Origin of the sequence: Roseibacillus persicicus, assembly GCF_014651675.1 — a bacterium.
Taxonomy (GTDB): Bacteria; Verrucomicrobiota; Verrucomicrobiia; order Verrucomicrobiales; family Akkermansiaceae; genus Roseibacillus; species Roseibacillus persicicus.
Window position 1 is genome coordinate 114,730 of the sequence record NZ_BMXI01000015.1, and the last position, 53,012, is coordinate 167,741.

Here is a 53,012-nt window from a genome sequence, read left to right on the forward strand (position 1 = left end):
CTAAATCTCTACTTTTTTCCCTTATCTTTGAAATGAAGAATCAAACTTTCCTTTTGGCCTCACTCATCGCCTCTCAAGCGGCTTTCGCAGAGGATGGATATACGAATGTGATCCAAATGATCGAAATGGGCTCCGGCTCGGATGCTCCCTTGCTCTGGAATATGCCGGGCAATATCGGAGCTTCGGGTGACGATGTCCTCGTCGGTGAACCTGTGCCGGAGAACGGTGCCATTTTCATCCTCCGGACAGTGCAGAGTAGCCCCTTCCAGGACTGGTATTTGGACCAGGCTGCGGTTGGTGCCTACTTGCCGAGTGCGGAGATCGAGATCATTACCCACGATGACGAAGCCACCTTTCCCCGCACTCGAGCGGATCAGCCGTTTCAAGTGAACGTGAGTGTGGAGGGCTTGTATGACGGCGCGCTCGGTCTGCCGCTGGATGTGATCCAGAATGCGGCGACGGAAGTGCGTTTGCAGATGTTCGCGCAGGAGTATGCCGACGGGCAGAGCAGTTTGCCGGGCGGGGAAGTGACTGCTCCATCTCATGGAGAATTGGCCTTGGTTGGTAATGGTGACTTTCCCAAAAGTGCGGGTGATCTCACTTTCTACACGAGCTTGAATCCCAGTTCGCCTGATCGGGCGCAGGGCGAGGAGCACTTCGTAGTGCGTTCGCTGGATGATGGTGCCACGCAGGGAGGAACTCTCGCGCAGGAGCACGTGCAGGTTTGGCCCGTTTGGTCTGGTGAGATGAGCGGATTGAATAATCCGACCCTCCTTCCCTATAGTTATAGTGGGGAGATTCCCGACGTGATTGCGCTCTCTGATGGCGAGCTCGCTCCCGACCCGAACTTTAAAAAAGCGCAGGGTGAGATTGCTTACGAGGCTGAGCCGCCCGAGTTGACCTTCACTTGGCACGACCTCTATCCAACCTCGACGGTGGGGGTGATTGTCAATGACGCCTCCATTCCCTATCCTTGGGGTGGACGCTGGGTGGGAGGAACACAGCGCGTTTTCAACGAGGACGCTTCCGTCAATTGGCAGGATACGGTGGAAAGGTGGGATGGAATCTTTGGAGGAAAAGGTCGCTATGCGATCTGGATGGTGACCTTCACCCCCGGTATTGGCTGGGAGGTGGGAGGAAACTATGCTGCCGACGGTTCCTTTGTGCCCGGTGGTTGGATCGTTCCCATTCAGCGCGAGGGTATCAAGGTGCGCGGTTCCATCCACAGTTTGTCTGAGTAGACGGTTGTCGAACTCGGGTGAAAGCTTCATAAGCAAGGCGTGTTTCAGCGCCTTGCTTTTTCTGATCTAGCGACCATCCGACAGCCGCTCTCGTTGGCTCTCGGGGTTTTCGATGGCGTCCACCTGGGGCACCAGGCGGTGATGGCGCGAGCTGTCGAGCGGGCCCGGGAGGCGGGGGGCTTGGCGGGAGTTCTCACTTTCGAGCCTCACCCGATTCAGGTTCTAGCGCCTGAGCGTGCTCCCCGAAGGCTTCTCGCGAGCTTGGAGCACAAGGAGCGTCTCTTGGAGGATCTCGGATTGGATCTGCTGGTGGTGGTGGAGTTCACCCGTGAATTTGCATCGTGGAGTGCCGGGGATTTTCTTGCGGAATTGAGGCGGGCGGAACGGCTTCACTCACTGGCAATGGGTCGCGATTGGTGCTTTGGAAAAAATCGGGGCGGCAATGTTGAGTTGTTAGAGAAATTTGGCCAAGAGCACGGCGTGGCTATCGATGCGGTATCCGCGGTGATGGTCGCGGGAGAGCGGATCAGCAGCACGCGGATTCGTCAGGCTCTGCGCGACGGGAACCTCGCGGCGGCAGAAGAGATGTTGGGCCGGTTGTATTCCGTGATGGGAACGGTGAGTGAAGGGAAGAAGCTGGGGCGTGAATTGGGCTTTCCCACCGCGAACCTCGTGCCCCAATCCGAGCAGTTGCCTCCGGACGGGGTTTGGGCGGTGGAGGCGCGATGGGATGGGGCCTGGCATCCGGCGGTAGCCAATTTGGGACGTCGTCCGACCGTGGGAGGGGACGAGGACAGGATGCTCGAAGTTCACCTCCTGTCCTGGCAGGGAGATCTCTATGGAAAGGAGTTGGAGGTGAGGTTTCGTCAGTTCTTGCGGGGCGAGAAGAAGTTCGATGGCCTGGAGGCTCTGAAGGAACAAATCGGGAGGGACGTGGAGTCGGCGCGCAAGCTGTTAGTGGGATGAGGTGGTTGTGGAGGCAGTCCGGGCGTTGGGTCTTGATCAGTGCTCTCCTGCGGGAAAGGGCGGTCACTTGGATTCTGTTAGGATTTGCCTTCCTCTATCTTCTCTTCGCCTTTTTCAATATCCCCATCTGGCGCTGCGTGTGGCGAATGTTCACCGGATGGCGCTGCCCGGGATGCGGTCTCACGACCGGTTGCAAGGCCTTTCTCCGCGGTGATTTTGTCGAGGGATTGGCGTGGAACTGGCTCACCCCGTTTGTGCTAATCGCATTGATCCTTTTTCCGGTGGTGATGGCTATTCCCAAGCGGGTTCGGGAACCCTTTTTGGATCGGCTGGAGCGAGTGGAGCGAAAGTTTCGCCTCACCCTCGTCCTCTTGGTTCTGGTGGTCGTGCAGACCATCGCCCGACTGCAGGGATGGGCTTGAAGTCTCTCGGAGCTTGAAGAGTAGAACGCTTCTAACGCTCGGATTTCTGGCAGGAGTGGTTTAGAGAAATCCCATGGGTCCGTTTTTTGCCTTGGTAGTCATTGTTCTTTTGGCGCTGTTGGTGGTGCGAATCGGAGCCAATGCGCTCGTGCTTACGGGGATGTCGTTGCCGGTGTCGCGATTCCAAGCCGCTTCAGCTTTTTTCGGGGTCGGCTTTACTACCGAGGAGTCGGAGATGGTGGTGAACCATCCGGTGCGCCGGCGAATCATTCTGCACCTCATCGTGGCAGGGAATGTTGGCCTCACCTCGGCGGCGGCGACTCTGGTGCTCAGTTTCGTGCAGAACTCAGACGAAGGGGTGGGGCATGTCTTTGGGTGGATTCTCATTCTTTCCCTTGGGGTTGCTACGGTGGGTTGGGTTTTTCATCTGCCCATCATCAGTGAACACGTCGACCGCTTGATGAAGGCCTCATTGGAAAAGGCAGGGCTGAAGCGTGCAATCGACTTTGATGTCCTTCTCAAGCTAAGGGATGGCTATGCGGTCTATGACTTTGTTCTCGAGGAGGGTCATCCCTGGGCGAACAAGCGGCTGCACCAAAGTCGCCCTGCCGATAGTGGATTGGTGGTTCTCAATTTCATGAGAGGAGACAAAACCTTTGTGGGGGCTCCTGACAAAGATGCTCTTCTGCAGGCGGGCGATACCGTTACGGTCTATGGTGCCGAGTCGGCGGTGAAGTCGGTTTCGGAAGGCGCAAACCGGCTATGCTGACTTTGAGCTTTGCATTCAGGTGTATCCCGCTTGAGTGGGTGAATGAAAGGGAAAGAGCATTGGTTTATTCTCGGGGCCCTGTTGGCGGCGGTCCTCCTTGCGCTGATTTTGCGGGCGGTACCACCGGGTGCTTTCCCCGCCACTATCGTGGAGGGGTGCCGGTTCGTGGGGGATATTTTCAAGCTCGCTCTCAAGATGCTAATCGTGCCCCTCATCGTGACCTCGGTGATTGCTGGCATTGCTGGGCTTGGGGGGATGGAAGGCTTCGGGCGTTTGGGGGGAAAGACCATTGGGTTCTACGCGCTGTCGAGCTTGCTCGCCATTTTGGTGGGCTTGGTCCTGGTGAATCTGATTCGCCCTGGTTTAGAGGATGGGAAGCCGAGCAAGGTTCTGCAGACTGCCTTTCGGGAGACGCAGGAAACTGCAGGCGAAGCTGAAAAAAACAGGGTGAGCCAAGCGATGGGGAACTCGGACCGAAAGGCGAGTGATCTACGCGACCTCTTCAAGAAGATGTTTCCGGAGAACATCTTTGCGGCAGCGACTGACAACGGACAGTTGCTGGGGGTCATTACCTTCTCTCTCTTGTTCGGTATCGCGATCACCAAGCTACCTGGCGCGCAAAGCCAATCTCTCGTTGATTTCTTCCAAGCCTCCAATGAGGTAATGGTCATCATCACGCGATGGGTGATGGCGACTGCACCGGTGGGAATTTTTGCCCTCATTGTCCCGGTCATCTTCGATACCGGGTTGGAGCTCTTTGCGAAGATGGCGACCTACTTCATGACCGTCCTGGCATCGCTGGGCTTTCACTTTTTCATTACGCTTCCGGCCCTTCTTTTCGTTCTGGGGCGGGTCAATCCGTTCAAGCATTTCGGCGCGATGAAGACGGCGTTGCTAATGGCCTTTTCCACCTCCAGTTCCTCCGCCACCTTGCCGGTGACGCTGCGGAGTGTGCAGGATAATTCGGGGGTCTCCAAGCGCACTGCGAGCTTCACACTTCCGCTTGGGGCGACGGTCAATATGGATGGCACCGCGCTGTATGAGTGCGTGGCGGTCATCTTCGTGGCCCAGGTGATGGGGATCTCGCTGGGCTTTGGCGAGCAGTTCGTAGTGGTGGTCTCCGCTCTATTGACAAGTGTCGGCGTGGCTGGAATTCCATCCGCCAGTCTCGTCGCGATTCTCTTGATTCTGAAAAGCTCTAACATCCCGAATGCCGAGGCGGCGGCGTTCGCGATCCTGGCGGTCGATCGTCCGCTCGACATGTGCCGAACGGCGGTCAACGTTTTCGGTGACTCCTGTGCCGCAGTGGTGGTGGCGCGGTCGGAAGGGGAAGAATTGCCGCAGTTGGCGTTGAAAAAGAATGCGGCCTAGGCTCTAGAGCAGGCCGGTGGTTTCACCCCAGACCTTGGCCATCAGCATGTGGCCGGCCATTGAAGGGTGGACGCCATCGGCCGCCCAGTAGTCGGGCTTGGTTCCTTTTTCGACTTCGGCAGTGAAGGCTTCCTGGAAGGGAACCCAGGTGCAGCCAGTGGCTTCGGCGACGCGCTTGGCCGCCGCGATGCGTTCTGTCATTTCGGGAAACCAATTGTCCTTCACCGCTCCGCATTTCAGCACGAAGGGTTCACAAATCACGATGTGGGTCTCGGGCAAGGCCTTCCGGGTCCGTTCGATGAGCGCGGTGAAACCAGTTTCGTAAGTTTCCACCGTGCCATCGTATTGTCCATTGAGCTTGTGCCAGATGTCATTGACTCCCACGAGGATGCTGAGCACGTCGGGCTTGAGGTCGATACAGTCGGCCTGCCAGCGGGAGTCGAGGTGGGGAACGCGATTGCCGCTCACCCCGCGGTTGTAGAAGGTCAGGTCAAGGTCCGGATGGCGCATCAATAGATTTGAAGCGATGTGGAACGGGTAGCCGCGTCCAAAAGCCTTGGCGTCATTGGCCTTTTTGTTTTTGCGGTCGCGGTTGGCGTCGGTGATGGAGTCACCCTGAAAGACGATCACTGCGCCTTTTTTGAGGGAAAGGGGTTTGGGCGCCTTTGCGGCGGAAGCAGTGCCGGTCAATCCGGAGGCCAAGAGACCTGCTCCGGCGAGGCCGGTCTTGAGTGCGTTGCGGCGGTTGATTGCAGCGGGGTGGCTTGGTGAATTCATTGCGCGGACTTTCTTCGGGCGACAGGGAGATGGCGAGAGTGAAGTTTTTGATTTTTCATTCCGTCGAGTGGAAGGGGCTGCTCATTTTTCTCCGCTGGCGGTTGCGTAGGTTGGAAAAAGCCGCTAAGTCACGGCGGTGCGTTTGTTTGATTCCATGACCCGCGAAGTGCGGGAGTTGCGGCCGGTTGAGGGAGATACTTTTCGTTTCTATTGCTGTGGTCCCACCGTCTATGGGCCGGCTCACATTGGGAATTTCCGCACCTTTGTGATGAATGATGTCCTCCGGCGGGTGTTGGAGGTGGGGGGCACCAAGACCTACCACGTGCGAAACATCACTGATGTGGACGACAAGACCATTCGGGATTCCGAGGCGGCGGGGGAGACCCTGAAGGCTTTTACCGGTCGATGGTTGGCGCAGTTTCATGACGATTGTGAAAAGTTGAATTGTCTGCCGCCCCATCTGGAGCCCAGTGCGGTGGAACACATCCCCCAGCAGATCCAGATGATCGAAGAGCTGGTGGCAAAGGGGCATGCCTACGCGCCCGGCGATGGCTCGGTCTATTTCAAGATTTCTTCCTTTCCCGAGTATGGCAAGCTTTCGCGGCTCGATACCCGCGAGCTGGACCTTGGCAAAACCCAATCCGAGCGAGCGGGAGAGTTGGCGGACGAGTATGAGAAAGACAGCATCTCCGACTTCGTGTTGTGGAAGGGAAAGCGCGATGGCGATGGTGACAACTTTTGGGACAGTTCCTGGGGTCCCGGCCGGCCGGGGTGGCACCTGGAGTGTTCCGCGATGATTCGTGAATACCTGGGCGATACCTTTGATCTCCATAGTGGCGGGGAAGATCTCGCCTTTCCCCATCACGAGAATGAAATCGCGCAGAGTCAGTGCTGCTGTGGAGGGCAGTTTGCCCTTCATTGGTTCCATGGCGCCCACCTTCTGGTCAATGGTAAGAAAATGTCCAAGAGCGCCGGCACGGTCTTCACAATAGCGGATCTGGAGGCCAAAGGTTTCACTGCGGGAGAGGTTCGTTACGAGCTATTGAGCGCCTACTATCGCAAGCAGGCCAATTTCACCCTCGAGTCCCTCCACGCCAAGCGCGAGGCTCTCGGCAAGTTGGCGAAGGTGGAAGCCGAGCTGCGGGCGAAAGTGGGAGAGAGCGAAGTGCCTGCTTATCAAGATTTGCTGGGGCTTGCCTCTTTCGGGGTCTTCGCCGAGGCCTGGTCGAAGTTGGAGAACGATCTGAACACGGCCGCCGCTATTGGCGCGCTCTTTACGGGAATCAAAACGGCGGCCACCAAGGAGGATTGGTTGGGCTTGCATGGCATTCTTGCTGCTTTGGGCCTGGTGCTCCCGGTGCTCGAAGAAGATGGCGAACTCGATATTCCTGAAAACGTGCGTGCGCTGGCGGAAGCGCGTTGGGCAGCCCGATCCGCGAAGGATTGGGCGAAATCCGACGAGCTGCGCGACGCGCTCAAGGATTTGGGCTGGGTGGCCAAAGACGGGCGGGAAGGTTATGAGCTGGAGCGTCTCTAGTCCCGGGCTTGGACAGGTCTCTTTTAGTTCAAAACGAAAGTATTTTGACTCGTTCGCGTCAAAAACAGTAACTCTTTGACAGAAGGGCGTGATGGCTGCTTGATCCCTGAGCGCAGCCCGATAGATCAACAGCACCTCCATCATGAAAGATTACTTCATTCGCCGCTTACTCTTGGTCCCTGTGACCATGCTTGGAGTGACCTTTCTGGTCTTTCTCATTACTCGGGCTGCTCCTGGTGGTCCCTTGGAAAAGGCGATGATGGAAGCGCAGATGGCGTCTGATGGCGGCGGCAGCGGAGGCGGTCGCCAGCAAGCCGGGGGATTGGACGAGGAGACTATCGAGGCCAATGAGGAGGAGTTTGGTTACGACAAGCCGGTCGGCATCGCATACCTGCAATGGCTCGGTCTGTGGCAACGCGAGCGGGCGATCTCCAAGAGCGAATTCTATGAACGAGGCGAAGACAGTCTCGGCTCCGACCTGATCAAGGATCCTGAGAATGAGACCCTGGTTGTTCTCAAGGGAGGAGTGGGGAGGGAAGTCTTTGTTAGAAAAGACGGGAATACTGCGACCAAGGCCTTTTACGTTGATGCACCCAAGGAATCTCTCTCGGGAAACGGATGGAAGGTGCGCATCGAAAGTCCTCGCGATCGCAAGCTCCGCTGGGTTCGTCGGGAAGGAAAGAAGATTGATAAAGCGCCTGACTACAAGCCACGGGCAGTGATCTATCAGGCCAAGCTTTCGGGTGTTCTGCAAGGGGACTTTGGGCAGTCCAAGCAATTCGGAGATCCTGTTCTCAGTCTGATTGGCGACCGCATCCCGATCGCTCTTTATTTTGGAATTCTTACAACCATCATCACCTACTCGGTGTGCCTTCCGCTTGGAATTCTCAAGGCGATCAAGCACCGGACCTTTCTAGATAATGCGACTTCAATTCTCATTTTCGTCGGCTACTCCGTGCCGGGTTTTGCCTTGGGCGCACTTATGGTAGTCTACCTGGCTGCGCGGGCGGGATGGTTTCCGATGTTCGGTCTGGACTCGCCGGAGCTGGCTGACATGGACTGGTGGTCTTGGGAGCGGATTGTGGATCGCGCCCATCACACCGTGCTGCCCCTGATCTGCTATGTGGTTGGGAGCTTCGCTTTTTTAACCATGATGATGAAGAACAGTCTGATGGACAACCTGGCGTCCGACTATGTGCGGACCGCTGTGGCCAAGGGCGTCAATTACCGCCGGGCGGTCTTCAAGCACGCCTTCCGCAACTCGATCATTCCGGTGGCCTCAACCTTGGGCCAACTCATTACCGTCCTGGTGGGGGGCAGCATCCTGATTGAGAGCGTCTTCGATATTCAGGGCTTTGGCCTGTTGCAGTATCAGGCGCTGTTAGGTCGGGATACTCCGGTCATTATGGGCACCCTGACCATCGCGGCCTTTCTGCTGGTGGTCGGCAATATCTTATCGGACTTCATCGTGGCGATGATTGATCCCCGCGTGAAATTCAACTGAGGCAAAGACGATGGCAAAACTGATAGGTTGGATTTTAATGATAGGTGCGATCCTCGCTGGGATTGCCGACTGGAACCAGTTCCGGCTACCCGGGGTGGGGCTGGCCTTCGAGATGACTCGAGACATGGAGTTGTTCATGGACGCTCCTTGGTATTCCGGAGGGCAACTTCCCTGGTTGGGATGGGCGGTGAATATTCTGGTGTGGATCATTGGTGCTTGGCTGGTGGCCAGCTTTTCGGGGGTGACGAAGTTCCGTCCGCTCACTCTCCGACGGATGCAACGCTTTCGCGAAATCAAGCGTGGTTACTGGTCCTTGATCACCCTGCTGGTTTTGGGCTTCCTGGCGGCGCTGGACTTTATCGTGGTGGGCTCGGAAGCACTCGCTGTGCGGCATGAGGGGAAGTGGTCTTTTCCCGCCTTTTCATATGATATTGAAAAGGGTGAGTTCTATGGGATGGAAGGCGAAGGAGCGGCCGGACCGCCCGATTACCGTCAGTTGAGCAAGTCTTGGAAAGAAGCCGAGTTGGACTCGTTGGTGATCTTTCCGCTTTGGCGATACGCCCCAACCGGTGACGCTATTACCGCTCTGGCGACTCCTTTGAAGGTGGATGGAGATGTGCTCTATGAAGGACGCAAGCCCTTTAATGGCTATGCATCCAAGGTCTATGATTTGGAGCGCCCCGAGTTGCGCCACATCAGCTATCGCTTCCGCGACGGTCTGCGCGATGGCCGGGCGGAAGGATGGAATGAGGAGCAAGAACGCGTCTATGGCGCCACGTATCGCAAGGGCAAGCTGGTCATTGGCTCGGAAAGTTATTCTGGCAAAGGGTCGGTGGAAGAATTTTTGGGAAAGGACACCAGCGAGATTGTCCACGTTCACTTTCAACCCGCTCCTCCTTCGCGTGATCACTGGCTGGGAACTACCTCCCAAGGGTATGATGTGATCTCGTATCTCTATGGTGGCCTCCAGGCCAACTTCCAGGCCGCCTTGGTCTACATCCCTTTGGTGTATGGTATCGGAGTCACCATTGGCCTGTTGATGGGGTATTTCGGCGGAACCTTCGATTTGATCGTGCAGCGTTTCATCGAGATTCTGTCAAACGTTCCCAGCCTCTTCGTAATTATGATCGTGAGCCTCTCGGTGCCCGCGGCAGTGAAGGAGGACTATGGTCTGTGGATTATTGTGGGCATCTCGGTGGTCTTTGGATGGATGGGGATGACCTATCTGATGCGGACCTCGGCCTTGAAAGAGAAGTCACGGGACTACATCGCGGCAGCGCGGGTGATGGGGGCGACCACTCCGCGAATCCTGAGCAAGCATTTGTTACCAAACTCCGTGTCGATTGTGGTGACCTTGATTCCGTTCTCGATCTCCGGGTTGGTCATGTCGTTGGCCGCTCTCGATTACCTTGGTTTTGGTGTTCCGGTTCGTTATGCGACCTGGGGCAAGTTGCTTCGCGAAGGTCTTGAGAATCTGTCTTCTCCCTGGTTGGCAGCGACCGCCTTTTTTGCGCTCGTGAGCCTTCTCGTCCTGGTCACCTTTGTCGGAGAGGCTGTTCGGGAGGCCTTTGATCCGAAAAAATTCAGCTTCTACAAATGAGTCTTCTTCGCACCGTTTCATTTTCGTTTCTTGGCCTTGTCCTCTTGCTGCAACTTTGCGGCTGCAAGGACAATGATGAGGTGGGCAAGATGGGGCTCAATTCCGAGGCCTTCTATGCTCGATACAATCGCTACATCGCCGACTGGTTGGAAGGGGAGAAGCAGCGGGCCAGCGAGGAAATTGCCAAGATTGAGAAGTCGTTGGCGGAAGCTGCTGATGAGGAGGAACAGAAGCGCCTCCAGAGCTCCCTTGCTGAGTTTCAGCGGCAAGTGGACCGGGCAGAGTTCCGGCAAGGCCTGGGTGACTTTTTCGCCTTCAAAGACCCCGTCGAACTTCCTGAAAATCTCGTCTGGGAAGATGGAATGGACGCGCCGGATATCGGAGACCCAGCGGCCAAGAAGGGTGGTGTTTTCAACTACTTCTGGACGACTTTTCCTCCTACTGTTCGCCAAATTGGTTCCAATTCGAACAACGGGGCCAGAGGCGACTTGTATGATTTGATCGAGGTCTACCTCGTGCACTTTCATCCGGTGACGCAGCAGATCATTCCCGGGATAGCCAAGGAGTGGGCTCTCTCAGAGGATGGCCGCACGGTTTACTTCCGCCTTCATCCCGAGGCGAAATTTAATGACGGGCATCCTATCGAGGCGGAGGATTTTCTCACTTGGGCCCGACTCCGACTCGCCGATCAAGTGGATTCCATTTACTTCAAGCAGGCTATCCGCGAGCAATTCGCACAGTTCTCGGTCTATGGTCCGCATCTGCTGGGGATTACCTTACCAGAGGCCAAGTCCAAGGACTTCATGCCCTATGAGTGTGGCTCGATTGGGCCGGGCGCGACTCATTTTTTCAAAGACTTCGGCCCTGACTTTGAGGAGCGTTATCAGTGGGTGGTGCCGCCGACGTCCGCACCCTATCGCATGGACCCTGAGGATTTAGTGAAGGGTGAGTCCCTCACTCTCACCCGGGTGGATGACTGGTGGTTGCGCGATCGCAAGTTCTACCGCAACCGCTTCAATGCCGACAAGATTGTCTATCGGGTGATCAACAACCCGACCAAGGCTTGGGAACTTTTTCGCGCCGGGGAGTTGGATTATTTCGGCATCACCTTGCCCGAATACTATTATGACCGCTCGGAGATGCCTGCGGTCTTCGATGGGTATGTGGAGCGCTCGACTTGGTATAACCAATACCCGCGCTTGCCTTGGGGACTCTATTTCAACACGGCAGAACCCCCCTTGGACAACAAGATGATTCGGCGCGGGTTGGCCTACGCCACGAACTGGGACAAAGTCATTGATGTGGTCTTCCGGGGAGACTTTTCTCGCTTGGATGGCTTCACTTCCGGGTATGGAAAGATCACTAATCCCGACGTTAAGGCTCGGCCGTTTTCCATCAACAAGGCTCGCGAAGCCTTCGCTGCCGCCGGCTACACTCGAGAGGATAAGGATGGCATCCTGATGAATGAGCAGGGCAAGAGACTGGAGGTCTCCTTGACCTTCACCTCCAGTCCCGAACGGGCCAAGATCATGGTGGTGCTCAAAGAAGAGGCCCGCAAGGCTGGGGTGAATTACATCCTGGATGGTCTGGAGGCCACTTCAGCTTACAAGAAGGTGGTCTCAAAAGAGCACCAGGGTTACTTTTCCGCCTGGCAATTCACGCCGCCGGCACCGGCCTATTACGAGTATTTCCATTCGCGGAATGCTTATGATGAGAAGGGGAACCGGAAGGCACAAACCAACAACGTCTTCTCCTATGCCGACGACCGCATGGATGTCCTGACGGACAACTACCGCAATGCCCGCACAATGGAGGAGCTCATTGAGAATGCGCACGAGATTCAAGCCATCGTCGCAGAGGAGGATCTCTTCATCCCCGGATACACCAACGAGTTCTCTCGGGTTGCAACTTGGCGTTGGGTTCGATGGCCTGATACCGAGGAGACTCGTTTCGCACCGCCTCTATCCTATATTCCGATGGAAAGTTATGTCTATTGGATTGATGAGGACATCAAAGAGGAAACCTTGGAAGCCAAGCGGAAGGGAACGACGTTCCCTGAGGTAGAAAGAGTCGTGGAAGCTTATCGAACACAACCGAAACTCGAAGAACCCGCCCCGAGCGAGCCGAGACAGGAAATCAATTTGGAGGAGGGCATCGAGGAATGAGCAAAGGACTGTTAGAGATTCATGATTTGGTCACCAGTTTCAAGACCGACTCCGGTTGGGTCCGGGCGGTTGACAAGGTGAGCTTCAGCGTTGACGCGGGGAAGTCGGTTGGCCTGGTGGGCGAATCCGGATGCGGCAAGACGGTGACTGCAATGTCCATCGTTGACCTTTTACCCAAACCGTCCGGCCACGTTCTGGAAGGAGAGATTTTACTGAAAGGCGAGGACCTCCGCACGGTGTCGGACTCCCGATTGCGTAAGGTGCGGGGAGGGGAAGTCGGTGTGATCTTCCAAGAACCCATGACAGCTCTCAATCCGGTGCATCGCATTGGCAAGCAGCTGGTGGAGGTCATTCGTTTGCACAAGAGAATTGGTGCGCGCAAGGCCTTGCAGGTGGCAATTGAGTGGCTGGAAAAGGTTGGAATTCCTGACCCCGCCAGCCGGGTAATGGCCTATCCCCATCAGCTCTCGGGAGGGATGCGTCAACGGGTGATGATTGCGATGGCCTTGTGCTGTGAGCCTGAGCTGGTTATCGCCGATGAGCCCACGACTGCCTTGGACGTGACAGTTCAGGCCCAGATTTTGGAGCTCTTGGAGCAGATGCGGCGAGACCTCGGAATGTCGGTTTTGCTCATTACCCACGACTTGGGAGTCATCGCCGAGCAGTGCGAGGAAGTGGTGGTGATGTATGCCGGCCGGGTGGTGGAAAAAGGAGCCGTAGAGGATGTTTTCAAGAATCCGGCTCACGCCTACACCAAGGGCTTGTTGAACTCCATTCCGCGGCTGGAGAACGAGCGCAAGAGCGAGTTGAATACTATCCCGGGACAGGTCGCTTCGATTGCCGATTTTGTTTCGGGCTGCCGATTCTGCCAGCGTATGGGGCGCCGCAGTACGATGATTCACCGCCGCCCTCCTTATGTTGAAATCGCAGACGGTCATTGGGTGGAAGCCTGTAGAGAGTGCTACGAAGGATGAGTAACCAAATTTCGAAGAAGAACCGGCCTCTCCTCGAGGTTAACAACCTCAAGCAATACTTTCCGGTCAAAGGAGGAGTTTTTGGCCGCAAGGTCGGCGATGTGAAGGCTGTCGATGGCGTATCGCTCAAGATCGGAAAAGGGGAAACCCTGGGGCTCGTGGGAGAGAGTGGTTGTGGAAAGTCGACTCTGGGAAAATCGATCGTGCGATTGCTCAAACCCACCGCTGGCTCGATTCACTTTCAGGGAAATGACATCACGCACATGGCGCAGCCTGCGCTGAGGCCGTTGCGACAGGATTTTCAGATGGTTTTCCAAGATCCGGCCGAGTCGTTGGACTCGCGGATGAACGTGAATGAACTGGTTGCCGAACCTCTGATCATTCAGCACATGGGAAATGCGCGGCAGCGCAGGGAAAGAGTCGCGGAGTTGCTGGACAAGGTCGGCCTGCCCAAGTCGGCGGCGCAAAAGTTTCCGTTCGAGTTCAGCGGTGGTCAGCGTCAACGGATTGGTATTGCTCGTGCCCTCGCCGTGAATCCGGATCTTTTGATTCTGGATGAGCCAGTCAGTGCTCTTGATGTGAGTGTGCAAGCGCAAGTCATCAATCTGCTGTTAGAGCTGCAACGTGAGCTTGGACTGAGCTATCTCTTCATTGCCCATGATTTGGCAGTGGTGAAGCATGTGAGTGATCGGGTCGCGGTGATGTATCTGGGCAAACTGGTGGAAGAGGCGCCGGCGGATGAACTTTACGAGGATCCCAAACACGCCTACACCAAGGCACTTTTTACCGCGATTCCGGTTCCGGATCCCGGGAACCAGCGCAAGCGGACGATTCTGGAGGGTGAAGTTCCTTCGCCCATCAATCCTCCGGCCGGAAGTGCCTTCGGAAGTCGAATCAATCATCCTGATTATGAGAAAACCATTGGGGTGGACTTGACTCCGGTTGAGGTGTCGCCCGGCCATCTGGTGGCACCGGATGTCTGTTGTCTCGAGCCTGAAGTTTACGCCGGGCTGACCAAGGAGGAGCCTTCGGAGTAAGGGCTTCCGCAACTGAGGTCCGATAAACATCTCGAACGGGCTGTTCCTTTTTTGCAAGAAGAGGGGGCAGGAAGCTATTTCCGCAATAGCATGAAACTTCTGCCTCTTTTCTTGGCTTCTCTAACAGTCTCACTCCTAGCCGAACGCCCCAACATCGTATTCATCATGGCGGATGACGTGGGGCTGGGGGACCTCAGTTACCATGTTCGGGAGCAGCTGGGAAAAAAGCCGGTGGTCGAGACTCCCAATCTGGATGCGCTGGCGAAAGAAAGCTTATGGTTTACCGACGGACACTCTGCCACCTCGCTGTGCTCTCCGACTCGATATTGCGTGATGAGTGGCAACAACAATTATCGGTCCAACGCGCCCTGGGGAGTTTGGGGGACCTTTCGCGAGACGGCTTTTCGCGAGGGGGAAGCGACTCTGGGAACGGTCGTTCGTGATGCGGGGTATTCCACCGGCTTTGTTGGAAAGTGGCATCTGGGAAGCGATTTCCGCGACAAAAAGACAGGCAGAATCTATCGTGGAACTGATAACGGCGACCTCTCAGGCAAGGTAGACCTTACCAGAATGACTGGCAATGGCCCCCGCACCTGGGGCTTTGACTACGACTTCACATTGCCTTGTGGGGTGCAAGGACCCATTTATCTGGCCTATGAGAACCGGGAATGGTTTCCCCTCCAGAAGAATTCGGAGATCGTCTTTCTCGATAAGAACAATGCGAAGAATTCAAAAGACCTGAGCTCGAAGGGGCCCGGGATGGGGGACTCGCAGTGGGATGCGCGGGAAATTGCGGAACTGGTTTCTCGCAAGGCCGCCGACTTCATTGCCGCGCAGGAGAAAGACAAGCCCTTCTTTCTCTACTACTGCACCCCCTCGGTGCATCTCCCTCACTGTCCGCCCGAGCAATTCGAGGAGCGCGAAGTCAAAGGCACCACTCCTTCGGCTCATCTCGATATGGTGGTGGCGCTCGATCTGGAAATCAAACGCATCATTGAAGCCCTCAAGGGAAATGGATATTTTGAGAATACGCTGATTGTGTTCACTTCCGACAATGGCGGGCTTTTGTCTGATAAAAATACGATAAAGAGCGGGCACCGCTCGAGTGGAGGATGGGCCAAGGGTAAGAATGCGCCGGAAGAGGGAGGACACCGGGTTCCCTTTTTTGCTTTCTTGAAAGATAAGATTGAACCTGGTTTCTCCGCCGAGCCGGTAGTCAATCAGGATATGCTTGCTACCTGCGCGGCCTTGGTTGGGACGGGTTATCCGGATAACCAGGCGATGGACTCAAATAATTTGCTTCCACTACTAACTGGGGAGGGAGAGTATCAGCCGCGGGAGTTTCTCATGCAGCAGGCCGGGGCGCTCAAAGAGGTTCACTTTCGCAAAGGAGATTGGAAAATTATCATTCAGAGTGACAACCAGCTGAAGACTTTCGAGCCGATTGCATTGTACAATCTCAAAAATAATCCCAGCGAACTACCGGAGAAAAATCAGCTCGGAAATCCTGCTCACAAAGAGACCGCTTCCTCTTTGTTGGAGCAATATCTCACGACTCTTCGCTCTGGCGTTCGGACGGTTCCGTTGCCCTTAAAAGGAAGCTCCGATGGAAAAGTGGAACGCCCCTGAGGGATCGTCTGATGAAGGATTGAGGGCGTGGCCATACTCGAATCGGATGGGACCAATTGGCAGGTCAAGGCGAAGCCCTACCCCGGCAGCGAGCTTGGGATCGAACGATGGCCATGAAAGGGCCGACTCGTCCAATGAGCCCGCGTCAAAGAAAACGACCGCCTGAAGCGGACCAGCCAAGGTGCGAATGTACTCGGCATTCGCATACCAGAAGGCCTGCCCGCCCCGAGCACTGCCATCGACTTGGGGACCCAAGTCGCGTTCGGGGAAAGAACGCACGGAATCCGAACCTCCGAGGAAATAGCGGAGGTCGACGGGGAGTTCGTCACCGTCGGTTGGAGAGAGAATTCCGGTGCGCAAATTGAAGGCCAAACCGTTTTTGTCATCCAAGGGCAAGTGATAGGCCACCTGTCCATTGATGCGGAGAAACGCATTGGGAGTATCGGCGGTGACAGCTCCGAGTTCTGCTCTCACTTTGGCGAAAAGACCTTTGGTCGGAGATACCTTCGAGTTGCGACTGTCGTAGAGCCAGGTGGCACCAACGGTTGCGAGGAAATAATCGGTCTGGCCAAGGGCCTCGACCGGAAGGCCCTCGGGCTGCACGGTGGCGAAAGACAGTTGGGCACCAGCTTCCCAAGTTTGCCGAGGGGAGAGTTCCCCGGAAAACAGAATCCCTACCCCCAGTTCGAACTTGAAGTATTCATCGTAGGTGCGGGTGAGGGCAAAGGCACGAGGGGTGGCGCGGAGGTCATAGCCGAGCACGAAGGGGTCGGTAACTGATACTTCACCCAGGAAACCAATTGCGGAGTATTCCGCCGCAATATTGAGATTGTAGAGCTTCCGCATAAAGTTGCGGTCGTAGTAGGAAGCTCCAAGGATGTAGCCCTCCAAAGAACCTGCCCCCAGATAGTAGGAGATGCCTTTCGGTTTGCCTTCTTTCAGGTGAAGCGTGACGTCGATGGCCCGCGCTTCTGCGTCGACGACCCGGTCGCTTGAGATGGAATCAAACGCACCCGTAGAGAGGAGGTCATTGCGCAAATCGGTGATTTTGGTTTCATCATATGGTTCGCCAACCGAGCGATTGAATAGCTTTTGCACCCGGGTGATATCCATCTTGTCCGGACCGGTGATGAGTGCTCGGCGCAATTGATATTGCTGGCCAGGGTCCAAAGTAAGAGTAATGCGGGTGCTTCCGTTTTCGTGGGTCGCAACCAACTCTGCATCGGCGAACTGATAGCCTTTGTCTCGCATCTCCCCCGTGGCACCCCCTTTAATCTCGCGCAAGATTTCAGCGGTTGAAGTTTTGCCGACAAAGCGTTGCAGGCGGGTGGGAAGCTTGGGCAACTCGGGGGGGATTGTGCCTAGCAGTTCGAGTGAAACGATTTTGTGCAGCGGTCCCGGATCGGCATTGATGGTGAGGTTGACCTTGCGCGAAGTGGGGTTAATTTCGGGTGGCCCCAGTTTGCCTTCCGCTTCCCAATATCCCTGCGCCTTGAGATAAGTGATTGCGCTCTTCGCCGCAGTATCGACCTCGTCCGGAAGATAGGGGACATCCGTGTCTCCTCCCACCAGACTGGTTCCCGTGAAGTACTTTTTCATCGTGTCGGCGTCTTCGCCATCGACGCCAACCACTTCGACTTTCCCAATGGTCAGGCGAGGGCCGCTGGTGACAGTGAGTACGATGGACTTGCGGTCCGCAGGAATCCGCCACGAGATGGTGACGTCGGAGTACCCTTCCTTTTCAAGCAAACGACTGACAAGAAAGTCCGCGTCGTCGGCTCGGGAACGCGAGGGAGGGCGCGAGGTGATAAAGTCCAGCCTCCCTCCCAAGCGGGTTAGGACCTCCTCCTCCGAGAGTCCGGTCAGGCCAACGATCCGCACTTGGGTGACGGTATCGGACTGTAAAGCGAATGCCGAACAAGCCAGAAGGTTTAAAAAAAGCATGGTGAGCCAGCGAACCCACTTGAGACCGTTGAACCGTTGCGCTGGAAGAGAGAAAGTCATTTAGTCGAATCGCAGAATATACATTACGAGCCCTCTGGTATTGCTTTCAGAGTCCACTGCTGCCGTCACAAACCAGCGGTCACTTTCAGGGACGGGAATGGTTACCGAGTTGCGACGCTTGCCAGTGAAAGGGTCGGCTCCGGCCACTTGAATTTCGACATCCTTGAGAGGTTCCGCGAATTTAGCCAAGGGATGGAGGGGAGAGCCTGGTGGGGCTCGGCGGATCTGTTCGATCAACAGCTGGAAGGCTTTCCCCCTCGCGGCATCTGGATCTTCCAAGCCCGAAGTCGTCGTTCCGGTGGCCAGCAAGGTGATGACTTCGCTTTCGGGGAGTGGCGGGTTGGAGGAAAAGTTGATTGTGGGCTTGGTCGCCACCCCCGAAACGAATAGGTCGACATTATAAGGGGGTATCCGGGATTGGGCCCGAATATCGAGGGCGGGGATAAAGCCGTTTTTCGGCGAGAAGGTGGCACGGCCTCCCTTGATGGTGAGGGTAGAAAACGGAAGGGCCGCGCTGAGTTCTTCCACCACCAGTTCACCATTCAACTGCGGATTGGCCAACACGCCTGTGGCAGTGAGCTCACCGACCACCCGACCGTCCGTCAGGTTGCCCCGGACGAGGAAGGGGTCAATAGTCCGAGCCCGCAAGTCGATGGTCCAGCTGCCAAACGGATCCGGGATTGGAAGAGCATTCTTGTTGCCGGTAGCTTTGGGCTTCTTGGAAACGGATGGCAGTTTAGGAGCCTTGGGCATGGAGACGGGAACGTTGAGGGGGAGGAGCTCGATGTCTTTATAGAATAGGGACTCAACCACCCCGAGCTCGCCGCTGAGTCGGGCCTTGGACAAGGGGCCGCTTAGTTTTAGGGCGGCATCCAAGCGGGCGTTGATGTTGTCGTCCCGCCAAGCGAGAGCTTTGTCCGCAGAAAGTCTCAGATCGAAGATTGGGTCGCTGGTGTCCTTGAGGTCGACAGTGCCTGTTAGATCAAAGAGGCCGCCATCCACGGAGGTGCTGAATGGGTCGATCCGCACCACGTTTTCCGCGAAACGAAGCTTGAGTTTGGTTTGTCTCACCCGACGCAGCCGGTCGATGTCGAACCGGGCTTTTGGCAGGTCCAAGTCAAGGTTTCCGGTGATATTCGGAGTGCGGAACGTCCCGGCGGCATTGGCTTCGATAGCCAAGGTTCCTTCCAAGGAGGTGATAGCGGGTGAAAGGTCGGCGAAGGGAGCGAGCTGCACATTCGGGGCGCTTGCCCGGAAGTTGAAAGACTCATCGAGAAAAGCTTTTGGGTTTTCGGCCCATTTCTTGGGGTAGAAGCCCGTGCTGCCGTTTACTGCTATCGCATTGCGGCCTTCAGGTTCAATGGTGCCATCCAAGGTCAGGCTTTGACCGGCACTGGCCCAAGCGAGGCGAGCGTCGGTCGCAGGAAGCTGGGAGACTTTTTCCAAGGTGAAGCGTTCGAGCAGAATTTTGCCAGCCATTGAGGGCTGGGCTGGTGAGCCTGCCACGCTGACGTCCAGGGTCAGAATGCCCTGAAGACCATCTGGAATCGGGAGAGCCAGTAGCTCGCCGGTGGCAGGGATATTGAGTCGATCAGCATTGAGTTCGACCGACCATTTCTCTTCCAAGGTGAAGTAGTTTGCGAAATCAAGGTCGAGCGAGAAGGGAACGGAAACTTTTCCGGTGACCAGTTGTTGCTCACCCTTGATGACCGAGAGTTTAGGTATTTCGACTCGTTTGCCATCCCAGTGAGCTTCTGTAAAGAGCCGCTGGTCCTGCTGTTGGACCTCGAGTCGGGAGAGATGGACTGAGCTGATGCCTTCGTAGTTCGCATTGAGTCCGACCAGAATCGGAGTCTGTTGGTCGATGGCAATTCTGGTTTGCTCTAAGTTCAAGCGGCCCCGGTGACTTTCGATATCAGGTAAAGAGCCGTTGCCCTGCCAGTCGAGAGAGATGGTGCCTGCGAGGGGAAAGTCACCTACGGAAAGCCGGATGAAAGGTTGCAGGGTGTCGGCCTTGAAGTCCTTTGCGGTAAAAGTGGCCTCGTAGGACTGGCTCTTGGGATTGAAGCTGGCGCGTGAGGAGAGAATCGAGTCTTCGCTTTGCTCGATGAGCAGGTCGGCCTTGATGTCGGAATCGGCATCGATGTAGTTCACCACCAGCTCGCCCTTGCGAAACTGGGCCTCGGCCCAATCCAGACGATTGAATGAGAGGGAGAGCTTGGAGGCGGCGGGTTCGCCGTCTTTGAGGGAGACAGTACCTAACAGAAGCGCCTCGCCTTCGGGCCAACCGTCGGGTGGGGTGGGGAGATTGAGGGGCGGCGCGATTCCTTCCAGAAAGGAGGCCAGGGACGCGAGTTCGGTGGTGATGTCGGAGCTGGAGTTCTTCCAAGCTTCCGCGGGACTCTCGGCGGTTTCGGGTGCCAAGGTGGTGGTGACCTGGAGCAGTTGGGGTTGCTTGGGGAGTTCGAAACGGACGGCGGTATCGATGGTCAGTCCGGACTTTTCGATGGTCAGCTTCGTGGGGGGCACCGCGCGCTCCTGGTAGCGGTTGCCGTCCAAGGTCAGCGTCAGGTCCAGGGCCCATTGGTCGAAGGTTTGGTCAAGGGCCGAGGCGGTGACCTTGAGGTCTGTTAGTCTACCTTCGATGCCCTCGGCCGCAGGAGCCATCTCCAGGAAAGGGGCCAGGTCGAGAGCTTGGTCAGCCAAGGTGGCGGTCACTTGCGAGCGCAAATCGGTCTGGAGGTCGATGGCACTGTTGAAGGCTGCCAGCCGGCCATCGACGAAAAGGGGATCGACCTCGAGCACCAGGTTGGGCACCGCGACTTCGGCAGCAAGGGGAATGTCCGAGAGGGAAAAGTTGTCCTCGTTCCAGACGATTTCGGCTGTGCCCGGTTGGAAGGTTTTGTCCTCAAAGTCAGTCACGGTGCCGGGTTCCAGAACAAAGCGGGAGTCTCCTGACGCGTGGGCGAGACTGGCCTTCTCCAGACGATAGAAATTTTGCTCGGCCTTGTGCACATGGAGATTCAACTCGCCGATGCGAATCTCGGGGTGCGTGGCCGCGGGACGGTATTTGGCCAAGAGGTCGCCGAGACTGGAATTCGAGGGCTCCTTTTCCTTCTTGGGTTCGGAGGAGGACTGGCTGAGATCAAGGTCAATGGTGAGGCTGTCGGCGACGAGACTTTCGATTTTGAGGTCTTTGAGCTCGAGCGGATTGTAGCGAAGCTTGAGGTTGGTCGCAGAAAGCGTTTTGAGCGGAGAAGTTTCGCTGCTCAAGTTGATGGAGTCGATGTTAGGGCCTTTCCAGAGGCTGCCGGAGATCTCAAAGTCGCCTTCAAAGCCACTTTTCGCCAAAAGGTCAGGTCCGTATTTTTGCGCCAGCCAGCGAAAGCCGGGTCCGTTGAGCCAGACCAAGGTTCCCCCGAGAACGAGCAGACCAACCAAGCCGAGCACCCCAAGACGAGCCAGGCAGCCGGAGCAGCCCTTCTTCTTGTCCGGCGGACTTTCATTCTTTTCTAGTTCTTCCTCAGGCAACGCTTCAACTATCAGCTGAAATCACGCCAAGGCAAAGGGGGATGGCGGTCAGTGGGTCGAAAAAAATGCTGGCCCGAAAGAGGATGGACGCGAGGGGGCTCTTTGAACGAGGTTGGGGCATGGCCGCATACACCGCCGCATTTTCAGTGAGCACCACGGGCAAGGGAACCTACGAGATCACTCGTGAGGTGGAGAAGATCGTTGCAGAATCAGGGATCGCTAGCGGAACCGCGACTATCTTTGTCCGGCATACCAGCGCCAGTCTGGTGATTATGGAGAACGCGGACCCCTCGGCGCGGACGGACTTGGAGGCCTTTTTCGACCGATTGGTGCCTGAAGATAGTGACTACTTTATCCACACCTGCGAGGGGCCCGACGATATGCCCAGTCACATTCGGATGGCCCTGACCCGCACCAGCGAGGTGGTCCCAATCGTGCAAAAACGCATGGTCCTTGGCACTTGGCAAGGTCTCTTCCTCTTCGAGCATCGCCGCGCCCGCCATCATCGGCAGATTGTGGTGGCGGTCGTGGGCGAGTGACCTGCTGGTTGCTTTCCTCCTTTTCGAACCGAGCTAGAGTGCTCTCGTGGAAAGCGCCACCGGCATCATCATTCGCACCCGCAAGCTCACCGAGACGAGCTTGATTGTGTCCTGGTGCACGGAGGAATGGGGGGTGATGAAGACGGTGGCCAAAGGCGCGCGGGGCGCAAAAAGTGTCTACGCCGGCAAGCTGGACCTGTTCATCGAGGCCGAGTTTGGCTGGGTGCGCAGTCGCAGCAGCACGAGCGAATTGCACTCGCTGCGGGAGATGCGGGTCGTCGACCTCCGGCAGTCGCTGCGCGGGGACTACGGGCGCACGGTGTTGGGCGCCTACTTCGGTGAGTTGGTGGAGAGAGCGGTGGAGAGCGAGAGCGAGGTGCCCGAGATTTTCGATTTGCTGCGCCGGGGGCTCAATTTTCTCGCGGAGGGCGGGGAGTGTCGGCGGGCGATGCCTTTTTTCGAAAAGGAGATGGCGGGCTTTCTGGGGGTGGGGCGCGACAAGGGGTATTCCGCCCGCTTGCAGGAAGTTCTGTCCGGGGGCTTTCCCCGGAGTCGACGCGAGGCCATGCGTGTGGCAGGGTTGAGTGAAGGATGAAAACGAACACGCTTTTTCTTGGTCGCGAGATGGACTCGCCCGTAGGTAGCTTGACCCTCCTGGCGTCGCCGAATGGTCTCGCCGGGGTCTACTTCGAAGACCGGTATGAGGAAGAGTGGGTTGCGGGAGAAAGTACTTTTCTCGACCAAGCGGAGAAGGAATTAAGGGAGTATTTTGCAGGTCAGCGCGAGGTCTTCGAGGTCGCGCTCGACCCGGTCGGAACGGACTTTCAACGTGCGGTTTGGAAAGCGCTGGAAAACATTCCGTTCGGGGAAGTGGTGAGCTATTTGGCCATCGCCGAGGCCATCGGCAATCCCAAGGCCGTGCGTGCGGTGGGGCTGGCCAATGGAGCCAATCCCATCTCCATCATCGTGCCTTGCCACCGCGTCATCGGGGCCAATGGCAAGCTCACGGGATACGGCGGAGGACTGGACCGCAAGCGCCACCTCTTGGTGCACGAGAAAGCCGGAGTGCTTTGTTAGAGCCTGATTGAAGCGGACAACCGCCTACTCGATGATCACGGCCTCGATCCAGGAGGAGGTGGCAGGGGACCAGCCGGAGACCACTTTGGCTGTATCGATTCGTTCTTTTCCAAAAAGGGTTTCCAGCTCGGCGGTGTTGTCGTCGGCGAGGGGAATGTCTTTCTTTAGGGTCAACAAGGGGAGCCAGGATTCGTCGTCGATTCGCCAGCGGCGTTTGGTGGCAATGGAGAGGCCGTCTTGGTCCGGAGTGAGTTCATCCAGATTGCGGAAGCTCCAGATGCCGCGCTTTTCCTTGTCCTGAAAGTCATCGAAATACCACACCAAGGACGGCTCCTTGTAACCTGCTGCGGCCAGCGTGCCAGCAGGGTATCCGGCGGTTTCTTGCAAGCGCAGGGTGAGGTGGGATTTGCGAGCTACTGCGGTGGCGAGCAGGAAGAAAACGGTGAAGGAGGCAAAGGACGAAATGGTGGCGATTCGCGCCAATTTTTCCCGCCGCATCAGGGAAGCTCCGACAATAGCGAGCGACATCATGACCCCGCCGAGCAGGGTGACCAGCAGGGCCAGATCGAGAGCTTCGCGTCCGCGGGTGGCTTGGGAGAGTCCGATGATAATCAGCAGCAATCCGAGGATCGCCGGCAATGCCAAGGCGATGTTGCGCACGATGCGGCCGAACTTACCCAGCGCGATTCCCTCGCGATAAGTCAGCGCGAGAAGGAGGAAGAAGGCAGGGTAACCGGGGAGGACGTAATGGGGGAGTTGAGTCGCGTAAAAGGAGAACACGAGGAAGGGCGCGGCTAGCCAACTCAGCAAGAAGTGGGTGTCTAGCGAACCTGCCTTGAGCGACTTTTTCAAGGTGGCGGGCAACTGCGCAGTCCAAGGCAGGAGGAAAGGAATGATGATCAGGAAGTAGTAGAGCCCGGGGAGGAAGAAGCGCTTGTTCATCGCGCCCGTTCCCCGTTCCACCACATGCTTGCCAATCCCGATTCCAAAGTAGGCCCCCTCGGTATCGATGAGGGCGGGAATCCCCCAAATCGCCACCAGCGCGAGCGATGGCACTAGGGTGATGAGCACCGCCTTCTGCGCGCGCCAGACTTGGCTGCGTTGTTCTAACAGACCGCTCTTGGTCGCGTCGTCAGCTTTGCGCCCTTTCCACCAAAGAATGCCGAAAAAGACCAGCAGCGCGGTCTCGGGGATGGCGTAGGCGAGGGGGCCTTTGGCCAAAAATCCCAGCGCGAACCAGAGGGTGAGGAGCAGGTAATTGAGCCAAGCCTTGCCCACGCCATGCATCACCTTGTGCAAGGTCGACATGGCGAGGACGATGAACAGGATCAGCGGCATATCCGCGACCGCCAGCCGCGAGTGAATCAAGACCTGCAGCGCGGTCAGCCAGCCTGCTCCAGCGAGAAAGGCCATCTTTCGATCCAGACCCAAGCGCCTCGCAAAGAAAAAGAGCGCGATGGCCACCAACCAGGAGGAGAGCACCGAGTGCATGCGGGCCCCGAATTCGTTGATTCCAAAGGCCGCAAAGTTCGCGCGCATCCACCAGTAGGTCAGGGGCGGCTTGTCGAATCGATACTCGTCGTTGAAGTAAGGCACCGCCCATTCCCCCCGATCGATCATCTCCACGGTGGCGTGGGAAAAGCGGGGCTCGTCGCGATCGACCAGAGGAAGTTCCCAGATTCCAGGAATCAGAGCCAAAATCGCCAGCAAGGTCAGGCCGAGGGGTGAGAAGAGTTTGTTCAAGGTGAAAAGGGTAGGCGGTATTCTGAACAGAAGGGAGCAGAGATAGCAAAGATCGAAGTTGCCTGTTTACCGGCAAATCGTCGGCTCAATCGGTTCTCGGACGAATCATTTGTTTGGTCGAAAGGGGTGCCCAGCTGGCTCACGCACGAACTTTGCCCATTTAGAAGAAAAGTTCACCTTCCTGTCCTTTCGCCTTCATTTCGTTTGTCTTATTATCGAGACTGACCCTTGAACTCTATGAAAACAATAATCGAACCTTACCTGTTCTTCGACGGGTGCTGCGAAGAAGCCATCGAATTCTATGTTGCCAACCTTGGTGCCGAGGTGGAAATGATGATGCGCTTCAAGGATTGTCCTGACCCGCTACCGCCCGGCATGGACTCCGAGGAAAATGCTGACAAGGTGATGCACGCAACCCTCAAGATCGGTGAGAACAAGGTAATGGCTTCCGACAGCTGTTGCGGAGAGAGTGAGGAAAAGGTCCAATTTGCGGGATTTTCACTCTCCCTCGCCTTCGAGTCCGAAGCCGATGCGAGAGAGGCCTTCGCCAAACTGGCCGACGGCGGCGAAGTGGCCATGCCACTGGGCGAGACTTTTTGGTCACCCTGTTTCGGGATGGTCACGGATCGATTCGGCCTGCAATGGATGATCACTGTGCAGGAGGTTAAAGCCTAACAAGAGAGAAGTGCGAGTCGATGAGAAGGAGCTCCCAAGAAGGAGGTCGCGCACTCGCTGATTTTCAAGTGCTGCCGACTCCACGCCCGGCGGCCTACTCCTTGGGTGCCGGACCGGTCTTCAAATCCAAGATGAGATTATAAAGGCCGACGAAGGAGGGGAATAGATTGGCTAGCACGCCGACGGAATCGGTTTTTCCAAAAGTGAAGTAGGTGAGGAGCGAGATGGAGCCGAGGACGGACATGATCCAGAAGATGCGCGGCATCTTGACCTGCTTGGCTTTCTTGGAGGCGATGAGCTGCGGAAACCAACGGCCCGCAAACATGGTGACCCCGAAGTAGCCGATGATTTTCCAAGGGTAGAGCACGACCTCTTGTCCGAAAAGTGACCCTTTGAAAAAGGGACTATGCATCCAGCCGTCTCCATCGGGCAGGTCAGCAACTTCATGAGCGAGAATCAGTAGGTCGAACATGGGAGGATTGAACATCGATCACAGCCTCTTGAAAACCGCCGTTCCTGTCTGCGAAGGGGATTTGGGGAGACGAGGAGTTGGGCTAGGCGCCTTCTCAGTTTGCTTAATTACTAGCTGCAGGAGTCGGGATAGTCGTCCAGGCGGCGATTCGTTTGTTTTCCTGAACCGCAGGGTGCCTAGGACCGATTCCACTAGCATGGAGATCTTCGATTCGCTTCTCGGCCAAGTTTCGGACGGCTTCTTTTGCTTTGCTGTCGAGATTGAGGATAAGAATCTTCATTTCATCCAGATGGCTTCGTTTGACAGTCCGGTCTTGCCATCGTTTGAGCTGAAGCTGCAAAGTCGCCATTCTGGAGAGATGTGAGTAAGCTTGGATTGGTTTCTCACCCCATACTAGTTGATGAAGCTCCTCCTTCTTCTGTAGTAGTTCATCCTCAATTCGTTGATAGCTGGTGACTTCGAGAATCGTTTCGGCAGGAACTTGAGTGGAAAGCATAAGTTTCGCACCCTCGAGATCATTGACCGATGAGATGTTGCCGAGGGAGACGATTTCAATGTGATAGGGGAAAGGTGTCTTTTCGGACAAAAGCAGCCTTGGTTCGAATTCTGCCGCTTCGAGTGCGGCTCCGACCGTGTGATTGGTATCAGCAAGACTAACCGCTCCCGGCTTGGGAACATCGCCCAAAACCCAAAGCCGGTGTGGCTGGAGGTCGCCGAACAAAGGGCTGGTCGCTAAGATGGTTCCAGCAAAGAAGGCTTTGAGAGGGAGTAATCGTTTCATCGCGGATATCGGCCCGTTGGAAGGCCCACCCCATGAACGACACCCGTAGAGTCATTTGTTCGCGGAAAGGAGGGCTAGAATCGGAGCGGGGTCCGCTTGGGTCTCGAGCCAGTCCCGGAACGCGGTCGTCTTCTCGTAGGCTTCTTCTCCAATGCGTTGGCGGAGTAGTTGAGCCAATTTGTCCTCTTGCTCGGCACGGCGCACTTTGTTCTGCCACGGAAGGGTGAATACAAGGTGGAGTTCGTCGTGAAAGTTATGCGCTCACAGCGCTTCCCATTCGCCTCGATCCAGCCAGATTCCACCCGAAGGAGAACGGTCGATGGTGAAGGAAAAACCGTGGCCGACTTTGTAGCGCAGCATAGGCATCCCACTCTCGGGGCAAAGGCGGGTTGAGGCGGTCTCTTCCACTTCGGGAAGGTCGTCGCTTGAAACAGGGAGTTGAGGAAGGCGGCTGGGGTTCTTTCCCAACCAACGCCAGTAGGAGGCCGCAGGAATGTAGTGACCACCGGACTCAGGGCATTGGAACGCATCGAGGTTGGGTTCGAGTTCGGTTTTGGTGAGGGTGGTTTTCGGTGAAACGGGGCTTTTCATGGAAGGTTTGAGGAAAGTTTCTAAAGAAAGGCTATCGTGGGATGCCCCTTTGGGGCGTGGGGAGTTGCGGGGGGGGGGGAACGGAGTTGGGGAATTGCTGTTTGCGTAGCTCAGTCCTTGCCTGCTTCTTCAATCGCGAAGGGCACTTTGCGCTTAATCAGCCAGCTCACTCCGATCAAATCGTGAATCCCACGGAGCGCCCTGTCCCAGTTGGTGTATTTGGATTCGCCGGCGAGACGGTGGCGGTGGTTGACGGGAATCTCGGAAAAGTCGTGTTCGGCTTGGAGCAAGAGCGCCGGGATGTAGCGGTGCATGCCGTTGAAGGGGACCAGGGCGTCGATGCACTCGCGTTTCATCGCTTTCAGGGAGCAGCCGGTGTCGCGGACTCCGTCATGGAGAAAAGCGCGGCGGATGGAGTTGGCGAACTTGGAGGCGTAGCGACGCGAGGCGGTGTCCTGGCGATTGGCCCGATAGCCACAGACGAAGTCTTTGCCAGATTTTTCCAGCTCGGCGATCAGATTGGGGATTTCGGCCGGATCGTTTTGGCCATCGCCGTCCATCAGAGCCACCAATGGCTGGGTGGAATTGCGGAGGCCGGCATACATCGCGGCGGACTGCCCTTTGTTCACTGGCAGCTGCAGGGCGCGAATCTGGGGCACGAAGGTCTGCATGATTTCCCAAGTCTTGTCCGCAGAGCCGTCATTGATGGCGATGATTTCCGCCCCGGGATTGGTGGCGATGATTTCTTCGAGGACGTCTTTGGCAGTTTCTTCCTCGTTATAAAAAGGGACGATGATGGAGTAGGACAAGGCGATGGCGCAGGTTGGTTGGGGGCGAAAATAGGGCGCAAATGGCTCTGCGGCTAGGGTTTTCCCTGTCCTTGAGGCGCGATAAAATCAATTTGCACCTTTCGCAATGAGTGGCAGGTTGCCCCGATTATGAAATCTCCTCTCATCTCGCTGGTTTCTCTGGGCCTTTTGGTTGCAACAGGTTGTGCCGAACAAAAACCAGCGGCTGCGCCCGCAGAAGCCGCGGCCTATGTGGACGAGGCCAGTTTGCCCAAGGGGTGGCCGGTGCCGGGGCCCTACAATGAGGTGACGAAAAAGGAGTATCCCGCTTATCGCGCGGCTTTCACCGCCGGGGGAGGCCAGACGCGTTCCTTTTGAACCCTTTTCATGCACATCAAGAAGCAGGACATCCCCATGACCGCTCCAGTTGAGATGAAAATGGAGGAAGAAGATGGCGAGTTGGAGATGGCCACGATGGGCTTTCTCTATCAGGACACCACGGTGGGTGAGGTTGGGGCGGATGGAGAGAAGGTCGAGGTCACGGATGTGCCGGCGATGACCGTCTATTCCTATGCATGGATGGGGCCGAACAATTCCGAGAATGTCGCCGTCGCGAAAGAGGCTTTGACCCAAGAACTAGCGGCGCAAAAGGTGACCGCCGAGGGCTTCCGCTTGCTTGGCTACAATGGGCCCAGTGTTCCCAAGGCGAAAAGGACCCATGAGCTGCAGGCCATCCTAAAAAAATAGCGCCCGGGGAAGGGCGCTAGAGGTGAGAGAATTCTGAAGGGTTACTCGGCGGTGTCGGTTGTTTGGGACGCTGTCTCCTTGACCTCGATGACTTTGGTTTTTGCAAAGTCATCTCCGAGTCGTGAACCCTTGCTCGGGGTTTTCTCACGAGAGTTGAGGATGAACAACTCGACGATCGCGAGGATTGGAATCGCGACGAAGACGTTGCGAATGATGCCTTTGGTGATGTCCTTGGTGAGCGGAGTTCCGTCCTCGGCGACCGCTTGAATCTTGGTGACTTTTTTGCCGACGCTTTGGCCGTTGAGGAAGGGCATGCTGTCTTTAAAAAGAAGGTAGGCAATGAAAATACCGTAGGGGAAGCGATTGAGGAAGTCGGGGAGAACGAGTCCAAGGACCCAAACGAGGGCGAAGGCCACCGCGCCGTCAATCACGCCGGCCAGGAGACGCTGGGGAAGGAGAGTCTCGGTGTAATCGTAGGCTTGGCTCTCTTCAATTTCCTCTTCGGGAGTAGGCTTGACTGGCGCTTCCATCGCTCCCATTTCCACCATGGAGACAGGGGCGCTATCAGCGGTGCGGTTGACGTTCGGAGCCGGAATATTGGGTTTAGGAATATTGGGCTTCGGAATGCTCGGTTTTGGGATGTCGGGCGTCGGGGTTGTTTGACTCATCTGCGAGAGAGCATCGAAACAGAATCAATTCGTCGAGTCCTTTTCACCGAACAGAAAACTTTCTTCGATGGGATCCCTGCTATGTAAATGCATTGCATTCTCATTTCGGCGGGAGTTGTTAGAAAAGCCTAATTTTCGCCTAAGGTAGCCACTTTGTCTTCCGCGGGAGAGGCTTCTCGAAAGGGACAACCTGAGTCCGCGCCCAGTCGTCTCCCAAGCGGAGTCCACGGGTTGGTTCGTCCTCGCGAACATAAAGGATCGCAAACTCGATGGGTGCGATGAGGAAGGAAAGGTTGCGGCGGAGACTGCTTCGGTAGTCGCCAGTGAGGGGGCGGTGGTTGCGGGTTTCGGCCCGCAATTTCATGAACCTCTTGCCGATGCTGCGACCGTTCAAGATACCGAGTGAGTCCTTGGTGAGGAGGTAGCTGGCTCCTAGAAGGAAGGACAGGAGGTGTAAGCTGTTAGGAAGGAGGAGGTTGGCTAGAGCGCAGATAGAAATGGCGAACAGTAAATCGATCGTCGCAGCAATGGTGCGAGCGCGAAGCAAAGGACTGGTTGGAGACGGGGTGTTCTCTTCGCTAGGCGCTATTTCCCCGGCAACTTCCTTGGCTTCGTCACCTCTGTCCGAGGACAGCGCCCCGGGGGAAGAAACCTGGGAGGGGGGGTTGGTAGGGGGCGACGCAGGGGTTGGAGATTCGAGCGGGGATGGGCCTTCGCTCAGCGCTTCGATTTTGTCCGGAGCTTTTGCCTTTTTTGCTGAAAGGGAAGGATGCGGTGTGGGGGTCTCGACGCCAGCCTCTGCAGCCTCTGCGGTCTTTGCAGCCTGCACGTTCTGGTCCGTAGCCAGGGATTTGGGAGGCAAGGTTTCAGTGACGACCTTGCTGGGTTCCTGAGTGATAGTCTCAGGTTCAGGGGAAGGAATCTCTTTGCGCGGCTCCTCGGCTTTGGTTGGGGGGTGCGCGGGTCTTGTTGGGGAAAGGACGGAGATGGGTGGCGCTTTGGCGATGGCCTCTGCCGTCTTCGGAGCTTGCACTTTTTTCTCCAAAGGTTTGGCCTTGGCATCCAGTTCCTTGTCGGGAACTTGGCTGGACTCCGAAGGTCGTTCTGTCGAATCGCTGGCGGGGACTTTAACGCTTACTGTTTGGATTTCGTCGGCAGCTTGGTCTGCTGTCTCCGTGGCAACAGGGGCCGTGGGCAGAGTTTCCGCGAGAACCTCAATGGGGTCCTGGGCGGTGGGTGTCGACTCGGGGGCTGGAGCTTTTTCCCGTGGCTCTTCGGTCAGATCCGCAAATTGAATGGCTTTTTCGAAAGGGAGGATTGGGGCAGGCGGCGCTTTGGCGATGGCCTCTGCAATCTTCGGAGTTTGGACCTTCTTCTCCAAGGCCGGGGCCTCGGTTGGCGAAATCGTTTTGGTGACTTCGCTGGGCTTCGGAACTGGTGCTTCTGGTTGGCAAGGGTGATTCACCAACTTCGCCTCCAAAGCGCCATCAAGAGTGGCGACCATTCTATCCGTTGGAAGGGGGATAGAAGGCCGTTGATTCGCGGGGAACTCTTTGGGGTCTGTGGCTGGAGATTCGGGTGCCTGAGCGGGAGCTTCCTCTTTCGGCTCATCAGCTTTCGCGGGGCTTGGGAGCGCCTTTCTGCGGAGAAGCTCAGCAAAGGGACGGGGCTGGGAGACGGCCTCGGGCCGCTTGGCCAGTGGGGCCGCTGGCGAAAGAACCGGACTGTCATCTCCTTGCACGGTGGCTTCTTCGGGAGCGGGGAGGCCTCTGTCCATGAGGAGGAGAGGGGCGGTAGGGGGAGTCGCGGTGAGGTTCTCGCAGACCTTGAGGAATGGATTTGCAGATTGGGTTGTTGGAAAGAGCTTGGGCTGCTTCCGGGGCTCGGCTTGCGCCTCAGGACCCCGGTCCATCAACAGGGGAACTTGCGGCTGATAGCATTTCGCGACGAGGTCTTTGAGGAGGGAAATTTCGGCAGTGAGGATGGAAGACTCCTCGTTCTCTTCCTCGTCCAGAATGGCTTCGATGGCTTCTAACAGCGCGTCGATATCGGACAAGGTGTCGTCCTCTTCCTCTTGGGAAATCTCGTCTTCCTCCAGCACGCAGACCGTCCATTGGTCGGCGTAGGTGGAGACGATTTCTTCCGCTTTGGAAAGTGGTTCGCAGGAGTCTTGCGCGTCCCCGACTTCCTGCACTTCCACTGGGAACTGCTTCTGAATCCGGCCCGCCATCTCCGGGGTGATGGAGACCTCGATGGCGCCCATCGGTTCGCCCGCGGGGGAGCGTTCTGCAGCCTCGATGACGTGCTCGTATTTCTCGCCCTTTTGCAGAGTCTTGTCCTTGATACCAAGGGTCGGCACCGAGATGGTCGCCACCGCTGAAAAGCGGTTGCGATTCAAATTGGGACCTCCCTGCGCCAGACCTGACTCAGTGCTCGTTTGGAGCTTTGAATCCTTTCAGGCGTCGAGGCGTTCGGCGGCCTTCTGGGCTGCCGTTTTCGCCTCGGTCTTGTTCTCCTCGTTGGTGAGACGCATCCCGACAGGCTTGGAGACTCCGAACTCTTCCATCGTGACTCCATACATGATGTCGGCGCGCGCCATGGTGCGCTTGCTGTGGGTGACGATGATGAACTGGCTCTGGTCGATGAAGGCATCGAGAACCTTGAGGAAACGTCCGATGTTGGATTCATCCAAAGGCGCGTCGAGCTCGTCCAGAACACAGAACGGGCTGGGCTTCACCTTGTAGATGGAAAAGAGCAGGGCCACCGCAGTCATGGAGCGTTCGCCACCGGAGAGGAGGCTGATGCTCTGGAGCTTTTTGCCGGGAGGCTTGGCGATGACTTCGATGCCGGATTCCAAGGGGTCGTCTTCGTCTAACAGCACGAGGTCGGCCTTGCCTTGCTCGCCAAAGAGAAGCTTGAACATGTCGCGGAAGTTCTTGCGCACGGTGGCAAAGGTCTCCGCGAAACGCTTGGTGGTTTCGTCGTTGATTTTGGCAATGACTTCCAAGAGCTCGGTCTTGGAGTTCACGAGGTCCTGGTGCTGGCTGACCACGAAGTTGTGGCGCTCTTCCAGTTCCTCGAATTCTTCAATGGCATCCACGTTGACGGGTCCCATGGAGTCCACCTTGCGGCGCAGGTCGGTGACGAGAACCTCGACCAGTTTCCAGTCCGGTCCCGCAACCTTCAGCGCGGCGATTTCGTCGATCTCATCTTCCTCGCTTTCCGGGGGAGCGGCGGCAGGTGTTTCGTCCGGCAGGTCCAGGCCACGGGCCTTGTTCTTCTGCTCGTTGATGCAGGTCAAAAGGGCGTGGGCGTCGGGGCGGAAGTGCTCCAGCTCGAGCTGGTGACGCTCCATTACGGTCTCTTCCAGATTCTCCAACTTCAGTCGCACCTTGGTGTGGGCCACTTCCTCGCGACCGCGTTGGTCGGTGAGCTTGCGAATGTGTTCGCGGATTCGGTTGAGCTTTTCCTCCTCCACCTTGATGGACTCGCGCAGCTGCAGCCGGCGCTCGTCGAAGCTACCCAGGTCTTTCTCCAACTCGGCAGCGGCATCCTGGTTCTCGAGCATCTCCATCTCGAGCATGCTGTCGTCTTCCGCGTCGTTGCCGATGCGGTTTTGGAACTCCACGATTTCCGCCTCCCGCTTGACCATCAGATTGCTCAGCTCCTCGATGCGGCTTTGCATCGGGCGTTGCTGGTCCTGCTCGGATTGGTGGGCACGGCGTTCGACTGCGAGCTCGGTTTGGAGCTCATTGAGTCTTTCGCTTTGTTCGTTGAGGCGGTCCTCCAGGCCATCCGACTCGTTCTGCAAGTCGGCCAACTCGTTTTCCAAAGTTCCAACCTGGCTTTGGGCAGTGATCAGCTCTTCCTCGCGGCTGGCTTTGGAGTCATTGGCATTTTGAACCCGATTGCCGGTGTTCTCCCGCTCCATTTGCAAGCGCTCCAACTTGCCTTCCAAGTTCTTGATTTCGCGTTCGGCGAGGGAGGTCTGGCCCTGGGCCTTGGAGACCTCCACCTTAACCTCGCTCAAGCGGCTCTTGCATTGCTCGGCCTCTTCGCGGGCGGCGTAGGACTGTGCGTCGAGGTCCTCGACCTTCAGGCGCTGCTCCTCAACTTCTTGCTCCAACTGCTCGACCTCTTTGGCAAGAGCATCGACCTCGTTTTGGCGTTTCAGAACCGAGTCGCCGCTGCCTTGAGATTGGCCGCCCCGGAGAATTCCGTTGGGGTAAAATAGCTCGCCCGCACTGGTCACGAAGGTGAGGTCGCCAAAGGACTTCCGCAACTCGTTGGCCACCGCCCGGTCGGGGACGATGAGAGTTTTCTCCAAAAGGGTGGAGACCAGATCGCTGACCGACTCATCGGCTTTAGCTGCATCGGCTGCCCAGGCGAGGGCTCCCTTCGGAAGGGCCTCGGTCTGGTGCGCCCGGTCGAGACCCGCGAAGTCCTTGGGCAGGAGGGCCACTTGACCGAGCTTCTTGCTGATGAGGCGCTCGAGAATCTCTTCGGCAAATTCGCTGTCCCGCACCAACACCGCTTGCAGAGTGTCGCCGAGAACGGCTTCGATGGCGGGCGCGAACTCGTCGCTCACTTTCAGCCGGCTGGCCAAAACGCCATCCACGCCGGTGCGGAACAAGTCCGGATCATCGAGACCTTTCAGCACGGCCTTGGTCCCTTTCAGCAGTCCTTCGCCGCTTTCCAAAACTTGGGTCAGAACATCGAGGCGTGACTTCTTGCCGGTGAAATTGCGGTGCAGTTCGTCGGCGGCCTTCTTGGTGGCATCGAGGTCGCCCCGGGTGTGCTGGAAGGCCCGTTCCGCGGTCTCCAAGGATTCCGTGAGGTCGCTCTGGCGAGTCTGCAGCTCGGTGAGCGCTTGGGTGGCTTCGTCTTGTCTGGCTTTGGCCTGGGCGAGTTCTTGGGCCAAGCGCTGCTCCTCGTCTTCCAATTGGCGAGCCCGCTCGCGGCTGGCTTCCGCTTGGGCGAGATCGGATTCGATTTTGGCCTGAATCGTCGCGACCAGGGTGCGGGTCGTTTCGGCCCGGCGGCGCGTGTCACGCAGGCGGGCGTTCAGGCTGTCACGGGCGCTGCGGGCATTGAGGACAATCTCCTGTTGCTCGGCCACGGCCTCTTCGCCCTGACGGATGCGTTCCTGGCGCTCTTCGCTTTGGGTTTGGGATTCGGCAAAGTCATTTTCCTGCTGACTGAGGCGCTCTTTGGTCTCCTCAATCTCAGCGCGATGCTGCTCGATGCGCTTGTTCAGTTCGTTGCGGCGTTCCTCATTGAACCCCATGCGGGAGCGCGCGGAATCCGCTGCGGCTTTGTGGGAAGAGATTCGTTGGCGCAGATCGGAGAGCTCGCTTTCGAGTTCCTGGGAGGCGTCACGGGTTTCGGTGACAGCGGCCTCGTAGGCGGGGAGTTCCACCTCCAAGACGTCCACTTCGTTCTCGAGCGACTTCAGGTTGGTTTCCAGTTCGGACTCGTTGGCTTTGAATTCGGTCCAGTTTTTGTGGGAAAGGTGGGTGTCCAGAATGGTCACCGCGCTCGAGAGCTCCTTGTAGCGACGGGCCTTGGAGACCTGGCGCTTCAGCGAATTCATGCGGCGTTCCTGTTCGGCGATGACGTCGCCGGTACGGAGGAGGTTGGCTTCGGTATACTCCAATTTGCGAAGAGCCTCCTTCTTATCCTTCTTGAACTTGGTGATGCCCGCCGCTTCCTCGAAGACCGCGCGGCGCTCTTCCGGCTTGGAAGAAAGAATCTGGTCAATCTGGCCCTGCGCCATGATGGAGTAGGCCGAGCGACCGATACCGGTGTCCATGAAGAGCTCGTGGACATCCCGCAGGCGGCAGGCCTTGTCGTTGATGCGATACTCGGATTTGCCATCCCGAAAGACCCGGCGGGTGATGGCGACCTCGTTGAAATCGGTTTTCAGAGCGACTTCGCAATCCGCCATCGTCATAATGACCTCGGCCATGCTGTGGGCCTTGCGCTTGTCGGTTCCGTTGAAGATGACGTCAGCCATCTCGCCGCCGCGGAGAGCCTTGGCCGAGGTTTCGCCCAGCACCCAGCGGATGGCATCCACCACGTTGGATTTGCCGCAGCCATTGGGTCCAACGATGCCGGTCACGCCGGTATCGAATTCGAAATGGGTCTTATCCGCAAAGGACTTGAAGCCTTGGATATCGAGGGATTTGAGGTACATAGGGAGTTGCCGATCATTCTGGAAAGAATGACACCCCTGAGCAAGCTAACGGACCCTAACACCCACATTTAGTGGTGTTTTTTAAAATTTATACCAGATATTGATACGCGTATCTTAAGTAAGCGCCTGGCAATCTTCTCCGTCAGACTAATTTAAGATGGCGGACTTTCCTTGTCTCCAAAGAATTGTGACAGCCATGACACAACGACGGGTGACTTCGTCCCAAGCGGTAGTCGGTGGGAGGGTGGAATTTTTGGAGAACTCGGTTCCGATTGGCTCTCTGAGTCAGAATGGATTGAGGTTGAGAGGCTTTTGATTCGAGGGCCAGCATTTGGGCTGCACTGGCTTCCCCGATGGCGATTTGGGCCGAGGCCTCAAAGTGAAGTGCACCATTGGAATAGGTGCTGAGCCCGTCGGTGTTCACGAAAGCGGTCTGACGTCCGTTCGCGGCCACTGTTTCCTGAGCCTGGCGGACGATATAGGGGCCGGAGTCTACTGTGGTGATGTTGGTGTACTGGCTGTCAGAAAGCCCGCTGATGACGAAGGGGAGGGTGTAGCCACCGGGCACAATCCGTCGAAGACGTCTTGCCGGACCCGCTGAATCAGGTCTGTGAGGTTGGCTTCGTAGTTGGCGGCGTTGGCGGCTCCTGTATCGGATTCTCCCTGAATCCAGACCATCCCTCCTATTTCATAGGTGTGACCATCGGTTTCGAGCGCCGCGAGTCCAGCTTCCACCGTTGCTACGAAGGTCAGATACTGCGCACCGCTCGCGGACCATTGGGTATGAAGGTTTGTTCCTCCTTCGGTGTATTTGATGATGGCGACATTGACGTTAGGATCGTTGTCGGCCATCGCGCGGCCAAAAGAAAGTTCGGAACCAAACTCGAGCTCAAAGCTTGAGGGGTTGTTTACGCCATGCCCCGATCCTGGCTGAAGGTCGATCCAAGTGTCTTGGGTGAGGTTACCGTTGGGGGTGTTCTGGGTCTTGTGCCAGTAGAAGGAGACGTCCGTCTGAGGGGCGTCCAAGCCCAGAGAGTCGAGGGGAGCGACCGAGAGCTTCGCAGCATCACCCCGACCATTGCCATTGGATTGTCCACCCAACAGATAGACGCGGTAGTGCTTGGCGAATGCTGGTGAAAGTTGGCAGAGAAAAAAGACGCCTAGGAGAGCGGAAGGCTTGAAAGGTGATGAGGCGAAAAACATTAGTGGTGCGAGGCTAGGCCCTCTTGAACAATGGTTCAGCAGGGAACTTTACGCAGGGCTGGTGCACACAGTCTACCTTCGTGCTCCCGCTGTTTCTTGTGAGTTACTTTCCGGAATCCATAGTCACCTCAAGTCGAAGGAATTTTCGGATTCCGATGTCGGTTTGCACGGTGACCCATTCGAACTCTTCGTCGATGGGGATGGTGCTCGTTTCTAGAATGCCCTCGGTGGTCCACGAGTTCGGGTCGCTGAGTTCGGAGGTCCCTTTGACCAGATAGTTCAGGCCTCGTTCCGCAGCATCGAGTCGTCGGCGATAGCTGAATTCGAATTTGGACTCACTTTCTAACAATTCTTCTTTAAGGAAAAGGCTGCCATCTTGGGAGGTGAGCGCATTGCTTCCCAAGGCATACTCGAGGAGGTTGGGCCACTGATCTTCATCCGGATCGCCAGTCCGGGAAGTGTCCGAAGAGGAGAGTCCTTGCTGCTCCACCCAATCGAGATAGGCAAAGGTCGAACCCTGATAGAGGTCGTTGACTTGGGCGAGAGTGAGGGCTTCGTCGTAGAGCACGATGTTGTCGAGAGAACCTTCGAAAGCGACGGTTCCACCATCGCTACCGAGAAACACGGTGGAGATGGCGGAGAGGGACCGGGTTTTTCCCGAGCCAGAATGCCAGAGGTTGCCATTGAGGTAGATCTGCATCGAGCCTTGGGTAGCGTTTTTGGTGAAGACCCAGTGATTCCACGAACCCGAAAATTCGGCTGCAGCGGCTTGTTTGTTGATGCGGTCGTATCCGGAGCCATCGCCGGCATCCCAGTAGACCTGGCCATTGCCCCAAGGCAGGTGGATGTTGAGAATCCGGTTTCCGCTGGCATCGAGAGCGCGGATTACGCTGGAGTCACGAGGGAGGGAGGTGCCCCCGTAGGCCCAGAAGGATAGGGAAATCTCGTCGGAAAGATTGGTGAAGGCTGCCGCAGGGAGGGTCGCGCTTGACGCGGAGCCATCGAAGGAGAGGCCACCGTTCCCTTCCGCGCCGACTGACCAAGTGGGGTTGGAGATAGGGGCTGCGCCGCGGCTGCCTTGATAACCATTTCCCGACGAGTCAGCTAGCAGTGCTCCCTGGCTTTCATCAAGCAGCCAGCAGGCGAGGGGAGTGGGGGCGAGTTCGACTTCCACGAGGGTTTTCGTGTCGAGAAAAGCTTCCGTGATGTTGGTCCAATCATCGACCGAATTTCCTTCTCCGGTGATGCGAATGAAGCGAGCTTCTGCGGGAGTGATGGCATAGGATTCCAGGCTGTTGGTCGAACCACTGCTCGTTCCGGTGTAGATGCTGGTGAAAGGTCCCATGGGATGGTCGGAGACTCCAACCTCGAAGTCATAGCTGCGTGAAATTCCATTGTGCCAGGCGAGGGCCAAGCCGTTGATTTGCTTTCGCTCCAGCAAGTCGTATTGAATCCATTGGCCGACTCCTTCGGCCGACCAGCGGGTGCTCAGGTCACCATCAAGAGTGTTCTGAGAGATGAAGTTGGCGCCCGCTTCCGACTTCGCTTTGACCATCGCGAAGCGGTCCTTGAGGTCGAGGTCGAAGTCGACGATTTGAATCTTTTCATCCAGAGAGTTGCCTTGGCCAACGACTCGTAGGTAGCGCGCATTCTGGGTGGGAAAGTTGTATTCTTCGAACCCGGTGCTTCCCGTGCTGGTGCCGGAGTAAACGTTCGTCCAAGGGCCGGAAGAGCTACTGGAGACCTGAATCTCGAAGTCATATTGGAGGGTGTTTCCGTTGAGCCATTGGACGGAAGCTTGGTAAAGGTTGCGGCTCGTTCCCAAATCATACTGGATCCATTCTCCCAAGCCGTCCGCAGACCAGAAGGTGCTTCCATTGCCATCCAGGGTGGCGGCAGCCGAGCCGGAGGAAGTCACTGAGGCGCTGACGGTAGCGGGACTGACGGTGGAGACGGTATTACCGCTTCCCGCGTTGCTGACGGTCCCGAAGCTACTGATCGAATTATTGCTCGAGTTGCCCGGCAGAGCGACCGCCTGATCGGTCCAATTGGTTAGGCTGGTATTGCTCAGGGTGTAGGTGGTGGAGCCGTCGTAGTGGCGGAGTCCAGTTTTAAGTCCTCCCATTTGTATGGTCTGACTGTTAGGGGTGGGTTGCAGGGCGGAGTTCCAGAAGGTGATGTCGTGACCGCTGCCTGCAAAGTAGGCGATGAGGTCGTTGCCATAGGGTGCAGTCTCCTGCAAGAGAGTGACGGAATAGTCCTGATTGCTGTCGTTCTGGTAGGGAGTGTCGACCATTCCCTGGTAGGGGGCTTCGCCTTGGCAGTGTTCAACGGAGTCACCATTGCCCGGCCAAAAGGATCCTTCCACGCTGATGGTGGTGCAGCCGAAGATCTCATTGTCTCCATCGGAGAAGCCAATCACGACGCCGCTGCGCATGTTCTCGACAGTGCAATTGCGCACCGTGGTGTTGGCGGTATTGAGTCCGTTGGCTCCATTGTTGTAGCAGCGGATGCCATCTTCCTGCAAAGAGAAGGCATAGCCGGGCGGGACCTCCCAGCCCCAGACGGTCATGAAGTCCACGTGGTCGGCCTCGGAGCCGGTTCCTTCTTCGGCGAGCACGTTGTCGGTGGTGTTGAAGGTATCGCCCTTCACAAAGCAGCCTTCGACCAGCGTGCCGATTGCGCCCTGCATGAAGATTCCGTGTCCATAGCTGGCGAGCTCGAGGTAGCAGTTGAGCAAATGGCAGTTGGCTCCATTGACCAAGAGTGCCGCGTGTTTGTCGTGCCCAATGACTGCGCCTGACCCTTTGCCGAACAAGTCGCCGTATCCATAAGGCCGCGAGCCACGGGTGTAGAGACTGAACTCCTCCACTTTATTGGCATCACCGACTACCGCCATATTGAGGACACCCACCGAGTTGATGGCCTCGTTGCCGATGTCTTTTTGGGTCAGCCCATAGAAGTGGTTGTTGGAACCATTGAACTCGAAGACGCGGACCTCTTGTCCCGGCCACTCGTTGTAGAGATTGGTGTGAATCTGGAACTCGACTCCGGTGAAATCGTAGCTGGAGTTCGAGCCGCAGAAATCAAAGAGGATGGGCAGGGGGAGAAGGCCGGACTCTTGGTCAGTCTCGTCGATTTCGTAAACGCCGGGAGTCATCTTGACTTCGACATTGTCTTTCCCAATCTGGGCGAGAAGTTCGAGGACCGAGCTCACGACGATTTGCCCGTCACGAATCTCGACTTCGATTTGATCTTGGACGGCTCCATTTTGTCCGTTGTTGAAGGCCAGATCGTCGGCATCGAGCTGCAATTTGACTGAACTGTTAGAGGCGATAGTGATTCCGGTGTGGGTCAAGGTGCGGAAGTCGGTCCAACTGCCGGTGGGCGGGAAGTAGACGGTGTCGAGATCGACTCCGTTATGATAAAGGCTCAAGCGGGTGGTGGTGGCGCCGTTGGCGTAGGTAATTTGCAGGGTGTCGCCGGCGGGAAGGTTTGAGTATTCGACCGAGTCTCCCGCCGCGTCGAAGCCATCGAGGGCCTGACCTGCGAAGGCCGTGGGCGAGGTGATGGGATTGAGACCAGTGAAGACCGCGTTCTCGGCTTGGTGGGGGCTGGCGGGAGGAGAACCTGTGATGAGTTGAAAGCCATTGAGCTTGGCGCTGGAATCAATCGCGATGCGACCGGCGATGTCCGCAGTGGTGGTGAAGGTCTGGTAGTTAACGCCAAGGCTGAAGGAGCCCGGATTCCCAGAGTTGGAAGTGGTCTTCGTGACACCATTGACGGTGATGGCTGAGCCTTGCCCGGAGCGGTCACCCGCCGCGTAGACGTAGAGCGTGTATTGGGCACCAGGGGAGAGACCGCGGAGAAGAGAGATGGTGCTGTTGTAGAAGTAGTCGTTGAGCAGGTTGTTGCTTTTTCCAGAGTCGAAGAATCCGCTCCCTCCGGAAAGGTCGAGCCGGACGGGGGTCAGGGTGGTCCCATCGGAGGCGGTGAGCCCCTTCAACGATCGGCTGTCCGTACTGAAAGTATTGTTCCAGTAGTCGTTGCCGGGATCGGCAAAAGCCCCTTGTCCGCTGTAGGGAGTGGTGGTGGTCTCGTTTCCTCCGAGGTCGACGTTGACCACAAAGTCGAGCGGGGAAGTGTTCGCGGAGAGTTCAACAATCTGCAGTCCGTTGAGGACCGAATAGCTGCTGCCGTTACGGGCCACGGTTCCGGAGAGTTCGCCATTGCTATCCGCTGTTGCCGCCATGACCACGTAGTTGGCGTTTTCTGAGATGCTGCCATCGAGCAGGCCGCTGTTGGATTTGGTTTGTCCACCGAAGGTGATGGTTGAATTCTGGGAGAGATTGTCTCCCTGGGCATAGAGGTAGAGGAGATATTGCCCGTTTGGGGTCAGGCCTGTTATTCCAACGCTGGTGTCGGCATTTCGGGCGTAGGAGTAGTCGCCAACAAGGGAACTATGGGACTGCCCGGCGGGAACGTTGCCGCCCGTGGCATCATAGCGGCTCCCTGTCGAGATCGTGACGTCGATGGTGGTGAGTGTCAGGCCATCGGATGCCAGGAGGTCGGTCAGCGTGCTTGCGGAACTGTTCCAGAAATCGTGGCCGGGATCGGAGTGGGCTCCTTGGCCGGAAAAGGTGTTGTCCGCGCTGGGTTCCACATCCAGATTGACTACGAGCGCTTGCGTCCAAAATGTTGTTAGAAAGGAAAACAGAATGGCAAGCTGATGGAGTGTGAGGCGGAGAGGAGGGCGCATTTTGCAGGGGGATGGGTTTGAATAGATGTTACTTCGGCTCGAGTCGCTACGCTATCTCATTCCCTTCACGAATTTCGTCTCGGGGAAAGGGCCTTCGCGGCGTGGTTGCAAGTCGGTGAGAAAGACTTAGGTTTGGGGAATGAATTTGAGAAAGAGGCCGGAGGAGTACTTGGAGCGAGAAGACGGGAAAGTGGCGGCTGTGATTTTGCCTCTCGATGAAGAGCGTTCCAAGGTGCCGTTCGAGACCGCCACCTTTGGCTTGGGATGATTCTGGGGGCCGGATTCCGAGTTCGGAAGCCTTCCCGGAGTTTTGCGCACTCGCGTCGGTTATTGCGGCGGAACTGCAGAAAAGCCGACCTACCGTTCGATGGGCGACCACACTGAGGCGGTCTCAATCGACTATGATCCTACAGTGGTGAGCTATTCGGATTTGCTTGCGGAATTTTGGCTTGGCCATCGCTATGATTCCATCAACCGCAGCACGCAATATCGGAAGGCTGTGTTCTGCCGCGACGAGACTCAACGTCAGTTGGCGCTGGTTTCGCGTGAAGAACATTCGGAGCGCGAGGGCTTGAGCCTGGACCAGATTCGCACCGGAATTCTTCCGGTGAACCACTTCACCTACGCCGAAGCCTACCATCAGAAGTATTCTCTTTCGCGAGCGAGCGAGTCGCGGCTCTTTCTCGAAAGTGTCTATCCTACTGGTAAGGCCTTGGCGGACTCCACTGTAGCCACTCGGCTGAACGCCTATTTGGGGGCGGGTCTGCGGTTGGATTGGAAGGCTTTGCAGCGGGACCTCGGAGCCTATGGCTTGCCTGCCCATTTGGAAAAGCAGATCCGCCAGCTCATTGCTTCACGGTCGAGCCGCGAATGATCAGCTGACCTTGCAGGGTGACCCGTTGGATGGGCGTGTCGGGATACTTGATGCGGTGCATCATCAGCTCCGCAGCTACGCGACCGATGTCGCGGCAGGGTTGTTGATAGGTGGTGAGGGGGACGCTGAGCAGGGAGGCATGTTCGACATCGTCAAAACCTGAGACCTTGACCCGCCCGGGAATGTCCGCGCCCCGGTCGATGAGCCCGCGCAGAATGGGGCCAGCCGTGACGTCGTTGGCGCAGATGATGCCGTCGGCGCCGCTCTCGAAGAGCTCATTGGCAGCCTTTCCCGGGGAGGACTCGGGGTCGATGACGGTGAGCAAACTACTTGCTTGTAGACCGTGCTGGGTCAGGGCTTCGCGACATCCCATTCGGCGAAGCTGCACCGTGACGGCCGGGTTCTCGCGAGTGACAAAGACAAGTCGCTTGCATCCTTGCTCGAGCAAATGGCTGGCTACTGAATAGCCCGCCTCGATGTTGTCGATGCTCACCAGGTCATTACGGGTCTGGCGCGGCCAGCGGTAGATGTCGCGGTCGATGAGAACCACACGGATGCCTGCGTCAGTCAGCCTTTCAATCACCCCTGAGTTGAAGTCGGATGGGTTTTCCAAGTGTTCGGTGGGGGCGAAAAAGACGCCTCTCACGCGGGCTTCGATGAGCTGATCGGCCAGCGAGTTGGTGCGTTTTTTCAAGTCGTCGGCAAAGCTCAACTCCGATGGCAGGATGACCCGCATTCCACCCATGCCCGAGGTCTCTGCGATGGAGGCAGAGATGGGTTTGAAGATTTCGATTTCGTTGAGTTGGGGGATGAGGAGCCCCGCGAGCAGTGCCGATTTCCGCGGCGCGAGAACCTGGGTGCCAAAGCCGGCCTTGCGAACCACCAGCTTTTCATCACTCAGAAGCTTCAGCGCGCGGGCAATGGTGGGGCGGGAGGTTTGGTATTTTTTGCAAAGTTCGGCCTCGGTAGGGAGAAAGTCGCCGGGTGAAAAGGTCTGGTCATGAATCTGATGCAGGATTTCCTTATAGATTTGCAAATACCTTGGCTGGCTTTCGTTCACGGATGAAATGTAATAGAAATGAAAAGTTTTTTCAAGGTATTTGTGAGGTGAATATTTTACAAATGTAACCCCCGGAGCTATTTCTTCTGCCGTCGGAGGGACGCGGACTCCGAGGCTCGATGAGTCAAGGCCTGAAAGCTGGACCTGCGTCTGAATAAATCCATCAAATGAGTAAAAATCACAAAATTGCAGGAATCGGAGAAATTCTATGGGACATGTTTCCCGATGGAAGCCGCCTCGGAGGAGCTCCGGTCAACTTCGCTTCGCACTGTCATCAATTGGGATGCGAAGCCTATCCCGTGAGTGTGGTTGGCCGTGACCGGGTGGGTGTGAAAACCAGAGAGAGACTCGGACAGCTCAACATGAGCGACAAATACGTTTTCGACAGCATGGACCTGCCGACCGGGCGTGTGCTCGTGCTATTGGATTCCGAGGGAAAACCTTCCTATGAAATTCTGGAAGAGGTTGCTTGGGATGACTTGGTCTTCACTCCCGAGTTGTGTGAGTTGGCGACGAGTCTCGATGCGGCCTGTTTCGGTACTTTGGCCCAGCGTTCGCCGCGGACCAGAAGGGCTATCCATAAGTTTCTAGAGGTTATGCCGGCGCGCAGTCTTCGGATCTACGATGTGAATCTCAGGCAGCCCTTCTTCTCGAAGGAGCTTGTGGAAAACTCGCTGAAGGTGGCCAATGTTCTCAAGCTGAGCGATGAGGAGCTTCCGGTTCTGGCCGAGTATTTTCAGTTGGAGGGAGCGATTGTCGATCAACTCAAGGCTCTGCGAAGCCAGTTCGGATTGAGTCATGTGGCCTACACCCGTGGGGGTGATGGGAGCTTGATTGTCTCCGCCGGGCAAGTCGACGAATGCGCGGGAGTCCCTGTGACGCTGGTGGATACCGTCGGAGCGGGGGATTCCTTTACTGCAGCTTTGACCTTCGGACTGCTGAATCAGTGGCCGCTCGACGAAGTGAACCTCTATGCCAATCAGGTCGCCTCATTCGTTTGTTCTCAAAAAGGAGCAACTCCCCGAATTCCTTCGCGACTTGTTAGGGAAATGGTGCAACACTAGAGAGTTCTGAAAAGATAGAAAAATATCATCAATCAACAATACGACAAAACTATGAAAAAATACCTATACTCCATTCTGGCCGTGCTCGCTGCCGTCGCGATGACTGCCTGCAACCGAAATAAAGACGGCGAAGGCCAAATCAAGATCGGCATGACCGTGCAGGATCTCAGTAATCCGACTTGGTCCGGCTACTGTCAATCGATCAAGGAAAAGGCCGAAGCCAACGGCGCCAAGATGAACTATGTGGCCTGCGAGAGCAATGTCTCCAAGCAAATCATGCAGATCGAGAACTTCGTTTCCCGGGGCATGGACGTCATCATTGTTCATCCCGCCGACCCTGCCGGAATCGAGTCTGCCTGTCGCGAAGCGATGGCTGCTGGAGTGAAGGTCATCGCCTGGGACGACGATATCAAGAATGCCGATGTTCGCTGGCTCATTGATAACAAAGCGCTTGGTTATGAAGTGGGTAAACAAGCCTCCAAGTTCATCAACGAAAAGCATGGTGGCGAAGCTGAAGTGGCAATTCTCAACTACCCCCAGTTGCCTGTCCTCCTTGCTCGCGGCAACGGCATCCGGGAAGCCCTCACCGAGTTGGCTCCTAAAGCGAAAATCGTGGCCGAAACCAGCGCCATCAACCCCCAGGAAGGCATCAGCAAGATGGAGACCATCTTTCAATCCAACCCGAACGTGAAGGTTGTGACCTGCATCGGTGGGGGTGGTTCGGTAGGTGCCAACGAAGCGGCCAAGGCTGCTGGCAAGTTGGGCGACGACTTTGGAATCTTTGCAGTGGACGCTACCAAGCCTGAGCTGACCGCCATCAAGAACAACGAAGGGGTCCGGATGAGCGTGATTGTCACCGGAACTAACGAAGATGTGGCAAATGAAGTCTACGGCTTCGTTGAAAAGCTCGCGGCAGGGGAAGAATTGCCCGCTAAAATCTACCGCGAGGTCATCCCTGTGACCGCCGAGAACGTGGACAAATATAACGGCCAATAGAAATCGAAGCGATGTTCCTGCAACTAAAAAACATTACCAAGAGATATCCCGGAGTCGTGGCTCTGGACGATGTCAGTCTCGATATTATTGAAGGAGAAGTTCATGCCTTGGTCGGTGAAAACGGGGCAGGAAAGTCGACTCTCATCAAGACCTGCACCGGTGCGATTTCTCCCGACGAGGGAACCATCGTCATCCAGGGGCAAGAGTTCTCAGCCCTGACCCCCAAGCTCTCCGAGTCGGTGGGGGTGGGGGTCATCTATCAGGAATTCAATCTGGTGGACGAACTCTCGGTCGCGGAGAACATTTTCCTCGGTCGCGCTCCTCGCAAGGGGCTCGTCATTGACCGCAAGAAAATGGAGTCCGAAGCGGCCAAGATTTTTCAACAATTTGATATCAAGATCGACCCTGCCGAGTTGGTTGGCAACCTCACTGTTGGCTACCAGCAGTTGGTGGAAATCGCCAAAGCCATTTCGCAAAAGGCAAAGATGCTTATCATGGACGAGCCCTCGGCGCCGCTCACCCAGACGGAAGCGAAAGCTCTGCACTTGGTAGTGGAAAAGCTCCGGGATTCGGGCGTGACGATTGTCTACATCTCGCACCGCATGGACGAGATTTTCAAACTGTCGGACCGCATCACTGTTTTGCGGGATGGGCAAAAGGTCAAGACCATCAAGACCGCCGAAACCAATCTGGACGAGCTGGTCAAGCTGATGGTCGGGCGCGAACTGAAAGAGACTTATCCCCAACGAAATCATCAGGTTTCTGACGAAGTTCTTCTCACTGTCGAAAATGTTTCCGGCACTATCGTGGACGATGTCAGCTTGCAGATTAAGAAAGGTGAAGTCCTTGGTTTGGCCGGACTGATCGGGTCCGGACGCACTGAGTTGGCGGAAATCTTGTTCGGCTATAAACCCAAAACTTCAGGCCGGATCACCTTGGAAGGAAAAGAGATTGAATCGAAAACCCCCAAGCAAGCCATCGCGAAAGGAATCGCGCTGGTGCCGGAAGACCGCAAGAAACTGGGAGCGCTGTTAGAGTTCGATATCAAAGAGAACATCAGCGTCTCCGTCCTTGAGCGCATCTCGAAATTCTTCACCGTCAACCGGACGACCGAGGTCGATATCGCGGAGGGCTATCGCAAGGCCATTCGCATCAAGGCCCCGAATCTGGAAGAAAAAATCAAGAACCTGAGCGGCGGCAACCAGCAGAAAGTCATCATTGCCAAGTGGCTGGCGACGGAGCCCACCCTCGTCATCTTCGACGAACCCACCCGGGGAATCGACGTCGGTGCCAAGTCCGAAATCTACGAACTCGTCAACAGTCTCGTCGAGTCCGGTAAGTCCGTTCTGATGATTTCCTCCGAGATGGAAGAGGTCATGGGAATGTCCGACCGCATAGTCGTTCTCCATGAAGGACGGGTGACGGGCGAACTCGCCAGGAAGGACTTTTCTCAGGAAGCCATCATGGGCTTCGCCTCACACAACTAATTTCAACACAGCAACAAAAACTATGAACAAAATCACTACCTTCAAGGGGGCCGGTAACGGCTTCTCCGCTTTTGCCAAGCAGTTCGGAATCTATTTGGTTCTTCTTGCTCTTCTTATCTTCTTCTCGATTGCCTCCGAGAATTTTCTCAATAGCCACAACCTCCTCAACGTCGCTCGTCAAGTTTCCATGCTCGGAATCGTGGCTGTGGGGTTTGCCTTCGTCCTGTTGTTAGGCGGCATCGACCTCTCGGTCGGATCCGTGGTCACCTTGGTCAATATCGTTTGTGCCTGGCTGATGGTGAATGCCGGTTGGCATCCCGTTTTCGCAGTGGTTGTGGCCTTGGCTCTCTCTGCTGCCATTGGCTTTATGAACGGCTGGATCATCGCCAATATTCAGATGCCTCCCATCATCGTGACTCTGGCGATGCTCATCATCATTGAAGGGGTTGCTTACCTGATTTGTGATGGTCTTCCCATCTACGGATTCCCCGAGTCCTTCGCCGTCATTGGCCAAGGCTACGTCGGCCCCATCCCTATCCCTGTGATCATCATGGCCATCGTGATGGCGCTGGGTGGCTTCATCCTGAGCAAGACTTTCTTCGGACGTTACTTCTACGCCGTAGGGGGCAATGAGGAGGCGGCCAAGCTCTCCGGAATCGACGTCAACCGCGTCAAGTATCTGGTCTACACTTTGTCAGGGTTTTTCGCTGGAGTCGCTGGAATCGTTATCCTCTCGCGCACCAACTCGGGACAGGTTCTCTCTGGCAAAGGCTTCGAGTTCGACGTCCTCACTGCCTGCGTCCTGGGTGGCGTGAGCGTGAGTGGGGGATTTGGCAAGATTTCCAACGTGCTCGCCGGCGTTCTTATTCTGGGAGTGCTCAGCAATGGTCTCGTCCTGCTGGATGTCAGTCAGTTTGTGCAGATGGTGATTAAAGGCGTCGTCTTGTTAGTAGCCGTTGCTCTCGACAGTCTCCAGCACCGCAAAGCGTCCTAGTTCATGACCGTTTCTACAAATTCAACACCCACCGGATCAAAGATGAAGTCCCTCATTCCTATCACCCAAAGCACCCTCGGCGAACTGCCCGAAGAGATTGCCCGTCCCTCCTACGATCGGAGCAAGCTCACCGCCGGGATTATGCACATTGGGGTGGGGGGCTTTCATCGCTCCCATCAAGCCTACTATACCGACCAACTTCTCTCCGAGCCGGGCAACCGGGAGTGGGGGATTTGTGGAGTGGGCTTGCGCGATGCCGATCGCAAGATTGGCGACGTCCTCAAGCAGCAGAACTATCTCTACACCCTCATCGTCAAGCACCCCGATGGTCGGATTGAGAACCGAGTGATCGGCTCCCTCATCGACTTCATGTTGGCGAGCGATGACCCCGATGCGGTCATCGAACGGATGGCTAGCGAGGAGACCCGCATTGTTTCCCTGACCATCACCGAAGGGGGGTACCTCCTCAATCCGGCGGATGGGGAGTTTGACCTCGACCATCCGGACGTTCAACACGACTTGGAGAACCCGGACAAACCCCGCACCGTGTTCGGCCACCTCGCCGCAGCCTTGCAACAGCGCCGCGAGCTCGATATCCCTGCGTTCACTATCCAGTCTTGCGACAATATTCAGCACAATGGGGATGTGACCCGGAAGGTGCTGCTCGCTTTCGCCAAAGAACTGGATCCTGACCTTGCGGACTGGATTGAGTGGGAGGTTTCATTTCCCAATGCGATGGTAGACCGGATCACTCCCGTCACTACCCCTGAAGACATTGAATATTTGCAGAACGAGTTCGGCATCAAGGATGAGTGGCCAGTGACTTGCGAGCCCTTTTGCCAATGGGTGATCGAAGATGACTTCTCCAATGGTCGGCCTGTATGGGAATCGGTAGGTGCCCAGTTTGTTCCCGATGTCACACCCTATGAGAAGATGAAGATTCGTCTCCTCAACGCCGGGCACTCCGTGTTGGGAATTTTAGGTTCAATCGATGGACACACAACGATCGATGGTTGCATCGCGGACCCACTCTTTGCCACCTATTTACGGCGCTTTATGGATGTGGAAGCCACCCCGGTTCTCGACACCGTGGAGGGAATTGATTTGGAAGCTTACAAGGCCTCCCTGATCGAGCGCTTTGGAAATTCCAACATCAAGGACAATCTCGCGCGCATCTGCCTGGAGAGTTCATCCAAGCTCCCCAAATTTCTCATCCCCACTATCAATGAGAATTTAGCCAAAGGCGGAAGCACGGAATACGCCGCGCTGGTGATAGCCGCCTGGTGCTACTACTCGGACAAGCACACGAGTAAAGATGGAGTGAAGCTCGAGGTCGTCGACGAGATGAAGGATGAGCTTCACGCGGCAGCAGTCGCCACTCGCAAAGACAAGCTTTCTTTTCTGCGGGTGGAGGCTGTCTTCGGTGACCTATCGGAGAACCAAGTCTTTACCGATGATTACGTCCGAATGATCGACGCTCTTTATGAAAACCCCAACATAGCACGTCTGATGCAGGCCCTCCTCTTCGGGTGGGAATAAGGCCTTTCAAAAACCCAGAAAACCCAAACAAGCAAGCGCTGGTAGTCCCAAGCGTCCCCCCAAAAAAACGCGCCTGATGACAAGGGCTTGAACCCAAAAAACAAAGTAACACGATATGAAAAACGAACTATTCGTAACCGCTCTGGTCACCGCCGGAGCCCTTGCCAGTCAAGTGAGTGCCGATGATGGCTTTAACTCTGGCGATTATTTGACCCGTGACTGGGGCGATCTTCGTCCTCAGCTCATTGAGAGCGGAATTACTCCGTTTCTCTATTATGATTCAATCTCCAGCGCCAGCGTGAGCGGGGGATTGAGATCTGACCAAGATTATGTCGGCCAAGTGTATGCCGGGGTTGATCTGGACTTGGAAAAAATCTTTGGTTGGGACGGCACTACGATGAAAGTGTCCTACGTCAACCGTCACGGAAATAGTCTCAGTGACTCGGTTGGTGGCATCTACGACCCCATGACCATCTATGGCGGCCAGGTCAGCTATCTTTATCAACTTTATATCGAAAAGGAATTCGGCGATCAGTGGGCGATCAAGCTCGGTCGTCTCTCGGCTGACAACGACTTTGCGGATACCGGATTGTATCGTTACTCCCTCAGCACCTCGATCAACGGACCGATTCGGGCGACTTTGTTAGAAAATTCCATCACTTCGTTTCCCTACGCGGTCTGGGGGGGACGTATCAAGTATACGCCTACCGACGAGCACCAGTTCCAGCTCGGTGCCTACCAGACGGGGCCCGACCAGTGGGACTTCACCAACAACGGTTTGGATTTCAGCTTCGGTAGTGATGACGGCATTTCGGTGCTGGCGCAATACGACTGGACCCCCAACACCGGTCGCAATACCCGCGTCTTCGTGGGAGCGATCAACTCCTTCCGCGATTTCGACAATTTCTCCGGTGGCACGACCGATTACCTCTTCCGTGCTTACATCCACGGGGAGACCGAGATTGCTGATGGATTGACTGCCTTTGCGATGGCTAGCTACTCGCCTGACGATGATGTGGCCAAGACTCCGCTGCAGATCAGCGCTGGCTTGAACTATAAGGGGCTCTTTCCCGGACGGGAAGAGGACCGCACTGTCTTCTTCGCGACCTACGGCCAGTTGAGCGACGAATATGGCGATGCCATTGGAGAAGATGTCGACTACGAGATGGTCTTCGAGCTCGGCCACCGTTTCCAGCTCACACCCTCGGCCTACATTCAGCCGTCGGTGCAATACATTCAGAACCCCGGAGGCACCGGTGACATCGACGACGCCGTTGTGCTCGGAGCCTGGTTGGGTCTGAGATTCTAATTTCTTGGCAAAGAAGGTAAGCAACGCTCCCTGTCTGGTTGTTGGGCAGGGGGCGTTGTGACGTACTGGGATCTATGAATTCGATGCGGCGAAGGGAGAAAGAGCGCTCATCCCCGAATACATTGTGGTCTCATTCCACACTTGCCGCTTGCGGTTGTGGGCCTTATAGCGCGCGGGAAGCAAACACACGTTATGGCAGATAAAAAATCAGACATCGGATTGGTAGGCTTGGCAGTGATGGGGCAAAACCTTGCCCTCAACATTGCAGACCACGGGTTTCAAATCTCAGTTTACAACCGCACCGCATCGAAGACCGATGCCTTCGTCGCGGAAAACCTCAGCACTCCTGGCGGCTTGGTCGGCACCCAGACTTTGGAAGAATTTGTTGAGTCCTTGGAGCGTCCTCGCAAGGTCATCATCCTCGTTCAGGCCGGCCGCGCTACTGACGCCGTAATCGATGGCCTTACTGAGCTTCTCGAGCCCGACGACATCATCATCGATGGCGGCAACGCGCTCTGGACCGATACCATTCGTCGCGAGAAAGACCTCAACGCCAAAGGGTTCCGCTTCGTGGGCTCTGGTGTTTCCGGTGGAGAAGAAGGTGCCCGTTTCGGCCCGTCCCTCATGCCCGGCGGCAAGGAGTCCGCTTGGAACGAGCTTAAGCCCATCTGGGAAGCGATCGCGGCGAAGGTCGACGCGGACACCGGCAAACCCATCGATGGTGCCGAGCCCGGCAAGCCTGTCGAAGGCGGCGTGACTTGCACCACCTACATCGGCGAGAACGGAGCCGGTCACTACGTGAAGATGGTTCACAACGGCATCGAGTATGGCGACATGCAGATGATTTGTGAGGCCTATCAGCTCATGGGCAACCTGCTCGGCATGGAGCCTAAGGAAATGAGCGAAACCTTCGGCACTTGGAACGATGGCGTGCTCGACTCCTTCCTCATCGAGATCACCACCGACATTCTTCAGCAGACCGACCCCGAGACCGGCGCTCCCTTCGTCGACATCGTCCTCGACACCGCAGGTCAGAAGGGCACCGGCAAGTGGACCGCAGTGAACGCGCTCGATATGGGCATCTCTGCTCCTCTCATCGCCGAGGCTGTCTTTGCCCGCTGCATCTCTGCCGTGAAGGACGAGCGCGTAGCTGCTTCCGAGGTCCTCAAGGCCGATGTTCCTGGCTTCGATGGCGACAAGGAGGAGTTCACCCAAGCGATTCACGACGCTCTTTATTGCTCCAAGATTTGTTCTTACGCCCAGGGCTTCCAGCTCATGCGTGAGGCGCAGAACGAGTATAACTGGAACCTTAATTTCGGCGAGATTTCCATGATTTGGCGTGGCGGTTGCATCATCCGGGCAGCCTTCCTCCAGAAAATCTTCGAAGCCTATCAGCGTGACGAAAACCTCGCCAACCTCCTCCTTGACCCATTCTTCAAGAGCGAGATTGAGCGTTGCGAGGCCAACTGGCGCAAGGTGGTCGCGGCAGGTGCCATTCACGGCGTGCCGATTCCAGCCTTCTCTTCCGCCTTGGCCTACTACGACAGCTACCGCAGCGCGCGCCTCCCCGCGAACCTCCTGCAGGCTCAGCGCGACTACTTTGGTGCCCACACCTACGAGCGCACCGACAAGCCCCGCGGCGAGTTCTTCCACATCGACTGGCCCGAGGCAGACCGTCCTCAGCTGAAGATGTAATCGAACAGAACGACCCTATTTTTCAAAAAGCCGCGCCTCTTGAGGTGCGGCTTTTTTGTGCTCCGCATCGTGGACGGCGAAGAAGTGAAGTGGTCCCGGAAAACGGAGCCATGAGCTTGTAGAAAAGTTGAGCTGGTCTGAAGGGGCAAATGACCCCGAAATCAGACCAATGAAACGAAAAAGAAGACATCTCAGTGCGGAGTTCAAAGCCCGCGTCGCAAAAGAAGC

41 protein-coding genes and 1 pseudogene are annotated in these 53,012 nt (G+C 56.4%); 27 read left to right on the top strand and 15 right to left on the bottom strand.

Annotated features, from left to right (window positions below):
* The first annotated feature begins 32 nt into the window (after positions 1-32).
* From IE099_RS16395 to IE099_RS16415, 5 genes are all read left to right on the top strand, one after another.
* Positions 33-1,241, top strand: coding sequence for a hypothetical protein (locus IE099_RS16395; RefSeq protein ID WP_189572246.1), 1,209 nt, complete (start codon positions 33-35; stop codon positions 1,239-1,241).
* Between the two features lie 39 nt (positions 1,242-1,280).
* On the top strand, positions 1,281-2,207 hold the full coding sequence (locus IE099_RS16400; RefSeq protein WP_189572249.1) for a bifunctional riboflavin kinase/FAD synthetase: 927 nt from the start codon (positions 1,281-1,283) through the stop codon (positions 2,205-2,207).
* On the top strand, positions 2,204-2,629 hold the full coding sequence (locus IE099_RS16405) for a DUF2752 domain-containing protein (RefSeq protein ID WP_189572252.1): 426 nt from the start codon (positions 2,204-2,206) through the stop codon (positions 2,627-2,629). The genes IE099_RS16400 and IE099_RS16405 overlap by 4 nt, the downstream gene beginning before the upstream one ends.
* Before the next feature lie 73 nt (positions 2,630-2,702).
* The gene (locus IE099_RS16410) at positions 2,703-3,398 is read left to right on the top strand and encodes a TrkA C-terminal domain-containing protein (protein WP_189572256.1); all 696 of its coding nucleotides are present in this window, start codon (positions 2,703-2,705) and stop codon (positions 3,396-3,398) included.
* Between the two features lie 42 nt (positions 3,399-3,440).
* Entirely contained in the window at positions 3,441-4,769 is a 1,329-nt protein-coding gene (locus tag IE099_RS16415) for a dicarboxylate/amino acid:cation symporter (protein WP_189572259.1), read from the top strand.
* Positions 4,770-4,772: 3 nt separating this feature from the next.
* Here the strand turns inward: IE099_RS16415 and IE099_RS16420 are convergent, their stop codons facing one another.
* Entirely contained in the window at positions 4,773-5,546 is a 774-nt protein-coding gene (locus IE099_RS16420) for an SGNH/GDSL hydrolase family protein (protein WP_189572262.1), read from the bottom strand.
* A gap of 136 nt (positions 5,547-5,682) precedes the next feature.
* Between IE099_RS16420 and cysS the strand changes: the two genes are divergently transcribed.
* The 7 genes from cysS to IE099_RS16455 all read left to right on the top strand — a co-directional run bounded on the left by cysS (position 5,683) and on the right by IE099_RS16455 (position 15,992).
* Positions 5,683-7,083, top strand: coding sequence for a cysteine--tRNA ligase (gene cysS, locus IE099_RS16425; protein WP_229809552.1), 1,401 nt, complete (start codon positions 5,683-5,685; stop codon positions 7,081-7,083).
* Positions 7,084-7,225: 142 nt separating this feature from the next.
* Positions 7,226-8,587, top strand: a complete 1,362-nt coding sequence (locus IE099_RS16430) for an ABC transporter permease (protein WP_189572266.1) — start codon at positions 7,226-7,228, stop codon at positions 8,585-8,587.
* Positions 8,588-8,624: 37 nt separating this feature from the next.
* Positions 8,625-10,187 (top strand): ABC transporter permease subunit, encoded by a 1,563-nt coding sequence (locus tag IE099_RS16435; protein WP_229809553.1) that lies wholly within the window; start codon positions 8,625-8,627, stop codon positions 10,185-10,187.
* On the top strand, positions 10,184-12,352 hold the full coding sequence (locus IE099_RS16440) for an ABC transporter substrate-binding protein (protein WP_189572272.1): 2,169 nt from the start codon (positions 10,184-10,186) through the stop codon (positions 12,350-12,352). The genes IE099_RS16435 and IE099_RS16440 overlap by 4 nt, the downstream gene beginning before the upstream one ends.
* On the top strand, positions 12,349-13,326 hold the full coding sequence (locus tag IE099_RS16445; RefSeq protein ID WP_189572275.1) for an ABC transporter ATP-binding protein: 978 nt from the start codon (positions 12,349-12,351) through the stop codon (positions 13,324-13,326). Before IE099_RS16440 ends, IE099_RS16445 begins: the two co-directional genes overlap by 4 nt.
* Positions 13,323-14,363 (top strand): ABC transporter ATP-binding protein, encoded by a 1,041-nt coding sequence (locus tag IE099_RS16450; RefSeq protein ID WP_189572278.1) that lies wholly within the window; start codon positions 13,323-13,325, stop codon positions 14,361-14,363. Before IE099_RS16445 ends, IE099_RS16450 begins: the two co-directional genes overlap by 4 nt.
* Before the next feature lie 90 nt (positions 14,364-14,453).
* Positions 14,454-15,992, top strand: a complete 1,539-nt coding sequence (locus tag IE099_RS16455) for a sulfatase family protein (protein WP_189572281.1) — start codon at positions 14,454-14,456, stop codon at positions 15,990-15,992.
* Here the strand turns inward: IE099_RS16455 and IE099_RS16460 are convergent.
* Both IE099_RS16460 and IE099_RS16465 read right to left on the bottom strand, forming a co-directional pair.
* Positions 15,954-17,996, bottom strand: coding sequence for a BamA/OMP85 family outer membrane protein (locus IE099_RS16460; RefSeq protein ID WP_189572284.1), 2,043 nt, complete (start codon positions 17,994-17,996; stop codon positions 15,954-15,956). The two genes, IE099_RS16455 and IE099_RS16460, sit on opposite strands and share 39 nt — an antisense overlap.
* Positions 17,997-21,527 (bottom strand): translocation/assembly module TamB domain-containing protein, encoded by a 3,531-nt coding sequence (locus IE099_RS16465; RefSeq protein ID WP_189572287.1) that lies wholly within the window; start codon positions 21,525-21,527, stop codon positions 17,997-17,999. It lies immediately after the preceding gene.
* Between the two features lie 119 nt (positions 21,528-21,646).
* On the opposite strand from IE099_RS16465, the gene IE099_RS16470 reads away from it, so the two are divergent.
* Genes IE099_RS16470 through IE099_RS16480 form a run of 3 tightly spaced genes read left to right on the top strand, consistent with a single transcriptional unit; the run spans position 21,647 to position 23,143 of the window.
* Positions 21,647-22,066, top strand: coding sequence for a secondary thiamine-phosphate synthase enzyme YjbQ (locus IE099_RS16470; RefSeq protein ID WP_189572290.1), 420 nt, complete (start codon positions 21,647-21,649; stop codon positions 22,064-22,066).
* A gap of 46 nt (positions 22,067-22,112) precedes the next feature.
* Entirely contained in the window at positions 22,113-22,661 is a 549-nt protein-coding gene (gene recO, locus IE099_RS16475) for a DNA repair protein RecO (RefSeq protein WP_189572293.1), read from the top strand.
* The gene (locus tag IE099_RS16480) at positions 22,658-23,143 is read left to right on the top strand and encodes a methylated-DNA--[protein]-cysteine S-methyltransferase (RefSeq protein WP_189572296.1); all 486 of its coding nucleotides are present in this window, start codon (positions 22,658-22,660) and stop codon (positions 23,141-23,143) included. Before recO ends, IE099_RS16480 begins: the two co-directional genes overlap by 4 nt.
* 24 nt (positions 23,144-23,167) lie before the next feature.
* Here IE099_RS16480 and IE099_RS16485 read toward each other — a convergent pair whose 3' ends face one another.
* A complete protein-coding gene (locus tag IE099_RS16485) occupies positions 23,168-24,886 on the bottom strand; it encodes an ArnT family glycosyltransferase (RefSeq protein WP_189572300.1) in 1,719 nt (572 codons plus the stop codon).
* A gap of 237 nt (positions 24,887-25,123) precedes the next feature.
* Between IE099_RS16485 and IE099_RS16490 the strand changes: the two genes are divergently transcribed.
* A complete protein-coding gene (locus IE099_RS16490; RefSeq protein ID WP_189572303.1) occupies positions 25,124-25,561 on the top strand; it encodes a VOC family protein in 438 nt (145 codons plus the stop codon).
* 94 nt (positions 25,562-25,655) lie between these two features.
* On the opposite strand, the gene IE099_RS16495 is transcribed toward IE099_RS16490, so the two are convergent.
* The 5 genes from IE099_RS16495 to IE099_RS16515 form a co-directional block, all read right to left on the bottom strand.
* Positions 25,656-26,033, bottom strand: coding sequence for a lipid-A-disaccharide synthase N-terminal domain-containing protein (locus tag IE099_RS16495; protein ID WP_229809554.1), 378 nt, complete (start codon positions 26,031-26,033; stop codon positions 25,656-25,658).
* Positions 26,034-26,136: 103 nt separating this feature from the next.
* Positions 26,137-26,814 carry a hypothetical protein gene (locus tag IE099_RS16500; RefSeq protein WP_189572306.1) on the bottom strand — a complete coding sequence of 226 codons (678 nt, stop codon included), beginning with the start codon at positions 26,812-26,814 and terminating at the stop codon, positions 26,137-26,139.
* Between the two features lie 51 nt (positions 26,815-26,865).
* Positions 26,866-27,018 carry a hypothetical protein gene (locus tag IE099_RS16505; RefSeq protein WP_189572309.1) on the bottom strand — a complete coding sequence of 51 codons (153 nt, stop codon included), beginning with the start codon at positions 27,016-27,018 and terminating at the stop codon, positions 26,866-26,868.
* Between the two features lie 57 nt (positions 27,019-27,075).
* Positions 27,076-27,405 (bottom strand): TFIIB-type zinc ribbon-containing protein, encoded by a 330-nt coding sequence (locus IE099_RS16510; protein ID WP_189572312.1) that lies wholly within the window; start codon positions 27,403-27,405, stop codon positions 27,076-27,078.
* Between the two features lie 110 nt (positions 27,406-27,515).
* Positions 27,516-28,214: a glycosyltransferase family 2 protein gene (locus IE099_RS16515; protein WP_229809555.1), complete on the bottom strand. Its 699-nt coding sequence runs from the start codon at positions 28,212-28,214 to the stop codon at positions 27,516-27,518.
* Between the two features lie 129 nt (positions 28,215-28,343).
* Between IE099_RS16515 and IE099_RS16520 the strand changes: the two genes are divergently transcribed.
* Both IE099_RS16520 and IE099_RS16525 read left to right on the top strand, forming a co-directional pair.
* Positions 28,344-28,571, top strand: a complete 228-nt coding sequence (locus tag IE099_RS16520; protein ID WP_189572315.1) for a hypothetical protein — start codon at positions 28,344-28,346, stop codon at positions 28,569-28,571.
* A gap of 9 nt (positions 28,572-28,580) precedes the next feature.
* Positions 28,581-28,940, top strand: a complete 360-nt coding sequence (locus IE099_RS16525) for a heme-binding protein (RefSeq protein WP_189572317.1) — start codon at positions 28,581-28,583, stop codon at positions 28,938-28,940.
* Between the two features lie 41 nt (positions 28,941-28,981).
* Here the strand turns inward: IE099_RS16525 and IE099_RS16530 are convergent, their stop codons facing one another.
* The 5 genes from IE099_RS16530 to IE099_RS16550 all read right to left on the bottom strand — a co-directional run bounded on the left by IE099_RS16530 (position 28,982) and on the right by IE099_RS16550 (position 41,766).
* Positions 28,982-29,608 carry an RDD family protein gene (locus IE099_RS16530; protein ID WP_189572320.1) on the bottom strand — a complete coding sequence of 209 codons (627 nt, stop codon included), beginning with the start codon at positions 29,606-29,608 and terminating at the stop codon, positions 28,982-28,984.
* A gap of 139 nt (positions 29,609-29,747) precedes the next feature.
* Positions 29,748-32,006 (bottom strand): RDD family protein, encoded by a 2,259-nt coding sequence (locus tag IE099_RS16535; RefSeq protein WP_229809556.1) that lies wholly within the window; start codon positions 32,004-32,006, stop codon positions 29,748-29,750.
* 57 nt (positions 32,007-32,063) lie between these two features.
* Positions 32,064-35,804: a chromosome segregation protein SMC gene (gene smc, locus IE099_RS16540; RefSeq protein WP_189572325.1), complete on the bottom strand. Its 3,741-nt coding sequence runs from the start codon at positions 35,802-35,804 to the stop codon at positions 32,064-32,066.
* A 492-nt stretch (positions 35,805-36,296) separates the two neighbouring features.
* The gene (locus IE099_RS16545; protein ID WP_189572328.1) at positions 36,297-37,007 is read right to left on the bottom strand and encodes a sialate O-acetylesterase; all 711 of its coding nucleotides are present in this window, start codon (positions 37,005-37,007) and stop codon (positions 36,297-36,299) included.
* A 103-nt stretch (positions 37,008-37,110) separates the two neighbouring features.
* Positions 37,111-41,766 carry a discoidin domain-containing protein gene (locus IE099_RS16550; RefSeq protein WP_189572331.1) on the bottom strand — a complete coding sequence of 1,552 codons (4,656 nt, stop codon included), beginning with the start codon at positions 41,764-41,766 and terminating at the stop codon, positions 37,111-37,113.
* A 139-nt stretch (positions 41,767-41,905) separates the two neighbouring features.
* Between IE099_RS16550 and IE099_RS21035 the strand changes: the two genes are divergently transcribed.
* Together IE099_RS21035 and IE099_RS16555 are read left to right on the top strand one after the other, a co-directional pair.
* Positions 41,906-42,034 (top strand): hypothetical protein, encoded by a 129-nt coding sequence (locus IE099_RS21035; RefSeq protein ID WP_268244930.1) that lies wholly within the window; start codon positions 41,906-41,908, stop codon positions 42,032-42,034.
* 12 nt (positions 42,035-42,046) lie between these two features.
* Positions 42,047-42,640: pseudogene (locus tag IE099_RS16555) on the top strand (peptide-methionine (S)-S-oxide reductase MsrA); the annotation flags it as partial.
* Here the strand turns inward: IE099_RS16555 and IE099_RS16560 are convergent.
* Positions 42,612-43,700 carry a GntR family transcriptional regulator gene (locus tag IE099_RS16560; protein WP_189572337.1) on the bottom strand — a complete coding sequence of 363 codons (1,089 nt, stop codon included), beginning with the start codon at positions 43,698-43,700 and terminating at the stop codon, positions 42,612-42,614. The pseudogene IE099_RS16555 and the gene IE099_RS16560 sit on opposite strands and share 29 nt — an antisense overlap.
* A gap of 167 nt (positions 43,701-43,867) precedes the next feature.
* Between IE099_RS16560 and IE099_RS16565 the strand changes: the two genes are divergently transcribed.
* The 7 genes from IE099_RS16565 to gndA all read left to right on the top strand — a co-directional run bounded on the left by IE099_RS16565 (position 43,868) and on the right by gndA (position 52,784).
* A complete protein-coding gene (locus tag IE099_RS16565) occupies positions 43,868-44,764 on the top strand; it encodes a carbohydrate kinase family protein (RefSeq protein WP_189572340.1) in 897 nt (298 codons plus the stop codon).
* A gap of 51 nt (positions 44,765-44,815) precedes the next feature.
* Positions 44,816-45,760 carry a sugar ABC transporter substrate-binding protein gene (locus IE099_RS16570; RefSeq protein WP_189572343.1) on the top strand — a complete coding sequence of 315 codons (945 nt, stop codon included), beginning with the start codon at positions 44,816-44,818 and terminating at the stop codon, positions 45,758-45,760.
* Positions 45,761-45,771: 11 nt separating this feature from the next.
* A complete protein-coding gene (locus IE099_RS16575; RefSeq protein ID WP_189572346.1) occupies positions 45,772-47,247 on the top strand; it encodes a sugar ABC transporter ATP-binding protein in 1,476 nt (491 codons plus the stop codon).
* A 22-nt stretch (positions 47,248-47,269) separates the two neighbouring features.
* The gene (locus tag IE099_RS16580; RefSeq protein WP_189572349.1) at positions 47,270-48,241 is read left to right on the top strand and encodes an ABC transporter permease; all 972 of its coding nucleotides are present in this window, start codon (positions 47,270-47,272) and stop codon (positions 48,239-48,241) included.
* A gap of 42 nt (positions 48,242-48,283) precedes the next feature.
* The gene (locus IE099_RS16585) at positions 48,284-49,780 is read left to right on the top strand and encodes a mannitol dehydrogenase family protein (protein ID WP_189572352.1); all 1,497 of its coding nucleotides are present in this window, start codon (positions 48,284-48,286) and stop codon (positions 49,778-49,780) included.
* A gap of 115 nt (positions 49,781-49,895) precedes the next feature.
* Entirely contained in the window at positions 49,896-51,089 is a 1,194-nt protein-coding gene (locus IE099_RS16590; protein WP_189572355.1) for a carbohydrate porin, read from the top strand.
* Positions 51,090-51,281: 192 nt separating this feature from the next.
* Complete coding sequence (gndA, locus tag IE099_RS16595) at positions 51,282-52,784, top strand: NADP-dependent phosphogluconate dehydrogenase (RefSeq protein ID WP_189572358.1); 1,503 nt, start codon at positions 51,282-51,284, stop codon at positions 52,782-52,784.
* Positions 52,785-53,012 lie beyond the last annotated feature (228 nt).

What these genes read in the sequence shown, in the direction of transcription:
- IE099_RS16395 (WP_189572246.1), top strand. Translation starts at nt 33, where the DNA reads ATGAAGAATCAAACTTTCCTTTTGGCCTCACTCATCGCCTCTCAAGCG.
- IE099_RS16405 (WP_189572252.1), top strand. Translation starts at nt 2,204, where the DNA reads ATGAGGTGGTTGTGGAGGCAGTCCGGGCGTTGGGTCTTGATCAGTGCT.
- IE099_RS16410 (WP_189572256.1), top strand. Translation starts at nt 2,703, where the DNA reads ATGGGTCCGTTTTTTGCCTTGGTAGTCATTGTTCTTTTGGCGCTGTTG.
- IE099_RS16415 (WP_189572259.1), top strand. Translation starts at nt 3,441, where the DNA reads ATGAAAGGGAAAGAGCATTGGTTTATTCTCGGGGCCCTGTTGGCGGCG.
- IE099_RS16420 (WP_189572262.1), bottom strand. Translation starts at nt 5,546, where the DNA reads ATGAATTCACCAAGCCACCCCGCTGCAATCAACCGCCGCAACGCACTC.
- IE099_RS16430 (WP_189572266.1), top strand. Translation starts at nt 7,226, where the DNA reads ATGAAAGATTACTTCATTCGCCGCTTACTCTTGGTCCCTGTGACCATG.
- IE099_RS16435 (WP_229809553.1), top strand. Translation starts at nt 8,625, where the DNA reads ATGATAGGTGCGATCCTCGCTGGGATTGCCGACTGGAACCAGTTCCGG.
- IE099_RS16440 (WP_189572272.1), top strand. Translation starts at nt 10,184, where the DNA reads ATGAGTCTTCTTCGCACCGTTTCATTTTCGTTTCTTGGCCTTGTCCTC.
- IE099_RS16445 (WP_189572275.1), top strand. Translation starts at nt 12,349, where the DNA reads ATGAGCAAAGGACTGTTAGAGATTCATGATTTGGTCACCAGTTTCAAG.
- IE099_RS16450 (WP_189572278.1), top strand. Translation starts at nt 13,323, where the DNA reads ATGAGTAACCAAATTTCGAAGAAGAACCGGCCTCTCCTCGAGGTTAAC.
- IE099_RS16455 (WP_189572281.1), top strand. Translation starts at nt 14,454, where the DNA reads ATGAAACTTCTGCCTCTTTTCTTGGCTTCTCTAACAGTCTCACTCCTA.
- IE099_RS16460 (WP_189572284.1), bottom strand. Translation starts at nt 17,996, where the DNA reads ATGACTTTCTCTCTTCCAGCGCAACGGTTCAACGGTCTCAAGTGGGTT.
- IE099_RS16470 (WP_189572290.1), top strand. Translation starts at nt 21,647, where the DNA reads ATGGCCGCATACACCGCCGCATTTTCAGTGAGCACCACGGGCAAGGGA.
- IE099_RS16480 (WP_189572296.1), top strand. Translation starts at nt 22,658, where the DNA reads ATGAAAACGAACACGCTTTTTCTTGGTCGCGAGATGGACTCGCCCGTA.
- IE099_RS16490 (WP_189572303.1), top strand. Translation starts at nt 25,124, where the DNA reads ATGAAAACAATAATCGAACCTTACCTGTTCTTCGACGGGTGCTGCGAA.
- IE099_RS16495 (WP_229809554.1), bottom strand. Translation starts at nt 26,033, where the DNA reads ATGTTCGACCTACTGATTCTCGCTCATGAAGTTGCTGACCTGCCCGAT.
- IE099_RS16500 (WP_189572306.1), bottom strand. Translation starts at nt 26,814, where the DNA reads ATGAAACGATTACTCCCTCTCAAAGCCTTCTTTGCTGGAACCATCTTA.
- IE099_RS16510 (WP_189572312.1), bottom strand. Translation starts at nt 27,405, where the DNA reads ATGAAAAGCCCCGTTTCACCGAAAACCACCCTCACCAAAACCGAACTC.
- IE099_RS16520 (WP_189572315.1), top strand. Translation starts at nt 28,344, where the DNA reads ATGAAATCTCCTCTCATCTCGCTGGTTTCTCTGGGCCTTTTGGTTGCA.
- IE099_RS16525 (WP_189572317.1), top strand. Translation starts at nt 28,581, where the DNA reads ATGCACATCAAGAAGCAGGACATCCCCATGACCGCTCCAGTTGAGATG.
- IE099_RS16530 (WP_189572320.1), bottom strand. Translation starts at nt 29,608, where the DNA reads ATGAGTCAAACAACCCCGACGCCCGACATCCCAAAACCGAGCATTCCG.
- smc (WP_189572325.1), bottom strand. Translation starts at nt 35,804, where the DNA reads ATGTACCTCAAATCCCTCGATATCCAAGGCTTCAAGTCCTTTGCGGAT.
- IE099_RS16545 (WP_189572328.1), bottom strand. Translation starts at nt 37,007, where the DNA reads ATGTTTTTCGCCTCATCACCTTTCAAGCCTTCCGCTCTCCTAGGCGTC.
- IE099_RS16550 (WP_189572331.1), bottom strand. Translation starts at nt 41,766, where the DNA reads ATGCGCCCTCCTCTCCGCCTCACACTCCATCAGCTTGCCATTCTGTTT.
- IE099_RS21035 (WP_268244930.1), top strand. Translation starts at nt 41,906, where the DNA reads ATGAATTTGAGAAAGAGGCCGGAGGAGTACTTGGAGCGAGAAGACGGG.
- IE099_RS16565 (WP_189572340.1), top strand. Translation starts at nt 43,868, where the DNA reads ATGAGTAAAAATCACAAAATTGCAGGAATCGGAGAAATTCTATGGGAC.
- IE099_RS16570 (WP_189572343.1), top strand. Translation starts at nt 44,816, where the DNA reads ATGAAAAAATACCTATACTCCATTCTGGCCGTGCTCGCTGCCGTCGCG.
- IE099_RS16575 (WP_189572346.1), top strand. Translation starts at nt 45,772, where the DNA reads ATGTTCCTGCAACTAAAAAACATTACCAAGAGATATCCCGGAGTCGTG.
- IE099_RS16580 (WP_189572349.1), top strand. Translation starts at nt 47,270, where the DNA reads ATGAACAAAATCACTACCTTCAAGGGGGCCGGTAACGGCTTCTCCGCT.
- IE099_RS16585 (WP_189572352.1), top strand. Translation starts at nt 48,284, where the DNA reads ATGAAGTCCCTCATTCCTATCACCCAAAGCACCCTCGGCGAACTGCCC.
- IE099_RS16590 (WP_189572355.1), top strand. Translation starts at nt 49,896, where the DNA reads ATGAAAAACGAACTATTCGTAACCGCTCTGGTCACCGCCGGAGCCCTT.
- gndA (WP_189572358.1), top strand. Translation starts at nt 51,282, where the DNA reads ATGGCAGATAAAAAATCAGACATCGGATTGGTAGGCTTGGCAGTGATG.